This window comes from Paenibacillus sp. 2TAB19 (genome assembly GCF_052115185.1).
GTDB lineage: Bacteria > Bacillota > Bacilli > Paenibacillales > Paenibacillaceae > Pristimantibacillus.
Window position 1 is genome coordinate 1 of sequence record NZ_JBFRGE010000059.1, and the last position, 43,147, is coordinate 43,147.

Here is a 43,147-nt window from a genome sequence, read left to right on the forward strand (position 1 = left end):
CGTCCTGCTTCATACTCCTTCAGAATGGCTAATTTCTCTTCCCCGCAGTACTCATTTATTTGAGACATGAAAAAACTCCCCTTGATAAACAGGTTTTTATTATTTCACCTGTCTACCTAAAGGGGAGCATATCAACAGCCTGCAGGCTGTTGGGGTGGCCTATTTTGTCAGAAAAACAACAAAGCCGCAGACTGTTGTCGCGAGTGGACGAACAGAGTGCGGCTTTGTTGTAAAGGGTGAAACTATTTTGCGTCGGCGTAAGTGGTAAATGCTTCCTCGCTAAGAATGCGACGTGCTGTCACATAACGAGGTTTGTAGTAAGAGGAATCGAGCTTGTCGACTACAACGCCGCGGCTAACCGAAGCGTGTACAATCTTGCCGTCCCCTATGTAGATGCCGACGTGGGAAATTGCGCCGTTGTTGCCGCCGCTTGTGTCGAAGAACACAAGATCCCCGGCAATCAGGTCATCTTTAGCGACCTTCGTGCCAACTGTTGCTTGATCGGAGGAAACGCGAGGAAGATCGATGCCCATCTTAGCGAACACATAGCTCGTGAAGCCGGAGCAATCGAAGCCTTTCGCGGTAGTTCCACCGCTTTTGTACGGAGTACCAATGACGTCATTGATAAATCCGTTCATTTTGGAGTCTGCGAAAACGCTTCCCGCTTGAACAGCGAGCAAGAGCGCAAGCCCCAAAAGCATTACGGTAACCTTTTTCAATTGTGAAACTCCTTCCGGTGCCGACGAGGTTAGCTGTGGGGTTCGGTTGAAGGTTCCCTATGATTCCTCAGGCGCTACGAACAAGTCGATGATATCCTCTTCTACAGAGGCGGTATGACTTATAGCCGTGGCGTCGGAATCAATTCACCCAGAGTGGTTCCCCCGTTTTCCGCTAGGAAATTAGGCAGTTTTGTTTTGCTCTTGACAATTATTCGATTTTTTTCATTCATCTCCTGCCTTTCTAACAAAATTCTAATAATTCTCATGTAATCTTTTGACAAACTGCTTCGTATAATCATTTTTCATGTAATAATAAAGCCTCAACTAGGACCGAGGGACTAAATAATCGATACTCGATTTCATTTATTATGTGGATATTCTGTAAAGTATGACCCCAAGGTACTAATGGTGAGAGGATTCTCATCTTTCTAGCAAAAAAGGCTGTCGCCGTCATTAGTAGGATGATAACGTAAAAACCCCCGAATTCGCCATAATAGGACAGGCGTAGATTCGGGGGTATTTGAGCTAAAGCGGGCTAAGATAATGAAGCTACTTGGATTGCAGGCATTCGTATTGAGCGGCAATGGTCCATACTCGGACGAGCGTTCGCACCAAGTTGTAGCCTTGATGAAGGATGAGTGCGAATAGTCCGGCCCATAGCAGCGATACACCGGTGATGAGAAGTCCTAATCCGGCTCCGATGGCCCACATAACCAGCGAGATGGCAGCGAAGGAGACGATATGCCTCAGCGCGCGCCCGAGCGAGTGGAGGATGCCTTCTTTTGAGGCGGCACCAAGCTGCATGGCCAGGAAGAGCAGATGCAGCAGCACGCCCCAGAACAGCCATAGTCCAGCGCCGGGAAGGACGGATTGCAGCAGGTCGACGTTCGATCCGCCTTGCAGGTATGCGTCGAGCGCATGAGGCAGCACCCAGAATCCGGGAGCAAGTGCTAGCGCGGCCTCCGCCCAGTGGAGCAGCATGACCGGTTTCCAAGCTTTGCGAATGCCTTCTACAAATTTAGTGCCGCCGCCGGCCGCGCCTTCGCCTCGCGTACTAGAATGGTGCAGCGAATAGAACAGTCCGGCATTGAACAGGGGAGTCAGCAACATGCGGATGGCGAACAAGCCGCCTAGCATCCATACATAAGGCGTAAGGATGTCGGTCTTCAGCAGTTGGAACTGCGCCTCGGTCAGGAAGAGGTGAACGGCTGTATCAGACGGGTATGCAGCTGGAAACCGGCGCAGCAAGGGCGAGACGACCGAATCGATAAATCGATAGAGGAAGAAGCCCCATAGCAACTGATACAGAAATAACAGAATGATGAGGTGGAAGTGCTTGACCGCAAGCTGCCAACCTTGCTTCATATACATTTTCATATTCGATCGCTCCTTGCGCGCTTATACTTACCAGCTCAGCGTACCTAACAATCCCTCGATCAGCTTCGATACGCTGATGCCCCACCGGATGCGCGTCTTGTCCGGCAGATCGGCTTGCATATAGTTGTTGATGAGCTTGTTGTCGAGTACGTTCGAATGCTCGGAATCGATCATCGCCCATTGCAGAGGAGCCGTATGCACTTGCGTAATCTGGACGTGGGAGTCGTCGGCATCCCATAGCTTTGTCACCGTCGCGCCGTCCGTGAACTGCAGCGTAATCGGGATTTGACCGCTTACACCGCCGTTCCGCTTGACGAGCACGGTCGATTCATAGAGCTTCTGGCCGTCCTGCTCAGTCGGTTTCACTTGAATCGATTCGACCGAGTAGTCGGACATTTGGTTCGCGTACACGTATCCGCTGAAGTAGTCATGCCACTTCGTCTTCGTTACCTGTTCGACAACACGCTGGAAATCGGCAGTCGAAGGATGCTTGAATTTGTATTTTTGAAAATAGGTCCGCATAATCTTCGCCATTGTCTTGTCGCCAACCTGATGCTGGATGCCGACAAGGACAAGCTTCGCCCGCAGATAGACGTTCTCCGCATATTGATTATGGCTGCTATAAGCCCACRACGGCTGCTTAAGCGGCGCAGGGTCCGTCATATAGCTCGCTTCAATTCTGAGGTTCGGCTCAAGTCCGTAGGCGGACTCCATGACCATATCCTCGGCATAGGAGGTGAAGCCTTCGTCCAGCCAAGCTTCCTCGAATTCATTGGAGGCGACCATGCCGTACCAATATTGGTGGCCGATCTCATGAACGACGGTACGCTCGAGGTCGTAGCCGGGATTCGCCTTCTCGGCGGCGAACGCGGTGACGAGCGTCGGGTATTCCATGCCGCCTGCGCCATTGCCGCCCTTCGGCGGGACAACGATCGACAGCGTGCTGTAAGGATATTCGCCGTACCACTGCGCGTACTTGGAGAGCGCGGACTTGGCCGCATGCATGTAACGCTCCTGGAGGTCGGCATGCAGCGGGTCGAGGTACAGCTTAATACGAACGCCCGGCACGCCTTTATCCGAGAAAGCTTCCTCCGCGAAGACGAAGTCGGGCGATGCCGACCATGCGAAGTCGTGAACGTCTTCCGCGTAGAATTGATACGACTTTCTTCCGTTGCTGCCTTCAGCCGTCTTCGTTTGGAAGCCTGTAGCTGCAACGGTATAAGACTCAGGTACGTTGATCTTCACGCTGTAAATGCCGAAGTCGCTATAGAACTCGGAATTGCCGTGGTATTGATGAACGTTCCAGCCTTCGGCGGTACGTCCTCGCGTTCCCGCCGTTTCGTAGACTGCTACCTTCGGGAACCATTGGCCCGCCATGACGAAGTTGCCGGAGTAGCCCATACGGGCGAACACTTCGGGCAGCTTCACCTCGAAGCCCATGCGCAGCGTCACGGTCTTGCCTGGCGCAACGGGCTCCAGCAGGCGGAGCTTGACCAGCGTAAGATCGTTGACGTTGCCGTCATCGGGCTGAACGTAATGGAGGCGAGGCAGCAGGTTCTCCCCCTCAAGCGTCTGAAGCGACAGCAGGTTCATGAAGCCGAGGCTGTCCGCCGTAGCCTTGTCCTCGCGCAGCTTGCCGCCTGACTCGCTCATGAACGTTGTTTTCTTGGACAGGAAAGCGTTCGGGTACAGATTGAAGTAGAGCTCGGACACCGCTTTTTTGCCGGGATTGGTCCAGGTTACGATCTGATCGCCGTCCAAATGCCGAGCGTCCTCGCGCAAGCTGACGTTAATGTGGTACTCAACTATACGCTTGCTGAGCGATTGCGGCTTAGGCGCTGCGCCCGTGTCGGGCTGCTGCTGGGCGGGCGGCTTGGCCGTTTTTTGGGCAGAAGCGGGCGGTGGCTGCTTGGCATTCGCCGCGGGAGCTAATGCATAGGTATACTGCGATTGCCAAGCATTCCCGAAGCCGTACTGCACAGACACGCCGAGCAGTACAATTCCGAGTATAACTAATAAGATTCGTTTGACGTTGCGTGGAGTCATTGAACGTTTCCCTCCCGTTGACAAGCATCTACAGCATGTATATGTTTGCTTTTAGAGGATTATTAGCTAAAATGTAATTATTGTACGGGGAAGGTGTGAATGCAGGGATGGATGATCAGAATCAGCAAGACCAGCCAGAGAAGAAAGAGAAGAAACAACTGTCGCTCAACGTTGTGAGCAACAAAAAACATAAAGGTTTCGGAGCCGGATCCATCGATCTGAGCCAAGTATCCTGCATCATTATCGATAACGGAGAGGCTTATATCGATGTAGGCGCGATGCATGCGAAGAGCAAGATCGAGCGCGGCATTAAGTTTACGCCAAACCGGGAAGATACGCCGAACGGCCGCCAATGCTGGATCGTATGGGTAGCGGTTGATCGCAATGAAGAGGGCGCTTATTATGCAGGCGCTACGGCTTGCGAGATGTGGATCGATACGGAAGCGCGCCGCGGGTGGAAGATTCTCGCCGATCACGTCAACAAGCTGGATTATTCATTGAAGCGCCGTATCGTTCTTGGCGAGCTTGGCGATGTGGAGAAAGCCGCGTTGCGCAAGCTGCTCGTGGAGCACAACGCCGAGTGGTGGAATCGTTCGACGGATGAGCTCAAGCAAGCGCTCGAGGCATAAGGGATAGCGTAAGAGGGCGATAGCCCATTGAAGGGGAGAACCTCACCGTTCGCAGCGATTATAATCCTGCGAATGGTGAGGTTTTCCGCGTTGAGGGTCAGCCTTACAGCATGAGGTTGGGAGTGCGACTATGTCCGTAAGTGCATATATGCTCTTACAGGGCGAATATACGGCGAGAGGTTATCTTCGCTTAGGCGCGAAAAAACTTTTTTCAAAAAAGTGCAGGGTACAAGGCAGTCTCTGTCGTCTATTGTATGGGGAAGGAGGAGAGCGACATTCAGGATACGGATTGGATCAAGGCGGTACAGAGCGGCGGGCCCGAGCATTATCGACCGTTCGTACAAGCTTATGGTCCGTATATATACAAAACCGTCTATGCCGTGCTGCATTCGCCGCATGATGCGGAGGATGTGACACAGGAAGTGCTCCTTCAAATCTATCGCTCCCTCCCGGAATGCCGATTAGACGGATTGAAGACATGGATTACACGAATAGCAGTTAATCGTGCGATTGATTACAAGCGCAGCCGAGCAAGGAAACCCGAGGAGCTGTTCGAGAGCGAGGCGAACCTGCGGACCGAGGAGCAGCTGCATGATGACAGCAATGTTCCCGCCGCGGAATCGATCGCGCTGGAACAAGAACATTTACGGCATATTCGTGAGCGGGTGGACGAGCTGCCGGGAAATTATCGCGAGGTTGTCACCGCTTATTATATGGAAGACAAATCGTATGAACAGATTGCGGTCGAAACCGGATTGGAGCGCAAGAGCGTCGAATCCAGGCTGTACCGAGCGCGAAGCTGGATGAAGAAGCATTGGCGAAGGGAGGATTTTGAATGAACAAGCATATAGCAAGCAGAGAAGGTGCAGATGGGACKGACGATCATGTAGCCGAACCTACGATGAGAAGTTATGTGGAGCATCGTCTATCGGAGCAGGAACGCGAGCTCGTTGATGGGCATTTGGCTGAGTGCGAACATTGCTTGCAGCGCTTTATGGATGCGGCCCAGGCCACGCATGCAGAGAGTGAGCTGTTGCTGCCGGATATGGACATATTGGAGCAGCGGGTCATTGCACAGCTCCATGCAGAGAGTGAAGCTGCAGCTGCTGTCAAGGCTGTTCAGTCATCACCCCGCCATGCTCGCCGCCGTTCTTGGCTGCAGCATCCGGTCGCTCAATATATGATAGCAGCATCCATTACACTGCTGCTTCTAGGTACAGGCACATTTGCCGGGCTGTCCGACAAGCTGTCCAGGCTTGATCAGGAGGCCGTAATTCAACCTCCTCAGGCGACAGAGCACTTGCCGTCGCTTCCTTCCGAATCATGGTCGGATCGTATGGTTGATCGAACTGGCTCTTGGTTGGATGGCATTCGAGAGAGCAGGTACAGGTAAGCAAGAGCGTATGTACGGTTTCGCTCGATGAAGATAGATGCACGGGAGTACGATGAACAGAGAGGTAGGAATTTAGAATGAATAAAAGCCCGTTAGCTGCTTTTTTACTATCATTTTTACCGGGAGTAGGTCATGGTTACTTAGGCCGTCCCGTCCGGTTCGTATTATATGGAGGATCGTTTTTCGGAACTATGTTCTTCATGTTCCTTTTTGGCATATCGAACAATTTGGATGAGGGCTTCGCTTTCTTTGGATTCTTTGTTATGGCGGTCAGCTGGTCTATCAATATGCTCGATATGCTTATAACGCTGTTCTCAGGCCGAGTGAATGCCGGATCTCCGGCGGTGCCTCCGATGCTTGGCTCGTACCCGAGTCAAGCAGGGGCGGAATCAAGCTTCAATCCGTATGATCAGGCTCAGGCATATCATATGCAGCATCAGCAGCAGCAAGAGAAGACGAGGACGATTCTGCTTTCCTTCCTGCCTGGTCTTGGTCATATGAGTCTCGGTCTGATGCAGCGCGGCATTACGTTTCTCATATCGTTTATCGGGTTGTTCGTTATTATCGTGTTTCTGAGTGTGGTGACCAGTAAGGCAGCGCTACTTATTTTCCTGCTGGGCCTTCCGATTATTTGGATTTATAGCTTATTCGATGCGATTCAGCAAATGCATGCGAAGCAGCGCGGAGAGCGTATGGAGGATCGCGCGGTGTTCGAGGAGCTTGAGGCGCATATCGCCTCGGGACGCAAAAGCAAGGTGCTGGCGATTGCGCTATCGATTTTCCCTGGTGCAGGCCATCTGTATCTGGGTCTTCAAAAGCGCGGCCTGCAATTGATGGGGGGCTTCCTGCTCACCGTCTACATTATGGACAATCTCAGATTGTCATTGTTCTTCTTCTTATTGCCATTGTTCTGGTGCTTCGCATTCTTCGATGCGCTGCAGCAGACGTCACGCTACGAGCGTCAGACGCTTAGCGACGAGCCTGTATTGACGCAGCTTGTACCGTACCAACGCTGGTTCGGCTTCGCATTGCTTGGTTTTGGCGCGTATTACTTGCTCGACCGTGTAGCTGCGGAAGTGGCATCGAGATATTCCAACGAAATTTACACCCAATACTTGCAACTGAAATATATGATTCCGACGGCGGTCGTCGCTTTCGTTATGATTATCGTCGGCATGCGGCTTGTGTTTGGCGGTAAAACCTATTCCGAGGGGCGGCATGATACGATGGCACCGCCACCGCCGCCGCCGACTTTATCCAAGCAAGAGGAGGATATGCAATGAATGCGTTAGATACGTTGAACCGTCCCCTTCCCGATGGAGGGATTCGCACTTGGCGAGTAGGCTCCCTATCGATGGGTGTTACGCTAATGCTGATTGGTGCGGCGCTTGCCGCATCGCTTTGGCAGAACATTCAAGCCTATGAAATGCTGTTATGGGTTGCGCCGATCGTGTTCATCTTGCTTGGCTTGGAGCTGCTATTATATTTGAAGTTCTCCGGAAGCGATCGGGCCATCGTCAGATATGATTGGGTTAGCGTGTTCTTTGTAGGCCTTATTGGCACCGCAAGCCTCGGGCTTGCGCTGCTGATGTCTACCGGCCTATTCGATGAGCTGCAACGCGGCCTGCAAACGACGCAGCGATCGGTCTTCGTGGAGCCGCATTCGCTGCAAGTGCCGGATAACGTGAGTAAAGTCATCGTGCAATCGATTGGCGGGGTTGTGCTTGGAGAGTCGGATACGCGCGAGGCAAAGCTATTCGGACAGATTCGCTATTGGTCGGCTGAACCGATTAGCGAACCGGACAAAGAGCTGATGCAGACGACGGTTGTCGGCAATACGCTCTATATTATGGTCGGCACGCTTGATCGCAGAGACGGCGGTCTCGTTACCGATACATACGACTCGCAGCTCACGCTCGTCTTGCCGAAGGGACTAGAGGTTGAGCATCGGGGTTACTAGTTGGTAGAGAGGCTTGGTTCATAGCCGCATTCGATTTAAACCATTTATTCCCTTTCGGACGGCATGCAGCGCCGCTACAATGGAGGCAAGGGAAGCGTGCCGAACAGCATTCCGGGCTGTCCCGGCAAGGCTCCGCATCTGTCTGCAAAGGGGTAATAGGCAATGGCCAAAACAAAAAGAGGCAAGGCGCTCTGGAATGATCCTACGCGTGGACGCGGTACATGTCCGGCATGCAGCAGCACGAGAATCAAGCTGCTTTATTCGAGAACGACATCCGGCAATAAAGCGGTTAAAGTGTGCAAGAAATGCGCGAATGCACCGCAAGTGAAGATCGATGCCATTACGGTATAGCTTCGAATGAACTCGCATTCTCCCCAAGGAGTGCGAGTATTTTTTTTCCGAAGGTACGAAATATGGAATATTTACGATTCTTTTATCCTAAACTCATAATAGATTCATAGTGAAGCGTTATCATTTAGACATTGAGCTGATGGAGGGATGGATATGAATGCTTCTTACGTCAACGAATGGCTGGACGAATACAACGATTATATGCGTCTTTATGGAATGTTCGGCGACCAAGCGTATAGGGATAGAGCCAAAGCGGCGCTTGATCATCTCCAAATGAGAGTGAATCGGGAAAAGCAGCTTCAACGCTTCATGTATAAAATGATGAACAGCAAGACGCTCGCCAATTGATTGTGCTGAATGGAAAATAAGGGCTGCCGTGCACATAGGCAGCCCTTATTCGATTGTTCGTTAGGCCATATGAAAGAGATGCTTTTTGACCTTCTCCGCTTCTTCCGGCGTGCGATGGATATGGACAACCTCGTTGACATCGAATTTGTTGCCGTCCGGATCGTAGAACACGAAGTTAATGCCGCAGCTGCCCCGATCCTCTAGCTCCTCCGTACGTACGCCGTTTTTCTGCAGACGGTCGTACAGCTGCTCGATTTGTCTGACCTCGAACGTAAGTCTGAACATTTCATAACCTTTCTTATTAGGGAATTGGTTATCAATGACTCCATCGGTTTCCACCAAGTGAAGCCACTGCCCATCGGAAAGCTTAAGAATGACTTGGAATTCGGCCGGATTGTAAGGCACGGCATACGCCAGGCCGAAATTTCGTTGCCACCATTCGGCGGAGCGCAACGGGTCCTTGACCGGTACATAATTCGAGCATACACATTTTAATACATTAAGAGGTTGCTGATTCGACGCTTCAGACATCTCGATCATCCCTTCTATGGTCACTGTCTTGTCATTTAATAAACGAAACCTGGAATGAAATCCAAACAGCAGTTGTAAAAAAAGAGAAGAGGCTGCACATAAGTTCGCTTATGTGCAGCCTCTTTAATTGTGTCTATGCGCTGCTCTTAATGAGCAACCGTATTGTAAGTCATAATCCAGATCGAACCTGCGACGATCGTAAGCAGGATGACTAGGCCGAAGATGAGCGCCATCAGATTGAAGCGCGGCTTCTCTTCATCGCGGATATGCATGAAGAAGAAGAGCTGAACGGCGAATTGGAGCACCGCCATGATAAGGATAAGCAACGTTGTACCGGACTTGCTCAGCAAGTCGTTCATGACGACGACAAGCGGGATGATCGTAAGCACGATCGAGAGCAAGAAGCCGATGACGTAGGACTTCATCGTGCCGCCATGCTCATGCGAGCCGTGCTCGCCGTTGCCATGCTGCACATCGTGCGCGTTATGATTCGCCATCCTACATCACCCCCATCAAGTAAACGATTGTGAATACGAAGATCCATACGACGTCAAGGAAATGCCAGTACAAGCTGATAATGCCGACCTTGCGCTTCGTAACCGGCGTAATGCCGCGGCGTGACAGCTGCAGCATGAGCGCAACCATCCAGACGAGACCGACAGAAACGTGGAGTCCGTGCGTGCCGACAAGCGTGAAGAATGCCGACCAGTATGCGCTAGTTCCGATATTCGCTCCCTCATGAACGAGGTGAATGAACTCGGTAACCTCCAAGGCGATGAACGATGCGCCTAGAAGCGCTGTTATAGCGAGCCATAGAATAAGCCCGCGCTTGTTGCCCCGGTTCATCTCCAGCACGGCGATACCGCTCGTGAAGCTGCTCGTAAGCAGGATGAACGTCGAGATAATGATGCCGTTCAGCTCGATCAGCTCGCCCGGCGTAGGTCCTGCTGCCGTGTTGAAGCGCAGCACGACGAACGTCGCGAACAGAGTGCCGAACAAGATAACGTCTGTAATAAGAAACAGCCAGAAGCCGAACATTTTCATCGATTCTTGATCGTGATGGTCATGGCCGTGGTGCTCGTCATGGTGACCGCCGCCGCCATGGGCTCCCGCTGTTTTTGAAATCGCGTGTGCCATTATTTTGCCCCCCTTAGAGCAGCTTCCGTGCGCTCGATTTCATCGACAGGAATGTAATAGTCGGTGTCGTAGGTGAACGAACGGGCCAGCAAGCAGGCTACGATGCCGATGAAGCCCGGTATCGCCATCCAGAGCCAATCCCAGACAAGGCCGAAGCCCAATACGAACCAGCAGACGGACATAATGAACGGAATGCCCGTGTTTTTCGGCATATGAATCGGTTCAAGCGGTGCTAGCGCCGGTTCAGGCTCGCCAGCAGCGCGGCGCTGCTTCGTTTCCCACCAGTCATCCTGGCTTTGTACTTGCGGTATTCTTGCAAAGTTATAGAGCGGCGCAGGCGATGGAATCGACCATTCGAGCGTTCTGCCGTCCCAGTTGTCGCCATTGTCGACTTTCTTAAAGAATTTAATGCTGTGCGCGATTTGCCATACTTGGAACAGGAACGCGATACCCATTAAGAAACCGCCGACAGTAGAGATGACGTTAAGCGGCTGCCAGCCCATGTCGAAGTCGTACGTGTTGACGCGGCGCGTCATGCCCATGAGGCCAAGCGCGTATTGCGGCATGAAGCAGACATAGAAGCCGATGTTCCAGAACCAGAATGCCCATTTGCCGAGTCCCTCGTGAAGCTTGAACCCGAACATTTTCGGCCACCAATAGTATAGCCCCGCGAAGTAACCGAATACGACGCCGCCGATTAATACTTGGTGGAAGTGGGCGATCAGGAAGTAACTGTTGTGGAACTGGAAATCCGCTGGTGCTACGGACAGCAGAACCCCGGTCATGCCCCCGATAACGAAGCACGGAATGAATGCGACCGACCACATCATCGGCGTCGGGAAACTTAGCTTGCCTCGGTACATCGTGAACAGCCAGTTGAACACTTTGACCCCTGTCGGGATCGCGATCAGCATCGTCGTAACGGCGAAGAACGCATTGACGTTCGCGCCGGAGCCCATCGTGAAGAAGTGATGCGCCCATGTGAAGAACGAGAAGAAGCTGATCGACATAAGAGCGAATACCATCGACTTGTAGCCGAATAGCTTTTTCTTCGAGAACGCCGATACAACCTCGGAGAAAATACCGAATGCCGGCAAAATAACGATATATACTTCGGGATGTCCCCACATCCAGATGAGGTTGATGTACATCATCGGGTTGCCGCCGCCGTCGAGCGTGAAGAAATGCGCGCCGAGGTAACGGTCAATGAAGAGCAGGAACAGCGTAACGGTCAGAATCGGGAAAGCGAAAATAATCGTAATACACGAAGACAGGACGGACCAGACGAACATTGGCATTTTCATCAATGTCATGCCAGGCGCGCGCATCTTCAGAATCGTAACGATAAAGTTAATGCCTGTTGCCAGCGAGCCGATACCGGAGATTTGAATACCCCAGATATAGAAGTCTTGGCCGAGGCCGGGACTGCCTGACAGCTCGGATAGCGGCGGATAAGCGAGCCAGCCCGCATCCGGCGAACCGCCGATGATGAATGATACGTTGAATAGCATCGCCCCGAAGAAGAACATCCAGAAGCTTAGGGAGTTCAGGAACGGGAATGCGACGTCGCGCGCGCCGATCAAGAGCGGAACGACGATATTGAATAAGCCGAACATAAGCGGCATGGCCATGAACAAGATCATAATTACGCCATGCGTCGTGAAAATTTGGTTATAGTGCTCGGCCTCTAGAAATTCGAGCTGCGGCGCAGCGAGCTGAAGCCGCATGAGCAGCGCATCGACGCCGCCGCGGAACAGCATAAGGATGGAGGCAATGATATACATGATGCCGATTTTCTTATGATCGACGCTCGTTAGCCATTCGGTCCAGAGCCAGCGCCATTTTTTGAAAAAGGTGAGTACAAATACGATCGCCACGACCGACAGTCCTATCGATACTTGCGCCCCTAGAATAAGCGGGTCGCCCGTAACGAAAAACTCGGATGCGAACTCTTTTATTTTGTCCAACATGAGGGGACCTCCTACATTAATGTAATTGTGCTTAGGGGTTAATGCCCCTCATGGTTCATATGTTCATGATCCATATTTGTGCTGTCAGCTTCATCGTTCGCATCTTTTGCATCTTTTGCATCTTTTGCAGATGCGGTATCCGTCTCGCTGTCTTGTGCAGCAGCACCGTGATGATGACCGCCCGCGCTGCCTTCCTCTACGTACTGCGTAACAATCTTGTCGAACAAGCCTTCAGGGAAGCTGGAAAACAGCTGTGTCTCGGACGTGCTCGGCTCGGTCAGCTTCTCGAAGCCTTCCATTGTAAGCGCCGGAGCAGTGTTCTTCACTTCTTGCACCCAAGCGTTGTAATCCTCTTCGGTCGTCGCATCGACTTGGAAAGTCATTTGCGCAAAGTCTTTACCCGTAAAGTTGGCGCCGGTGCCGAAGTAGCTGCCTTGCTCGTCAGCTTGCAGGAACAAAGTCATTGCCATGCCTGACATGGAGTAGATTTGTCCGCCTAGCTGCGGAACCCAGAATGAGTTCATCGCCGTATCGGATGTAAGCTGGAAGCGTACCGGTACATCCTCAGGGATTTTCACGTAATTAATCGTTGCAATGTTCTCGTCCGGATATTTGAATAACCATTTCCAGTCGAGCGAAGTTACTTGAATCGTAATCGCTTCTTTCTCGGAAGCGATCGGCTTGGAAGGCTCCAGATCATGCGTATATTTCACGGTTACAGCGGCTAGCGCAATAATAATGACGATCGGAATGCTCCACCAGATGACCTCGAGCTTCGTGCTGTGCTCCCAATTCGGTCTATATTTAGCGGTACTGCCTTTCTTATCGCGATATCGCCATACAATAATCGCCGTTAAGATCAGCACGGGTACGATAATGACCGCACATAGTATGGTGGATAAATAGATGAGATCCTTCTGGGATTCCCCAATCGGTCCCTTCGGATCGAGTACAATGAACTGCTCGCCGCAGCCGGAGAGCGTGACGGCCATCAGCAACAAGAGTACAGGTGTCAGCATGCGAATAAACGGTCTCATAACGGTTCAACTCCTCAAAATGACTGCTTACGCTTAAGATAGCAGATATGAAGAACAAATACTCCATGGTTAACAATTACGTCAACAATTCGTCTTTTTTCCGTAATAGAAAGTTCACCTGTTAGACACCAGTTACTTTTAACCAGTATATTTGCGCTTTCAATTGGTTTTATAACGCAAAAGAGCCACTTCTTCGCAAGGAAGAAAGTGGCTCTCTGGCAAGCTCAACATAGGAAAGGGAGTTTCTCGCTCCGGTATTCTGGTTGTTAAGCTTCTAATTGTCGTTACTTATGGAGCTCAAACCTGAGGATCATGATGATCCTTCGTCGTCTGATCTTGATTGAGACGCGCATGAACGAGTCCGATTGCCGTACCGATGACATAAATATGAACGCTGCCGATTAGAAATCCGATGCCGACCATAAGTCCGACATTTTGATCGCTGAAGTGGCTAAGATTAACGAGGCAGAGCAGAAAGCCGATACCGAGAATACCCCAGGCAATGGCAGTCATTGCTTTGACAAGACGTTTGACATCTGATTTAGTCGGCTGCGCGTGGCTGATTGATGCAGTTTTCGTCGTCATATTCAACACTCCCGAGTCATTGTAAGTGCTTACTTGCTTTTACTATACCACAATATGTCTGCGTTGTTCAAAGAAATTTCACTTTTTCATCATATTTCCGTCAAAAATAAACGAAGATCAGGGGTTAGCGGACTTGTAATCGTCAAAATGAACATCTGCGCCTATCGAATAAACGCAAAATATGGCGGTTTTATGACTTTGCCGTCTATATGTTGTAGGAGCGGGAGTATCCTAATTAGTTTATGCCGATAGCGCATCGCGTATGCCGGCCCTGCATGAAAAAACCCCTGATCGTATTTCGATCAGGGGTTGGGCTAACTGTACTGCCCGCTGCAAGCTTGTTTAGCTTAATCTGTCCACCAACGTTTAAGGTCTTGCCACCACGAGTGGCGTTTCGCCGCTCCAGCGCCGTCGTCCTTGCCTGTGCCGCCTTCTTGTCCAGCGGATGCAGGAGCTCCGCACACTTCCGTCGGCTCCGTGCCGCTAATGAACGTCTCCAGTCTGCGTGTTGGACAAGTGTCGAGCGCCAGCTTGCCGCTCTCCGGTTCGATATAGACGTTCACGACGCCCGCCGGGATCGGGAAGATCTTCGGCGGTACAGTCGCTAGCGACTGCTCCGTGAACCGCGCAAAGATCGGCGCGGCTAGATGCGCCTCAGCTACCGACAAGGTGCGATCCTTGTCATAGCCGACCCATACCGCGGTCGCAAGCTCCGGCGTGTAGCCGACCAGCCATGCGTCGGCAGCCGTTGTTCCCGTCTTGCCGGCGACGGGACGCTTTATTATAGAAGAAACGCGGTAGCCGGTGCCGCCCTCGTCGAAAACACTCTCCATGAGGCTGGTCATTACGTAAGCCTCGGCAGGCGATATGGCTTGCTGGCTCTGTTGCTTCGCTTCATATATAAGGTTGCCCTTGCGATCTTCAATTTTGATGATCGCGACCGGCTCGGTATGGACGCCCGCATTCGCGAACGTACCGTAAGCGGAAGCCATCTCGAACGGACTGACGGGGAACGTTCCGAGCGCAAGGGAAGGCACGGGCTGCATGTTGCTCTTAATGCCAAGCTTCCTTACCGTATCGATAACCTTGTCGGCTCCGACGGTCATGATGGTGTTAACAGCGTAGATATTATCTGATCCTGCGAGTGCCCGCCGCATGTCGATGAACTCGTTCGCGTATTTGTCGTTATAGTTATGCGGCTTATACGTTTTGCGCCCTTCATCGAATGTGAAGATGGTCGGTTCGCTTTTGAAACGGGTCACCGGCGTCATATAACCGCTTTGCAACGCGGTCAAGTACAGGAACGGCTTGAACGATGAGCCGGGCTGACGGGTCTGCGCGAATACACGGTTGAACTGGTTCGTCTTATAATCACGTCCTCCGACCATCGCCTTAATATAGCCGTTGCGCGGATCGATAGCGATGAGCGCCGCTTGCTGCTCGGATTTGGATGGCATCGTCTTCTTGATCGCATCCTCGGCTGCTGCTTGCGCTTCTGGATCGAGCGTCGTATAGATCGTAATGCCGCCTTCGTTCAGCAGATGCTCGTCGATGCCAAGCTTATCGACCGCGACCGAACGGATATAGTCACGGAAGTACGGGGCGAATCCTTCGCTCTGCCCGGCTTCAAGCGACTGGAAGTTCAGTACTTCAGCATAGGCGCTGTCGGCCTGCTCCTTCGTAATCGCTCCGCCCTCCATCATCGCATGGAGAATGGCGTGCTGCCGATCCTTCGCGTTCTTCATATCGAGAAAAGGCGAATAGTATTTAGGTCCCTTCGGAATGCCGGCGAGCATGGCGCTTTCAGCTAGCGACAGCTCCGACGCATGCTTATCGAAATACATTTTGGAAGCTGCCTCAATGCCGTAGGAGCCGTGTCCGTAATAAATTTGGTTCAAGTACATGCCAAGAATCTCGTCCTTGGAATAGTTCATTTCGAGCTGCACCGTATACATGGCTTCCTTCATCTTGCGCTGCCACGTACGCTCATGCGTCAGATACAAGTTGCGCGCGAGCTGCTGCGTCAGCGTGCTGGCGCCTTGTCGTGCGGACATGCTCTGCACGTTGACCATGACGGCTCGCGCCATGCCCTTCACGTCGAAGCCGCTATGGTCATAGAAACGCCGGTCCTCAATGGCGAGCGTTGCTTCGATTACGTAATGCGAAATATCCTCGAGCTTAACGGAGCGTCGATTCTCTCCCGCGTGGAACGTATCGATCACGTTGCCGTTCAGATCGAGCATCTGCGACGTCTGACTGATGCTCGCAGCTGGCAGCGACTGCGTTCGCAAGAATATAAGAAGTCCGCCGGCGAGCGCGGCAAAGATGGCGAACAGGACGGCGGAACGCTTCAGCCATTTTTTCATATGGAGTATTTGAGGGAGAAATCTCTCGGCCAGTATCGGCATGGATGGCAAGCGGCGCGGCTTGACCGGTCGTTTGGAAGTCTTAGTCACGTAAGCGTACTCCCTTCAGCGAAAAGCTTCACTTTTCCTTAGTATGGAAAAACGAAGAGGTCGCTATTCATTAGGGGAACGTGGAAGGGGAATTAATTTGCGTGCATTATGGCAACGATAAGAAAAAATTCTATTGAAGTCAGTCATTTCGAAGATGAGCGACCGCGCCTCTATTGAAGTCACTCGAAGGTACGGGGATTTCGCGAAATGTTAAGCTGGCCGCATCACCCATAGAAATACTTGTAGCAAAGGGCAGTTTTTACTATAATACAGTGTGAACTATTGAAGGAAAGAAGGGATTCATCACGATGGAGTTGTGGTATACGGAAAAACAAACCGAAAGCTTCGGCATTACTGCTAAGATTACAAAAACGTACGTAACCGAACAAACGGACTTTCAACAGCTTGATATGATCGAAACCGAAGAGTTCGGCACGATGCTCGTACTTGACGGCATGGTCATGACGACGGTGAAGGACGAGTTCGTATATCACGAAATGGTCGCCCATCCTATCCTCTACACGCATCCGAATCCGGAGTATGTTCTTGTAGTTGGCGGCGGTGACGGCGGCGTTATCCGTGAGGTGATGAAGCACCCGCAAGTGAAAAAGGCCGTTCTCGTTGACATTGACGGCAAAGTTATCGAATACTCCAAAAAGTATTTGCCGACGATCGCAGGCGAGCTCGACAACCCGCGTGTCGAAGTGCTTGTGAACGACGGCTTCATGCATATTCACGATCACAAAAACACGTACGACGTTATTATGGTCGATTCCACTGAGCCTGTCGGCCCTGCTGCGAACTTGTTCACACGCGGCTTCTACCAAGGCATTTACGACGCGCTTAAGGAAGACGGTATTTTCGTTGCACAGACAGACAATCCTTGGTTCAAGGCAGACCTGATTCAAAGCGTGAACAAGGACGTGAAGGAAGTATTCCCGATCGTACGCGTATACGGCGCTAACATTCCGACTTACCCGAGCGGTCTGTGGACATTCACGATGGGCAGCAAGAAATATGATCCGCTTCAAGTGGATGAGGCGTCGATTCCAGAGATCGATACGAAATATTACACACCGCGCTTGCACAAAGCGGCATTCGTATTGCCGAAGTTTGTGGAAGACCTTATTAAGTAAGCGAACGGCTGTACGACTGCAGCTTAGAAAGGATTACACTCATGAAATTAGATCAAAAATATTCCGGCAACGTATTCATCTTGAGCTCGGAGGATTATGAAGCCTCCAAGGCGGTCATCTACGGCATGCCGATGGATTTCACGGTCAGCTTCCGTCCTGGCTCGCGCTTCGGTCCTCCGCGCATCCGCGAGGTGTCGATCGGCCTTGAGGAATATAGCCCGTATCTCGACCGCAGCTTGGAAGATATAACGTATTTCGATGCAGGCGACTTGCTGCTGCCATTCGGCAACGCGGCGCGCAGCCTTGAAGTGATCGGGGAATTCGTAAGCGGCGTGCTAGCTGACGATAAAATGCCGGTAGGACTTGGCGGCGAGCATCTTGTATCGTGGCCGATATTCCAAGAGGTATACAAGAAATATCCGGATCTGGCGATCATCCACTTCGATGCGCACGCCGATCTTCGCGAGTCGTACGAAGGCGAGCCTTTGTCCCACTCGACGCCGCTTCGCAAAGCGGCAACGCTTATGGGCGGCAATAACATTTATCAATTCGGCATCCGTTCCGGTTCCCGTGAAGAGTGGCAGTATGCTCGAGAGAACATCAACTTCCACCCGTTCGAGGTGCTTGAGCCGCTGAAGAAGGTGCTTCCTGAGCTGGCTGGCCGTCCGGTATACCTGACGATCGACATCGACGTGCTTGATCCGTCTGCTGCTCCTGGTACAGGTACGGCGGAAGCGGGCGGCATTACGTCGAAGGAATTGATCGAGGCGGTTCATGCAATCGCTCGTTCCGGTGTGAACGTCGTTGGTTGTGACCTTGTCGAGGTGGCACCCGCTTACGACCCTACGGAACAGACGCAGATCGTTGCGGCGAAAGTGATCCGCGAAATGCTGCTTGGCTTCATTAAATAACGAATGAATCATATATTTATTAAGAAGCTGCCATGGATTCTCGTATCCGTGAGCAGCTTCTTCTCGTTATTTCTCTTCTTTTGCCAACAGGAGAAGGACCGGTACGCTTCGATTAACGAGGCATGCCGGTCCTTTTTATTGATCATTTTATTAGAATTGGCCTCGATCGAACATGCGGCTGCGCGCATAAATGAAAGCGCCCTTCGCCAGCTTGCGGGCTTGCTCTTCGTCGCCGGCAAGCAACGCGTCGTAAATCGACTTGTTCAACTGATTGGCGGAATAGTGCTTAATATGCGGCGTCAGCTTGAAGTTAATGTAAGAAGCCATCGTAATTTTGTCCACGTACATATCCAGCTGCGACGTCATAGCGGTATTGTTGATGGACGATACGAGCGTCCGCATGAACAGCATAGAGTTGTTGATATAGGTATAATAATCACCCGCTTGCTCCGCCTCGAATTGACGGTTCAAATACTCCTTCAGCAATTCCATCGGAATATGATTTTCCCTTTCGCTTCGAACATCAATGGCATAGACGACGAGCGCCAAGATGGCCTCGTACATATCAAGCAATTCCTTGCCGCTTACTTCCTTCACCAGCACGCCTCGATTTTTAAGAGCGACGACGAACCCTTCCGATTCCAAGTGCGTTATGGCGTTGCGGACCGGTGTCCGGCTCATCTGCAACTCCTCGGCAAGCTCATTCTCTGACAACAGCGTGCCGGGCATGAGGTTGCCGCCGACGATTCTTTCTCTTAATTTCGTATAGGCCGTATTCACAAGCGATTGCGATGCCATGGCGCATATTCCTCTCGAATTCATAGTTCTCTAGAACGGATTAACATCATCTTAACAGTCCATCTTTCGTCTTCGCAACACGATTTCGAAATTAACAAAATCTCAAAATAGCGCAAACATTCCATTGACACTTTTCGAACATTGCATTGACATTCAACTTGTATCCTAGTTGTGTACCACAGTAGAGAAAGCGTGAGAGAAGATGCGAGGAATGCTAAAATAGCGCCCGCGACAAATTAGGAGGATGTACTGTGCTGAAGAAGATGGGATTACCGATTGCTCTAGTAATTACTGCGTTAATGGTGGTGCTTGCTGGGTGCGGACAGAACGCTAACAACAACTCTGCTGAAGTAAACGGCGGCAATGGTGGAAATGGCAGCAATAGTAGCAACAGCGAAGCGGAGACAGCGGTTGAAAGTGAATGGCCGGACGTGCTGCGAATCGGCAGTCTTCCAATGGAAGACGGTGAAGCTTCCCGTAACGCAGATCAATTCGCGAAGGATCTTGGCGAATATTTGAATATTAAAGTAGAAACGTTCGAGGGCGAAGATTACAACATGATGATCGAAGCGATGCGTTCCAAAAAAATCGACATCACGACGTACGGCCCTTTCGGATATATTATCGCGACTGAGAGAAGCGGAGCAAAGCTTCTCGCGGAAATGAGCAACGGACCAGGAACGGAAGGAACGAGCGTTATTATCGTGCCGAAAGACTCCCCCGCTCAATCGATCGCCGATTTGAAAGGCAAGAGCTTCTTGTTCGCCGACCCGGCGTCCACGACGGGCCATCTGTATCCGCGAGCTACGATTATGAAGGAATTGGGCATTACGAACGAAGAGGTCGACACGTTCTTTAGCAACGTATCGTTCTCCGGCGGCCATGATAAGTCGTTGCTTGCGATCGCTAATGGCGATGCCGACGGCGCTGCAACATGCAGCCAGTGCATCAAGATGATTGCTGACGCCGGATTAATTAAGGCAGAGGACGTGCGAGTTATTGGCGAATCCGAGCCAATTAAGGGCGGCGGCGCACTTTCATACCGCGGCGATCTCCCAACGGATCTTGTCGAAAAAATCCGTGAATTCGCACTCGGCTATGCCGAGAAAAATCCGGAGTACTTCAAAGCGCTGGGTGTAGCTGGCTTCTTCCCGGGTGAGGAATCGGATTTCGACGGCGTTCGCGAAGTAGCGAAGCTGCTGAATATGTCGCCGGAAGAGATGTTGAAGTAAGTAGAACGTAATAGCGCTAACAACAAGCGCGCGAATATAAATGAGTGATGAAGCGGAGGACAATGGAAATGACATTGCTGCAGGTTGAGAACTTGAAGAAGGTATATGCAGATGGAACGGCAGCGCTGAACGGTATTGACTTATCGGTGGAGGCAGGTGAATTCATCGTCGTCATCGGACCGAGCGGAGCGGGCAAGAGCACGCTGCTTCGCTGTTTGAACCAAATGGTCCAGCCGACGTCGGGCAAGGTGCTGTTCCAAGGAACGAACACGACCGGCGTAAGCGGAAGAAAGCTGCGCGAAATTCGTCGAAGCATGGGGATGATCTTCCAAGGCTTCAATCTTGTCGAGCGATTGTCTGTGCTCACCAACGTTCTTCACGGCAGACTCGGTTATATGAGCGCGTGGCGCGGTGCGTTTGGTCTGTTCACGAAGCCGGACGTAGCGGAAGCGACCCGTCTGCTACAGCGCATCGGGCTCGGCGAGCAGATCCATAAGCGCGCCGATGAGCTTAGCGGCGGACAGCAGCAGCGGGTAGGCATTGCCAGGGCGCTGGCGCAGAAGCCGCAGCTTATATTGGCAGATGAGCCTATAGCGAGTCTAGACCCGGCTTCATCGGAAATCGTAATGAACAGTCTTTATACGTTCTGCAAGGAGGACGGCATTGCTTGCTTGTGCAATCTGCATCAAGTCGATGTCGCCAAAAAGTATGCGACGCGCATTATCGGCATCTATAAAGGTACGAAGGTGTTCGACGGTACGCCTGAACAACTAACGGATGAGATGATCGACTTTATCTATAATCAGCATAACGATAAAGCAAGCGATATATCGGAAGCCGATGCTAGACTGGCTCGCGCCCTCAAGAAGGAGACGGCGTAATGATGAAGGCTGAACAGCTGCAGAGAGTACGCCGCGGCAAGCGGAATCAGCTTATTCTATTCCTTGCCTTTCTTGCGGCATTAACGGTATGGTCGGCAATCGGGACGAACTTTACGCCTAATGCGCTATGGAGCGGAATCGGCGACGGGGCGAGATTCCTGTTCGTCGATCTTATGCCGCCGAAGACGGCGGAGCTGCCGAGTCTGATCGGCCCGGCTCTGGACACGATATATATGAGTTTCGTCGCTATGGTTATTGGCGCGCTTATCGCCAGCGTGCTGTCTATTTTTGCCGCAGCTACGACATCGCCACATCCGGTGCTGCAAGTGGGCATGCGGGCAGCATCCGCAATGCTTCGCAACGTGCCGGTTATTATATGGACGATCCTGCTCGTTGCTTCCTTCGGGCTGGGCAAGCTAGTCGGAACGATGTCGCTTATTATCGTTTCTATCGGCATGCTTGTCCGCTGCTTCGCGGAATCGCTCGAGGAGATCGATATGGGTCAAGTGGAGGCTCTCCGCTCGACGGGAGCAAGCTACACGCAAGTCATTACGCAAGCGGTGCTGCCGCAATTTCTGCCAAGCCTTATTGGATGGTCGTTATTCAATCTGGAGATTAATGTTCGCGCATCGACTATTGTCGGCATGGTAGGCGGAGGCGGCCTTGGTTTCACGATACAGTCGGGACTAAAGCTATTCCAGTACAAGGAGGTCAGCATGGCGGTGCTGCTCGTGCTGGCGATTGTACTGGCAACTGAGTTTTTGACAAATCGGATTAGGGAGCGGATCATCTAATGGCTACAGCGGCACACACAGGGCAAGCGCCTAAGAACGGGACGCTGCGCGCAAACGGCGAGCGGCGTAGACGGAGCAATCCGCTCCGATGGTATGGATGGTTCGGTGCGGCGTTTTTCGTGTTCAGCCTTATCCAATTACAACTTGATTACAGCCGCATTCTGCCGGGTATTGCGAAGTTTACGAAGACGGCCGGGCTTATGTTCCCGCCGGATGCCTCTCAATGGAAGCATGTGTTGCTGGCGGCAGTGGAATCGATTCAAGTAGCCATTCTGGGAACGGTAATCGGCATCATCGTCGCGTTTTTCCTGGCATTTCTTGCAGCCGACAATATTGCTCCTAACCGTGCCCTCAGCTGGTTTATCCGCAGCTTTGCTTCGCTCCTTCGAGCGATTCCGACATTGATTTGGGCGCTTATCTTTATCGTCGCGGTCGGCATGGGTCCCTTGCCAGGCGTGCTTGCGATCATGGTGCATGCGATCGGCGGACTCATTAAAGTGTTCTCCCAATCGCTCGAGGAGGTCGATGAAGGCGTTATTGAAGCAATGCGCTCAACGGGCGCAAGCTGGCTGCAGATCGTGCTGCAAGGTGTTTTGCCATGCGCGTTGTCCGCGCTACTGGCGTGGTGCGTCATGCGCTTCGAGGGTGATCTTGCCGAATCTACAATATTAGGAGCCGTTGGCGCAGGCGGGATCGGCTTTGAGCTGACGCATGCGATGCGCAGCTACCATTTTGACGAAGCATTGTTCGTTGGATTAGTTATTTTCATGATGGTGTTCAGCGTTGAGCTGGTGTCCAACCGATTGAAGCTGAGGATGCGCAAGCGGGCTTAATGGGGCGATATTTTGTCGATTCCTAAGAGTTGGTAAATGAGAGTGACAATTCAGAATTTTTAAATTATTATATTGTTCGAAGAGATTATAGATTGTCCATCATGAGCTGCAGCATGGCTTTTGTATATAAAGAAGCTTCAAGGCTTGCGCCCGTCGCAGGCCTTTAGCGAATTATTGGACAAGGAGTGAAGGGAATGCAATTGTATCAATCGAAGTGGAAGCGAACGCTGTTCGCCGTCATTTCCTTCAGCCTGGTGTCGCTTCCTTATTCGGTAGCGGCCGAGGCGGATGGAGAAACGACGGTTCAACTGCGGATCATGGAGACGTCGGACATTCATGTCAATGTCATGAATTACGACTACTTCTCCGACAAGTCAACGGATGAGTACGGGCTTGCGAAGACGGCCACGCTCATCAAGCAGACTCGCCAAGAGTCGCCGAACAGCCTGCTGTTCGACAATGGCGACCTGATTCAAGGCAATCCGCTCGGCGATTACATCGCCACCATCGACCCTCTCCAGCAAGGAGAGACGCATCCCGTATACAAAGCGATGAATTTGCTTGATTACGATGCGGGCAATCTTGGCAACCACGAATTCAACTACGGCCTCGAATACTTGAACACTGCGCTTGCAGGCGCAGACTTCCCTTACGTGAACTCCAACATCTATGTCTACGACGGGGACGCCGACGAGACGAACGACAAGAACCTATTCACCCCTTATTTGCTGCTAGACAAAGAAGTGAAGGACAGCACTGGAGCGGCGCATACGCTTAAGGTTGGCGTCATCGGCTTCGTGCCGCCTCAAATTACGCAATGGGACAAAGCCCATCTCGAAGGCAAAGTGGTAGTGAAAGATATCGTAGCCACTGCGAACAAATATGTGCCGGAGATGAAGGCCAAGGGCGCGGATATCGTTATCGCCATTCCGCATTCGGGCTTTGAGGATATTCCGCAAACGCCGCTCATGGAAAACTCCGTTCTCTATTTGAGCAAGGTTAGCGGTATCGATGCCATTCTGTTCGGCCATGCGCACAAAGTATTTCCTGACAAGTCGTTCGAAGGGAAAACAGGCGTGGATCTAACGAAAGGCACGATTAACGGGGTAGCCGCCGTTGAGCCTGGCTTCTGGGGCAACAACCTTGGTATTATCGACCTGACGCTTCAGCAGAAGGATGGCAAGTGGGTCGTTGCCGATTCCAAGTCTTCCGTGAAGCCGATCTTCGATACGGTTAACAAAACGCCGCTTGTCGATGCCGATCCTGCGATCGTAGAAGCCGTGAAGGACGATCATCAGCATACGCTTGATTATATTCGCGGTCCGGTCGGTCAGACGACGGCTCCGATCAATAGCTGGTTCGCCCTCGTACAGGACGATCCATCGATTCAGATCGTAACGAACGCGCAGAAGTGGTACGTCGAGAAGCAGCTTCAAGGAACAGAATATGAAAATATCCCGGTACTGTCGGCAGGTGCGCCATTCAAGGCCGGAGGCCGCCAAGGACCTAACTATTACACGAACATCGACAAGGGCGATATCGCGATTAAGAACGTAGCGGACTTGTATCTGTACTCCAATACCGTTAATGCGGTACTCGTAATAGGTGCAGAAATCAAGGAATGGCTGGAATGGTCGGCTGGGCAATTCAATCAGATCGATCCGGCTAGCACGGCGAAGCAGGACTTGGTTAATTACGACTTCCCGACCTACAACTTCGATGTTATCGACGGCATTACTTATCAGATCGACGTAACGAAGCCCGCGAAATACGAGGCGAATGGCACGCTTAAAAATGAAGGGTCAAGCCGTATTGTCGGATTGCAATTCGAGGGCAAGCCGATCAAGGCGGATCAGAAGTTCGTCGTGGCATCGAACAACTACCGCGCTTCGTCGAGCAAGTTCGCTAATCCGGATGGCAAAAGGATCATTCTCGCTTCCCCGGACGAGAACCGCCAAGTCGTAATCGACTACATTCGCTCGAACAAAACGATCAACCCGTCCGCAGACGGCAACTGGTCGCTTGCACCGATTAATGACAAGGTCAACGTGACGTACAAGACTTCTCCGGATGCGAAGTCGATGGACGAAGCGCTCAAATGGCTCACGTACACGGCTACGACGGAAGACGGCTATGCCGAGTTCAAGCTCGACTTGAAAGCTGCGACAACATCTACGAAACCGGAACAACCTAAGCCAGAGCAGCCGAAGCCAGAACAACCGAAACCGGAGCAACCAAAGCCGGAAGCGCCTAAGCCTGCCCCGGACGTCACTTACATCGTGAAGAGCGGCGATACGCTTTACTGGATTGCGATCAAACACGGCACAACGTGGCAGAAGCTGGCGAGCTATAATAAACTGGCAAACCCGAATCTCATCTACCCAGGTCAGAAGATCAAGATTCCTGCCAAGTAACATTTAACGGTTGAATAGGACGTTTTCCGCTAATGATAGAGCGGGAAACGTCTTTTCTTATAACTGTCCATTTGACTGCGTAAAAGAGGCTGTCGATTAACTGTGACTAACCAATTGTTGTACGATATATCGTATAAAACAACCTTACGGATAGACCAAATGAAGGTTTTTGATCGAAAAATCGTACAAAATCATCGGCTGTGTAGATGGATTAACCACTTTTATATGATAAATCGTATAAGTTTGATAATTTACATCTTGTATAACTGCTCTTGTGTGAAAAATCATATAAATTGAGATCTTATCTAATTGGTTAACAATTAATCGACAGCCTCCAAAATCCACTCCACGTTCCAATTCAGCCGAAATCAACTTACCCACAGTTTCCCACATGTTGTGCACCGATTGTTGATAACTTTGTGGATAACTAAACCATTTACGGCTAGCTGGAGCTGCTTAACTATGGTACGTTTTATAAACTAGGTTAGAGAAGGATGGCGATGTAACGATGCGCATACATTCATTTCCCCCAGTCATCGACGGGCGCGCCCGCGTCCTCATCGCGGGTACAGCTCCGAGCGTGAAGTCGCTGGAGCATGGGCAATTTTATGGTCATCCGCAAAATTACTTTTGGCGGATTATATACGGTCTATTCGATGCGGGCGCTCCCGATTCGATCTATGAGAACMGGCTTCATTTTCTGCAGGAGCATAAGCTTGCCGTATGGGATGTGATCGAATCTTGCGTGCGGGAGGGCAGTCTCGATGTGAATATCAAGGAAGAAGTTCCTAACCGTTTCCCCGACCTGATCGCCGATTATCCTGAGCTTCGCTGTATTGGCTTCAACGGTACGAAGGCTTACGACACGTTTCGCAAATACTACGGAGGCCATGAGAGCTTCCGCGACGTGGCGCTCATTAAGCTGCATTCTTCCAGCCCTATACCAACGAAGCATATGCGAACACTCGAGGATCGGATTGAGGCATGGAGAGTAATTATGCCTTTTATAGCGGAATAAGATGGCCTCGGCGTTGAAATAAATAGTCTTCCTGTATATAGTAGTTACATACGATTAGACTGATATTAGGAGCAAGCACGGAAATGGGAGACAGCAGGAAAGTACGGATTACGCTGACGAGCACGCAGGACGGGAGCTCATTTAACCATAGCTATACCGGGGAATGGTTCCGCAAGGAGCGGTCGATCTACATCCGATATGCGGAAGCGGCAGATAACGACAATCCGGGTGCAGGCGAAGTGCGGACGCTTATTCGTTATCGTCCGGAGGAGCTGTCGATCGTGCGCCGCGGCGTTGTTGAATCCGAGCAGCTGTTCACGGCCGGACAACGGCGCACAGGCCGCTACCGCTCGGCTGCTATTACCTTCGAGCTGGAGACGGATACGTCGAAGCTGGGTCTTACAGGCGCCGGCGGGGCAGCGAATGTGGACGAGCACGGTTTGCCGACCGGGCTGCCATTCACGCTGGAGTGGGCATATGAGATGCGTGTAAATGAACAATCATCGGGTCGATTCGACATTCGACTCTATATACAGGAGGATACTTATTAATGAAAGCTAATGCGCTTGATCAAATGTATGAAAAGGTAAAAATCGCGATTGCCGATGCGGCGGTAGCGGCCGGCTTGGCAGCCAGAGAGGAAATGCCCGTATTCGTGCTTGAGGTGCCGAAGGACAAGTCCCACGGCGATCTGGCAACGAACGCGGCGATGCAGCTGACGAAGCTGGCGAAGAAGAATCCGCGCCAAATCGCTGAGGCGATTATCGCGCATCTCGATACGGAGAAGGCGTCGATTCAATCGGCGGAGATTGCGGGTCCCGGCTTTATTAACTTCCGTATAGAGAAAAGTTATTTATATTCGGTTATTAGCGAAGTGCTGGAAGCGGGAGATAACTACGGTCGCACATCAGATGGCGGAGGTCAGCGCGTACAGGTCGAATTCGTGAGCGCGAATCCGACAGGCAGCTTGCATCTCGGCCATGCCCGCGGAGCGGCGGTAGGCGATGCGCTCTGCAACGTGCTCGACTTTGCCGGTTATGAAGTGACGCGCGAGTACTACATTAACGATGCGGGCAAGCAAGTTGAGAACCTTGCCGTGTCGATTGAAGCGCGCTACCGTCAAGCGCTGGGCCAATCGGCGGAAATGCCGGAGGACGGCTATTACGGCGAAGATATTATCGGCTTCGCGAAGCTGCTGGCCCGGCAAGAGGGAGACCGTCTGCTATCGCTTCCGGACGAGGGACGATTCACGTTCTTCCGCAGCTTCGGGCTAGAGCGTGAGCTGGATAAGATTAAGCGCGACCTCGGACGCTTCCGCGTCGGCTTCGACGTCTGGTATAGCGAGACGTCGCTCTATGAGAGCGGGCAAGTAGAGCAGGGCCTAGCAGCTCTGAAGGCTTCCGGTCATGTCTATGAAGAGGAAGGCGCAACGTGGTTGTCCACGATGCCTTTCGGCGACGACAAAAACCGCGTTCTCGTCAAAAATGACGGTTCTTACACGTATTTGACGCCGGATATCGCTTACCACCGCAACAAGTATAGCCGCGGCTTCGATCGGATGATCAACATTTGGGGTGCCGATCACCATGGCTATATCCCGCGCGTGAAGGCAGCTATGGCTGCGCTCGGCAACGACCCGGCGAAGCTGACGGTATTGATTGCGCAGATGGTCAGCCTGTTCCAGAACGGCGAGAAGATGAAGATGTCGAAGCGTACCGGCAAAGCGGTAACGATGGAGGATTTGATGGACGAGGTTGGCGTCGATGCGATCCGTTACTTCTTCACGATGCGCAGCATGGACTCGCATCTTGATTTCGATATGGACCTGGCGATCTCGACTTCGAACGAGAATCCGGTGTTCTATGTGCAATATGCGCATGCCCGTATCTGCAGCATCTTCCGCCAAGCGGAGGAGCAAGGCGTTGCAAGCGGCGCTGTTGACACGAGCAAGCTGAACTTCGCGAAGCTGAGCGCCGAGTCGGAGTTCGATCTGCTGCGCAAGCTCGGCGAGCTGCCGCAAGAGATTACGGAAGCGGCTGCTCAGCATGCGCCGCACCGGTTGATTCGTTATGTGTACGAGCTGGCCTCGCAATTCCACAGCTATTACAAAGCGGAGCGGGTCATTACGGATGACGCGGAGCAGTCAGTTGCCCGTCTAGCGCTGCTTGGAGCCGTACGCACGGCTATTGCGAACGTGCTGCGCCTCGTCGGCGTATCCGCTCCAGAGCGGATGTAGTACCTCTTCTAACGTGAAAACAAGCCGCAGAGGCTAGGTCTTCTCTACGGCTTGCAATATACGCATCACATCGAGCTCGCCGATTGTTCGGCGGGCTTTGCTGCCTCTTAGGGGCTGTACGGAACGTTTGATAATTGCTTTGATATCGGTTGGCGAGAGGCCGGGCTTCAGCGCAAGCAGTAAAGCTATAGCTCCGCTGACATGCGAGGTAGCCATCGAGGTGCCGCTCATTTCGTTGTATTTGCCCTTCAGCCAGGTGGATACGATCTTTTCGCCGGGCGCATAAACGTCGATGTAGGCACCGCGGTTACTGAAGGGAGCGATGCGGCGCATCTTGTTCGTGGCGCCGACCGCAATGGTCTGGGGATAGCGGGCGGGGTAATCGACCGAACGCCGCTTGCCGTCGTTGCCGGATGAGGCAACGATAATGACGCCCGCGTTGTGCGCGTTTATTACCGCGTTAAGCAATGCCTTGCTTCTTGTTTTCATACCGAAGCTCATATTGATAACATCCATGCGGTTTCGGACGCACCAATCGATGCCGAGTATAATATCTGATACGAATGCGCTCCCATTGTGATCGAATGCTTTGACGGGAGAGATAAGGGCGCGCGGCGCAACGCCAATCATGCCTTGAAGCTGGTTGGCTGCGGCAATCGTGCCAGCGATATGTGTCCCATGTCCGTTGTCGTCATGAGGCAGCAAGCTGCGGTTCAGCAGATTAATGCCGCGAGACAACGATTGCCTCAGGTCGGGATGGTTGAAGTCGATGCCAGTATCGATGACGCCGACCTTTACCTTATGGCCTGTCGTTGCTCCCCATGCTTGCGGAGCTTTTATTTGTTGAACACCCCAGGGTATTCCTTTCTCAATGGAAATCGACTTTTGAGCTGGAGCGGCGTGAACGCTTATTTTGCAGTCTTTCTCAATCCAGACCCGCCCTGAGAATTGCTCGAGCGTCTCCCCGGCTGGCAGCATGCAGGAGAGGCTGCGTATAATAGACATTTGTTTTACCTGCTTTAGCGGCGATTCCGCTGGAACATCGGATAACTGCTGCAGGAAGCGTCGGTAGTCGCTCACATGGTGGAAGCGAACAATGCGCTTCGTTGCGGTGGGATCTGCGCAAGCCATCGTGTCTTGCAACGAGCGGATAAATGCGGCGGTGTCCAAATTTGGCTTCCCTCCCGACGGACGATGCTGAGGTATTGTATGAGCAATCGCACCCGTCGGCGTGAGCAACTTGCCCTTTTTATCATAAATAGGCGAGAAACCGTGTCAAATTCCGTCGCTGGACATAGTATGAACTAGGAGTTCTCAGGGGCTCTTACGTCACCGTTATGCATCAGGCATTTGGTGTCGGACGGATACAGTCAGAGCGGAGGGAGTAATCCCTTCGCTTTTTGCATGAACGTCCAAGCTGTGAGTTGTCTTACGCCCATGTGGAGGTCCCGCCGGATGGTGTCAGGAGCCGCTTCGCTATGCCGCTTGCTTTTTTGGACGAAATAGGTTTTACTATACTGTGATAAGCGAGCAATGAATGTGTACATAAATAGATTGGCAAGAAAGGATGTGTCCATATGAGCAGCAGCAATTTTACGTTAAAGCTGGATCCTGAACGTATGAAGGAAATGCCTATGGTCGATTTGGCGTTCGAAGTTCTGAAAGCAGCGAATACGCCTTACTATTACCGTGATCTCATGATGGAGATCGCTAAAATACGCGGTCTTTCCGCGGAAGGTATTAACCAATTCATCGCCCAAGTGTACACGGAGATCAATATTGACGGCCGTTTCGCTTGCGTAGGCAGCAATATGTGGGGACTGAAGCGCTGGTATCCGGTTGAGCGTTCCGAGGATCCGGTAGGCAATGCGAAGCGTACGCGTATTATTAATGACGACGACGATGATGATGACGATCTGTTCGCTGACGAGGAAGAAGATACTTACGCAGCGGAAGAAGAAGATTACGATGTATACGACGAGGACCGCGAAGACTTCGAAGAGGCGGAAGCCGAAGAGGAAGTTGACGAGGAAGTCGTTATCGATGACGAAGAGATTGACGAGGAAGAAGTCGAAGGAGAGCTGGAAGCAGACTCCGAAGACGACGCCGAAGAGRAAGACGAAGAATTTGAAGACGAGGACGACAAGTAAACTGGTCTTAGAATTCCATGCGAAACGTCAGATGTTGCCGCTTATGGCCAGCAACATCTGTTTACGCTTGACAGCGCCTATAACGGCGGAGTAAACTATTGCATGGGCTTAAGATTCGGTTAACAAATAACGCATATTTATATGCCAATTGGAAAAAGTGCCCCGTGGCTACGGGTGTCACTTTTTTTGTTTGTGAGGGATGCGTCGGCAGGATATATTCCCACAAACTGGATGGACAAGCGGAAGGTATCCGCATCCATGTTTATCGAGTAAATGGGCAAACCTAAACATTAACCATAGGAGCTTGGAGGGTAACATCACAGTGACCAAATATATATTTGTAACCGGCGGCGTAGTATCGTCCCTGGGCAAAGGCATTACCGCAGCGTCGCTCGGTCGTTTGCTGAAGAACAGGGGTCTGAAAGTAACGATTCAAAAGTTCGACCCGTACATTAACGTAGACCCGGGAACGATGAGTCCCTATCAGCATGGCGAAGTGTTCGTCACCGACGACGGCGCAGAAACGGACCTCGACCTTGGGCATTATGAGCGCTTTATAGACATCAACCTGTCGAAGAACAACAACGTAACGACAGGAAAAATTTATTCCAACGTAATTACCAAAGAGCGTCGCGGCGACTACCTCGGCGGCACGGTTCAAGTTATTCCGCATATTACGAACGAAATTAAGGACCGCGTATTCCGCGCAGGCAAAGAAGCGGGTTCGGACGTCGTAATTACAGAAATCGGCGGTACGGTCGGCGATATCGAGAGCTTGCCTTTCCTTGAAGCGATTCGTCAGATTAAGAGCGACATCGGCCGCGACAACGTGATGTATATCCACGTTACGCTTATTCCATATATTAAAGCTGCAGGCGAAGTGAAAACGAAGCCGACCCAGCATAGCGTGAAAGAGCTGCGCAGCATCGGCATTCAGCCGAATGTCATCGTATGCCGTACGGAATATCCGCTTGCTGAGGACTTGAAACGCAAGATCGGTTTGTTCTGCGACATCGATGCGAATGCAGTCGTAGAATGTCTCGATGCATCTACACTATATGAAGTTCCATTAATGCTTCGTGAGCAAGGTCTTGACGATATCGTCGTCAACCACCTGAAGCTGACAACGAACCAACCGGACATGACGGAATGGGAAAGCCTTGTTAAGCGCGTGAAATCGCTTGAGAAGACGACTGAAATCGCCATTGTCGGTAAATACGTTGCACTTCATGACGCTTACCTCAGTATCGTGGAATCGCTTGGCCACGCAGGTATTGATGCGAACTCCGAAATCAAGCTTCGTTGGGTCAATGCGGAAGAGCTTACGGATCAGAGCGTAGCGGACAAGCTGCAAGGCGTTCACGGCATTCTTGTGCCTGGCGGCTTCGGCGATCGCGGCATCGAGGGCAAAATTTCGGCTATCCGCTATGCCCGTGAGAACAACGTTCCGTTCTTCGGTATTTGCCTTGGCATGCAGGTTGCTGTTATCGAATACGCGCGAAATGTCGTTGGACTTGCTAGCGCGAACAGCTCTGAGATTAATCCATCGACACCGTATCCGGTTATCGATCTGCTTCCGGATCAGAAGGATATTGAAGATATGGGCGGCACGATGCGCCTTGGTCTGTACCCTTGCAAAATCGTACCAGGCTCGCTTGCAGAAGAAGCTTACAACGATGAGCTGGTATACGAGCGTCACCGTCACCGGTATGAATTCAACAATGAATACCGCGAGCGTATTGAGTCGGCAGGATTGCGCATTTCCGGCACTTCGCCAGACGGCCGTCTCGTTGAGATGGTAGAGATGCCTGATCACCCTTGGTTCTTGGCTGTTCAGTTCCACCCGGAATTCACGTCCAGACCGAACCGTCCGCAACCGCTGTTCCGTGGATTCGTACACGCAGCGCTTAAATATTCCGAGCAATAAAGTTGCTTCGACCTTGCCGTACCTATGACGGCAAGGTCGATTTTTCGTTTATTATTGGGTTTATGTAATCGTTGCCTACCCAATGCTGCATCATTTACCACCATCCTACAAGTTTTTCAGTGTAAGAGAAGGATTATTTACCCACCTCAGCGAATATATTAGCGATTATGGAAGAGTTGGCCAATTATTGGGCTGAGCTCAGTTGCGGGGGGAATTAGCGTTGGAGAAGAAGAAGGTATTGATCGTCGATGATCAGAACGGCATCCGAATATTGCTGATGGAAGTATTCAGCAGCGAAGGCTACGATACGTTTCAGGCGTCTAACGGCAAGCTGGCTTTAGAAATCGTCAAGCGAGATGCTCCCGACCTCGTATTGCTGGACATGAAGATCCCTGGCATGGATGGACTGGAAATTTTGAAGCATGTGAAGACGATTAATCGCGATATTAAAGTTATTATGATGACGGCCTACGGCGAGCTCGACATGATTAAGGAAGCGACCGATCTCGGTGCCTTAATGCATTTTACGAAGCCGTTCGACATCGACGAGATGCGGATTGCGGTTAATGCAGAGCTGCAAGGCGGCAGCTCTTCGAGTCGATTCGCTATCGGGTCATAAATCGTTTTTACGAACGGCATCGTCGCTTGTTAGCGGCGATGCCGTTTTTTTAAGATTTCTAATCATGTGTAGGATTCTGCCGTTCTGATTGGGATGTAGCCTCTACTAATACGCTTGCGCGCTTCCTTCACCCTCACCGGAAGGAGTTTTATTCACTATTCCGAAACGCATTATGGTATAATGGCTCAGAATGACGTTTGGCAGCGCGTATAGAGAGTTTGCTTACCGCGCGAATGGTCGCTGGAATATCATATCCAAGCTGTTAAGACGACAGCCAAGCGTAAAATTAGGAGCATAGGACAACATTCCGCCTTATTGAGTTCGGCGGTTTTCCTTTGTTCTCTTCCAATCCACGGGAGGATTAATATATTGATGGAGAAATTGATGATACGCGGTGGACAGCCGCTGCGGGGCACCGTACAGATTAGCGGGGCGAAGAACAGCGCCGTTGCGCTGGTGCCGGCATCTATACTAGCAGAGTCTGAAGTTGTACTTGATAATTTGCCGCTTATTAGCGACGTTGCTGTATACAGTGAAATATTGCAAGAGCTTGGAGCAGTCGTATCGCGGGATAATGATATGATGCGGATTGACCCTACCCATCTGAAGGCCAAGCCGATGCCCAATGGCAAGGTGAAGCTGCTTCGTGCTTCCTACTATTTGATGGGCGCAATGCTTGGCCGTTTCGGCGAAGCGACGATCGGTTTGCCGGGAGGCTGCAACTTCGAGCCAAGGCCAATCGATCAGCATATTAAAGGCTTCGAGGCGCTTGGCGCCACGGTTACGAACGAACAAGGGTCTATCCACATTTCGGCCAAGGAGCTGCGCGGCGCGAAGATTTATTTGGACGTTGCAAGCGTTGGCGCGACGATTAACATTATGCTGGCGGCCTCACGGGCCAAAGGATTAACCGTCATCGAGAATGCAGCCAAAGAGCCTGAGATTATTGACGTAGCTACTCTCCTGAGCGCTATGGGTGCGAAGATCAAGGGTGCAGGAACAGAAACGATTCGGATTGAAGGGGTCGAGAGCCTGCACGGCTGCCGTCATTCCATCATTCCCGATCGAATCCAAGCCGGTACGTATATGATTGCCGCTGCTGCAACGCGCGGCGATGTCTTGATTGACAACGTCATTCCTAAGCATCTCGAAGCGATGACTGCAAAGCTTGAAGAGATGGGTGTCGAGGTGCATGAGATGGATGAATCGATCCGCATTGTTGGATCGCATGAGTACTCACCCATTGATGTAAAGGCGCTTGTCTACCCGGGCTTTCCTACCGATTTGCAATCGCCGATGACGACGCTGCTAACGCAAGCCAAAGGGGTTAGCATTCTTACGGATACCGTATATGGCACACGCTTTAAGCATGTTCCTGAGCTCTCTCGTATGGGCGCGAATATACGGGTCGAAGGACGATCGGCCGTTATAGAAGGCGGCAGATTGAATGCTGCGAAAGTGAAGGCTGCCGATTTGCGTGCAGGAGCTGCGCTTGTTGTAGCGGCATTGACAGTCGAGGATGGTATTACGGAAATCTCCGGAGTGGAGTACATTGATCGAGGTTATGACAATCTAGTCGAAAATCTAAGACGTTTAGGCGCAGATGTATGGCGTGAGCAAGATACTTCAGTAGAAGACTAACTAGCAGAAGCAGGGGCGCTGTGGAATAGACGGCGTCCGATTCGGCAATGATGGATAATCAAGCAATTATAATGAAAACTGAATAGAGTGGTGAGAACATGACGGACCTTCAGATCGCGGATCTGGAAGAGATGAAGCTGACCGAATTGTACAAACTAGCGAAGCAATATCAGATCGCTTATTATGGTCAGTTGAAGAAGAAAGAACTAATTTTTGCAATATTGCGAGCGCAAGCGGAAAAAAGCGGACTTATGTTTATGGAAGGCGTATTAGACGTTTTATCGGAGGGTTTTGGATTCCTGCGTCCTATTAATTACTTGCCGAGTAAAGAGGATATTTATATTTCTGCTTCCCAAATTCGTAGATTCGACCTTCGTAACGGCGATCTCGTATCCGGCAAATGCCGTCCTCCTAAAGAAAACGAACGTTACTTCGGTCTGCTGCAGGTAAATGCCGTTAACGGTGAGAACCCTGAAACTGCAGCCGAACGCCTGCATTTCCCTGCCCTTACTCCTCTCTATCCCGATAAGAAGCTTGTGCTAGAGACAGCGCAATCCAAGCTGTCTACGAGAATGATGGATTTGCTTGCACCGGTTGGACTTGGTCAGCGCGGACTTATCGTAGCGCCGCCGAAGACAGGTAAGACACTGTTATTGAAGGAAATTGCGCATAGCATTACGGAGAATCGTCCCGATATCGAGCTGTTCGTACTCTTGATTGACGAACGCCCGGAAGAAGTAACGGATATGCAGCGTTCTGTGAAGGGCGAGGTTGTTGCGTCGACTTTCGACGAGCTGCCTGAGAATCATATCAAAGTGGCGGAGCTTGTGCTTGAGCGCGCACTGCGACTTGTCGAGCACAAGAAGGACGTCGTTATTTTGATGGATAGTATTACACGTCTGGCTAGAGCTTACAACCTTGTTATTCCTCCATCGGGCCGCACGCTGAGTGGCGGTATCGATCCTGCTGCATTCCATCGTCCAAAACGTTTCTTCGGATCTGCGCGCAATATCGAAGAGGGCGGAAGCCTTACCATATTGGCTACTGCGTTGATTGAGACGGGTTCGCGTATGGATGATATCATTTATGAAGAATTTAAAGGTACGGGCAATATGGAGCTTCATCTCGACCGTAAGCTGTCGGAACGCCGTATTTTCCCTGCTCTCGATATTCGCAGATCGGGCACGCGCCGCGAGGAAATGCTGCTCACGAAGGAAGAGCTTGAGAAAGTATGGTCGATTCGCCGCAATATGAACGATTCGCTTGAATTTGTGGACAACTTCTTGAAGAAGCTGGCCGATAGCAAGAACAATGAGCAGTTCCTCATGTCGCTGGATACATCCGCGGATGCGAAACCGGAACGCCCAAGCATAAAAAGCGGCAGTACGTCGACTACCGGCCGGCGCCCAGCGCCAAGAACCACGACGCACGGATCGTAAGGCCGCAGGAAGGAGAACATCATGAATCTCGTATATGCGGATGAACATGGAAATGTATTCGACCATCCCGATTATATCGGGCTTGGCCGCAGCGGCGATATGATCGTCGAAATTATGGAAGAAGAGCTCATTCCGCTCCCTAATGGAGCGACGCTTGTAAGTCTTCCTTTCACGAAGCCGATCGGACTGAACCCAAGCAATGGCCAGATGCAGGTACTGCCTGACGGTGCGCAAGCAGTTGGCGCCTTGCTGCCGCAAGGTTTCACAAGACTTTGCTTGCCCGGCTACGTGAAGGCCGACAAGAATGAGAAGCTGCCGTTATTCGGCTATACCGCAGTCGTGTGGAAGGACGATCAGTTCTACGTAACGGCTGAACAATGCGACGATCCGGAGAGATGGGATCCGCTTAATTGCGATCGCGATGAGCTCGGTATTCAAGTCGATCGAATTTTGACCAAATATCCGGAAAATCGGTTGTATAAGCATCTGTCTAATTGCGCTCTCGGTTACGAATGCCTGACGTCCTCCAACACGTTCCTCGGACGCTGGGAAGGCGCTGTTCCAGTATCGTATTCCTGCAACGCCGGATGCTTTGGCTGTATATCCGAGCAACCGGACGACAGCGGCTTCGTTGCTCCTCAGACGCGGATGAACTTCAAGCCGACCGTCGACGAAGTAGTTGAGGTTATGCTGGAGCATCTGCGTACACCGGACGCGATCATTAGCTTCGGTCAGGGCTGCGAGGGCGAGCCGTCCACGCAAGCACGCATCATTGTTGAAGCGATGAACCGTGTGCGCAGCCAGACGTCGAATGGTTATATCAACATTAATACGAATGCCGGGTTAACCGACTTCATGCGCGCAATAGTTGATGCAGGCCTTGATCTGATGCGGGTCAGCACGATCAGCGCGCTGGACGAGCATTACAATGCTTATTACAAGCCGCGCGGCTACACGCTTCAGAACGTGGAGAAGTCGCTTAAGTACGCGACTGACAAAGGGGTATATACTTCCATTAACTACTTGATCTTCCCTGGCGTAACGGATCGCGAGGAAGAGATCGAAGCGATGATCGGTTTCGCGAAGCGCACAGGCCTTAAGCTTATTCAAATGCGCAATCTGAATATCGACCCTGAGAGCTATCTGTCGATTATTCCGAAGGCGCAGGGCGAGATTTATGGCATGAAGCAAATGTTGGAAATCTTCCGCGAGGAACTGCCGGATGTCGTCATCGGATCGTATACGCACATACCGCCAACGGCACTTCGTCGTTAACATTAAGGGATAGCCTTCCGTCTCGGGACGGAATTGACTTCCAAATCTCGCAATATCAACCGATTGCGCTTATTGCAACTGAAAATTGGTTCGTGCTATAATCCTAGTTGTGTGATTATACTCTGGGCTCGCATGTAGCTCAGGGCGGAAAGAGGTGAACGAGATGAAACCAGCTATTCATCCGACATACCACGTCGTTACAGCAACTTGCGCTTGCGGCAACACTTTCGAGACAGGATCGATCAAATCGACCCTTCGCGTTGAGGTTTGCTCCGCATGCCACCCGTTCTTCACGGGTAAGCAGAAGTTCCTGGATGCCGGCGGTCGCGTCGACCGTTTCAAGAAGAAATACGGCATTTAATTGTCCGAATCATTCGGCCAATATTTGGCAGAATACAAGAGCCTCCCTCAGCCATCCTATGGTTAAAGGGAGGTTTTTTGATTGCAAAATAATAACGGGGCTCTTCATAACCGGATACGCACAGCCTTAGTAACAACAGGAGTTATTGCCGTAATGGCTTTGAGCGCAACGGGCTGCGGCAACCAAACCTCCGACCATATGAAGACGTACGGCCATGATGGATATATGGGCTACTCTAACAGTAACCCGAACATGCCGAATCGATTCGGCACGCTGAATTACAATGTAGACGGCAACTTGATCAAGCAAGTGCTGAAACCGATAGACGGCATTGAGCAGACGCAAATTATTTTCAACGGCACCACGGTGCATGTGAATCTGCACGTTAATGATAAGCTGTCGGACGCAGACGTAGCTAAGGTCCGTGAGAAGGCGCAGTCAGTCGTCCAATACAATATGCCTAGATATAACGTGCATGTCGAGGCGAAGCGGTAGTCGATTGCCAGTTCCTGCAGAGGTTGTCCATAAATTAACGGACAACGTCGGTTGCGCTTTAGTACGGAATCGGCTATACTTATTTTTGCCGTGCTAGACGGGGAGGTAGCGGTGCCCTGTAACTCGCAATCCGCTGTAGCGAGGTTGAATTCCTGCTCGAGGTTATGTCGATATGGGGTTTGGCACTTGCGAGCAGTGTTGACAGTCGGGTCCTCCGCAATGAACGCTTATGAACCCGGTCAGGTCCGGAAGGAAGCAGCCGTAAGTAAGTTAGTTCATGTGCCGGGGGAGTGCCTGACTCGAGCTGTAGTGCAAGGATGCCGCCTGGGTCGCATCTATCGAAGGCAGGTGCACGGTACAACGAACTATCATGCATGCAATAGCCAACTTTACAAATAACATCTTCGATCGAAGCCCGATCTCAAGTCGGCGCACGCGGCCGCAGATGTTTTTTTGGTTATCGGGTTATCGCTATTATTCTAGTAGATTGATAAAGCACTACAGCTTCTGCTTCTTGGTCTAGAGATAGCCCTTTGCTGTGCGTTCATGTATAATAGAGGCATTGGGATTAGAGCTAAGATAAACCATTTATATGCAATCCGAAAGGAAAGGTCTGTGTGTCACATATCGCATTATATCGTGCCTGGCGTCCGCAGACGTTTCAGGACATGGTCGGACAACGGCATATTATTCAGACACTACAGAATGCGATCAAGGAGCAGCGCGTATCGCACGCTTATTTGTTCAACGGCCCGCGGGGGACAGGAAAGACGACTGCCGCGAAGGTGTTGGCGAAAGCGGTTAACTGCGAGCGAGGTCCTGCCATTGAGCCCTGCAACGAGTGCGATGCTTGCCTTGGAATAACAGCTGGACATATTATGGATGTCGTCGAGATTGACGCAGCATCCAACCGAGGAATCGATGAGATTAGGGATATACGCGACAAGGTGCGATATGCGCCATCGGATGTCCGTTACAAAGTTTATATTATAGATGAAGTACACATGCTTACTACGGAAGCGTTCAATGCGCTGCTTAAGACGCTGGAGGAACCTCCGGGCCATGTGATTTTTATATTGGCGACGACTGAGCCCCATAAGCTGCCGGCAACGATTATATCGCGATGCCAACGATTCGATTTCCGGCAAGTATCGCTTGAAGAACAGACGGAACGATTGCTGCAAATTTGCCGTGAAGAAGGCATACAGGCGGAAGACGACGCCATTTCGTATATCGCTCGCTTATCGGAGGGCGGTATGCGTGACGCGATCAGCTTGCTGGAACAGGTATCGGCGTTTGGCGATTCCCATATTACGCTGTCTGCAGCTGTTGATGTGACAGGCGGTATGGCAGCAGATCAATTCTACGAGCTGGCCGATGCCGTCAAAGATCGGAACGTAGCGAGAATCATGCCGCTTGTAGAAAGTCTGATGCAAGCAGGCAAGAGTGCGGATAAGTGCTTAGAGAACTTGATTTACTATTTCCGCGATTTGCTCGTCCTTAAGCTCGCGCCGCAGGGCGGAGCTGTAACGGAGAGAGTGGTCGATACAGAAAGATTCCGATTGATGGCCGATGCTTATACCTCTCAGAGGCTGTTCGCCATGATTGATACGCTTAACAAATATCAGGTCGAGCTTAAGCATGCATCACAGCCTCAGACATTATTTGAGGTTGCGCTCATGAAGCTATGTACGCTTGATGAGGGATTGGGAGCTGGCGGTGAAGGACAGTCGCAGCAAGGTGCTGCTTCTGGCTCCGCTGCGCCATCTGCGGAAGTGAATCGATTGCGTCAGCAGGTTGAGGCGCTGGAGCGCAAGCTGGAGCAAGCGCTTCAGAACGGCATCGCTGCATCTGGAGCTGGCGGAGACGCTGGAGGACGACAAGCAGCGCCGGCAGCCCGAAGCGGTGGGGGCGGCTCGCGAGGCGGAGGCTTTGGCGGTAGCTCGGGCGGTATTGTCCGTTCAGCCGTTAAGCTGGATCGTTACTTGGCGGCTGCGGGCAACGATGACTTTAATCAAGTTCGCATGAAATGGAGCGCCGTGCTCCAGCGTGTGAAGGAGACTAAGATCACGGTGCATGCTTGGTTGACCGATGGCGAACCAGTTGCCGTCGCGGATGACACGCTCCTTATTGCATTCAAGAATACGATGCATAGGGAGACAACCGAGAAGCAAGCGCACCGGGATATCATCGAGCAAATACTGCGTGAATTAATGGGCAAGCCGCTTCAATTCGTTACGTGTATGATGAAGGAGTGGCAAGCAGCCGCTGCTGATGGGGGAGCCTCGAAGCAGGGCGAGACGCTTCAGCTCGAACCCGAGCAAGGCGATGGTCCTGCTGCAGGAGCGCAACGCCCGGAGTGGGTTGAAGAAGCAGTAAGGTTGTTTGGCGAGGATTTGGTCGTTGTGAAAGAGAATACTTAATTAAACTTAATTCTAATGATGAGGTGATTTGGAATGAACAATATGAACCAAATGATGAAGCAAGTAAAGAAAATGCAAGATCAAATGATGAAGGCGCAAGAAGAACTGGAAACAAAGACGCTTGAGGGAACTGCTGGCGGCGGCGTTGTAACGGTTGTTGCAAATGGCCACAAGAAAATTTTGAGCATTACGATCAAGCCTGAAGCCGTAGATCCGGAAGATGTAGAAATGCTGCAAGATCTTGTATTGACGGCAGTTAACGATGTACTAAGTAAAGTCGACGAGCTTGCGAACAAAGATATGGGCAAATTTACTGGCGGTATGAAAATCCCAGGTTTGTTCTAGGAGTTCTAGGAAGCGGGTAGTCGCACCTAGCTTTTGACGCTTGAAAGGAGCTGTAGCATCTTTGTTTTACCCTGAACCGATAGCGAAATTAATTGATGCTTTTACCCGTTTGCCGGGAATYGGTCCTAAGACAGCCGCCCGTCTTGCGTTTCATGTGCTCCGAATGAAGGAAGACGATGTCATTGATTTTGCGAAGGCGCTTGTGAGTGTGAAGCGTAATTTGTTCTACTGCTCGGTCTGCTGCAACATTACAGATACCGATCCGTGCAAAATATGCCAAGACAAGTCTCGCGATCAATCCGTCATATGTGTTGTCCAGGATTCCAAAGATCTTGTTGCAATCGAGAGAATGAAGGATTACCAAGGGCAATATCATGTGCTGCAAGGTGCGATATCGCCAATGGAGGGTATCGGTCCTGAAGAGATCAAGATTGCCGAGCTTCTCAGAAGACTGAGCGATGAACAGGTGCAAGAGCTGATTTTGGCCACGAACCCGAATATTGAGGGCGAAGCGACAGCGATGTATTTATCGCGGCTCGTTAAGCCGTTCGGCATCAAAGTTACACGTATTGCTCACGGTTTGCCGGTCGGCGGGGATCTTGAGTATGCAGATGAAGTAACATTATCCAAAGCCATTGAGGGTCGGCGAGAGCTAAGCTAGATGGCTGCAATAGAGACTGCTTCGAGGAATGATTTCCTTGAGGCAGTCTTTTTTTGTTCTAATTCGGCATACAAGCCTAATACAAATAGGGAGAGCGTAGATGATGCGATAGGACAAGCGGGAGGGGATCGTGATGGCAGCAGAACGACCGGTGACAATTGTAAGCGACTTGGAATGGATAGAAAAGCTGCGTAAGGAAATAGCAGAAGCGCATCGAGATTGGGAAAATGCGAATCGCTTCTTCGAGTATGCTTCAGGCGAGGATCAGGTGGATTATGCGATCTATGCGATCATTTCAGCTGAGAAGAGATACGAAATGCTTCTTCGACTTGCAAAAAGGACATGTAAACATTGGCCGCAATGGGGAGGATTGATGAAATGAAAACAATTTGGTTAGCCATGTTCGTTGTATCATCGTTATTGCTTATCATGGTATTGCTGCGCAATCGACTGTCATGGGGGTGGTTGCGAGGCTTTGGCCTGCACCTGGTACTTGCGGCAGCATTGCTATACGTGCTTAATGCAACTGAGGTTATACCGGGGCTGCACGTTCCGCTTAATCCGATAACGATTGGGACGGTCGTCGCGCTGGGCGTGCCCGGAGTAGCTTTAATCGTTGGGTTGCAATGGGTGGTCGTATAAGCTCTGCATAAAGTTTAGGCAAAAGGTTGACGCCGTCTGTCGATCTATGCTACATTATATCTCGCGCCTAGAACAGTAGTAATGAAGGCCAAGAAAACTTTTTAAAAAAAGTGCTTGCATTAAACTGGGCGAATGTGATATATTATAAAAGTCGCCGCTGAGACAAAGCGCCGACACGAAAGAAAAGATTGTTCTTTGAAAACTGAACAACGAGCGAAACTGCCAGTTAAGAAGCTTCGGCTTCTGACTAAAGCAATAAAAAAGTTTTTGAGCAAGTCAAACACCTTTATGGAGAGTTTGATCCTGGCTCAGGACGAACGCTGGCGGCGTGCCTAATACATGCAAGTCGAGCGGAGTTATTCCTTCGGGGATRACTT

The 43,147-nt window shown here is 51.3% G+C and carries 42 protein-coding genes, 1 rRNA gene, 1 other RNA gene and 1 riboswitch; of the genes, 32 read left to right on the forward strand and 12 right to left on the reverse strand.

Annotated features, from left to right (window positions below; all coding sequences use genetic code 11):
• Positions 1 to 242 precede the first annotated feature (242 nt).
• The 3 genes from AB4Z33_RS22290 to AB4Z33_RS22300 all read right to left on the reverse strand — a co-directional run bounded on the left by AB4Z33_RS22290 (position 243) and on the right by AB4Z33_RS22300 (position 4,142).
• Positions 243 to 719 (reverse strand): C40 family peptidase, encoded by a 477-nt coding sequence (locus tag AB4Z33_RS22290; RefSeq protein ID WP_442051996.1) that lies wholly within the window; start codon positions 717 to 719, stop codon positions 243 to 245.
• A gap of 3 nt (positions 720 to 722) precedes the next feature.
• Positions 723 to 916, reverse strand: a riboswitch (cyclic di-AMP (ydaO/yuaA leader).
• A gap of 352 nt (positions 917 to 1,268) precedes the next feature.
• Positions 1,269 to 2,096 (reverse strand): hypothetical protein, encoded by an 828-nt coding sequence (locus AB4Z33_RS22295; RefSeq protein WP_442051997.1) that lies wholly within the window; start codon positions 2,094 to 2,096, stop codon positions 1,269 to 1,271.
• Between the two features lie 27 nt (positions 2,097 to 2,123).
• The gene (locus tag AB4Z33_RS22300) at positions 2,124 to 4,142 is read right to left on the reverse strand and encodes a M1 family metallopeptidase (RefSeq protein WP_442051998.1); all 2,019 of its coding nucleotides are present in this window, start codon (positions 4,140 to 4,142) and stop codon (positions 2,124 to 2,126) included.
• 107 nt (positions 4,143 to 4,249) lie between these two features.
• Between AB4Z33_RS22300 and AB4Z33_RS22305 the strand changes: the two genes are divergently transcribed.
• The 7 genes from AB4Z33_RS22305 to AB4Z33_RS22335 all read left to right on the forward strand — a co-directional run bounded on the left by AB4Z33_RS22305 (position 4,250) and on the right by AB4Z33_RS22335 (position 8,823).
• Positions 4,250 to 4,771 carry a YwhD family protein gene (locus tag AB4Z33_RS22305; RefSeq protein WP_442051999.1) on the forward strand — a complete coding sequence of 174 codons (522 nt, stop codon included), beginning with the start codon at positions 4,250 to 4,252 and terminating at the stop codon, positions 4,769 to 4,771.
• A gap of 254 nt (positions 4,772 to 5,025) precedes the next feature.
• Positions 5,026 to 5,610 carry an RNA polymerase sigma factor gene (locus tag AB4Z33_RS22310; RefSeq protein WP_442052000.1) on the forward strand — a complete coding sequence of 195 codons (585 nt, stop codon included), beginning with the start codon at positions 5,026 to 5,028 and terminating at the stop codon, positions 5,608 to 5,610.
• The gene (locus AB4Z33_RS22315; protein ID WP_442052001.1) at positions 5,607 to 6,164 is read left to right on the forward strand and encodes a zf-HC2 domain-containing protein; all 558 of its coding nucleotides are present in this window, start codon (positions 5,607 to 5,609) and stop codon (positions 6,162 to 6,164) included. Before AB4Z33_RS22310 ends, AB4Z33_RS22315 begins: the two co-directional genes overlap by 4 nt.
• Positions 6,165 to 6,427: 263 nt before the next feature.
• Positions 6,428 to 7,447 (forward strand): hypothetical protein, encoded by a 1,020-nt coding sequence (locus AB4Z33_RS22320; protein ID WP_442052002.1) that lies wholly within the window; start codon positions 6,428 to 6,430, stop codon positions 7,445 to 7,447.
• Positions 7,444 to 8,124 (forward strand): hypothetical protein, encoded by a 681-nt coding sequence (locus AB4Z33_RS22325; protein ID WP_442052003.1) that lies wholly within the window; start codon positions 7,444 to 7,446, stop codon positions 8,122 to 8,124. The genes AB4Z33_RS22320 and AB4Z33_RS22325 overlap by 4 nt, the downstream gene beginning before the upstream one ends.
• Before the next feature lie 162 nt (positions 8,125 to 8,286).
• Positions 8,287 to 8,475: a hypothetical protein gene (locus tag AB4Z33_RS22330; RefSeq protein WP_337102274.1), complete on the forward strand. Its 189-nt coding sequence runs from the start codon at positions 8,287 to 8,289 to the stop codon at positions 8,473 to 8,475.
• A 153-nt stretch (positions 8,476 to 8,628) separates the two neighbouring features.
• Positions 8,629 to 8,823, forward strand: a complete 195-nt coding sequence (locus tag AB4Z33_RS22335; RefSeq protein ID WP_442052004.1) for a hypothetical protein — start codon at positions 8,629 to 8,631, stop codon at positions 8,821 to 8,823.
• A gap of 60 nt (positions 8,824 to 8,883) precedes the next feature.
• Here the strand turns inward: AB4Z33_RS22335 and AB4Z33_RS22340 are convergent, their stop codons facing one another.
• The 7 genes from AB4Z33_RS22340 to AB4Z33_RS22370 all read right to left on the reverse strand — a co-directional run bounded on the left by AB4Z33_RS22340 (position 8,884) and on the right by AB4Z33_RS22370 (position 16,449).
• Positions 8,884 to 9,378: a VOC family protein gene (locus AB4Z33_RS22340; protein WP_442052005.1), complete on the reverse strand. Its 495-nt coding sequence runs from the start codon at positions 9,376 to 9,378 to the stop codon at positions 8,884 to 8,886.
• A gap of 122 nt (positions 9,379 to 9,500) precedes the next feature.
• On the reverse strand, positions 9,501 to 9,851 hold the full coding sequence (gene cyoD, locus AB4Z33_RS22345; protein ID WP_442052006.1) for a cytochrome o ubiquinol oxidase subunit IV: 351 nt from the start codon (positions 9,849 to 9,851) through the stop codon (positions 9,501 to 9,503).
• Between the two features lies 1 nt (position 9,852).
• Positions 9,853 to 10,491 carry a cytochrome o ubiquinol oxidase subunit III gene (gene cyoC / locus AB4Z33_RS22350; RefSeq protein ID WP_442052007.1) on the reverse strand — a complete coding sequence of 213 codons (639 nt, stop codon included), beginning with the start codon at positions 10,489 to 10,491 and terminating at the stop codon, positions 9,853 to 9,855.
• The gene (locus tag AB4Z33_RS22355; protein WP_442052008.1) at positions 10,491 to 12,461 is read right to left on the reverse strand and encodes a cbb3-type cytochrome c oxidase subunit I; all 1,971 of its coding nucleotides are present in this window, start codon (positions 12,459 to 12,461) and stop codon (positions 10,491 to 10,493) included. Before AB4Z33_RS22355 ends, cyoC begins: the two co-directional genes overlap by 1 nt.
• Positions 12,462 to 12,499: 38 nt before the next feature.
• Positions 12,500 to 13,498 (reverse strand): ubiquinol oxidase subunit II, encoded by a 999-nt coding sequence (gene cyoA / locus AB4Z33_RS22360; protein ID WP_442052009.1) that lies wholly within the window; start codon positions 13,496 to 13,498, stop codon positions 12,500 to 12,502.
• Between the two features lie 297 nt (positions 13,499 to 13,795).
• Positions 13,796 to 14,083, reverse strand: coding sequence for a hypothetical protein (locus tag AB4Z33_RS22365; RefSeq protein ID WP_337102267.1), 288 nt, complete (start codon positions 14,081 to 14,083; stop codon positions 13,796 to 13,798).
• Positions 14,084 to 14,430: 347 nt separating this feature from the next.
• On the reverse strand, positions 14,431 to 16,449 hold the full coding sequence (locus tag AB4Z33_RS22370) for a transglycosylase domain-containing protein (protein WP_442052031.1): 2,019 nt from the start codon (positions 16,447 to 16,449) through the stop codon (positions 14,431 to 14,433).
• A 398-nt stretch (positions 16,450 to 16,847) separates the two neighbouring features.
• On the opposite strand from AB4Z33_RS22370, the gene speE reads away from it, so the two are divergent.
• Both speE and speB read left to right on the forward strand, forming a co-directional pair.
• Positions 16,848 to 17,675: a polyamine aminopropyltransferase gene (speE, locus tag AB4Z33_RS22375; RefSeq protein ID WP_337102260.1), complete on the forward strand. Its 828-nt coding sequence runs from the start codon at positions 16,848 to 16,850 to the stop codon at positions 17,673 to 17,675.
• Between the two features lie 41 nt (positions 17,676 to 17,716).
• Complete coding sequence (gene speB / locus AB4Z33_RS22380) at positions 17,717 to 18,586, forward strand: agmatinase (RefSeq protein WP_442052010.1); 870 nt, start codon at positions 17,717 to 17,719, stop codon at positions 18,584 to 18,586.
• Between the two features lie 150 nt (positions 18,587 to 18,736).
• Here speB and AB4Z33_RS22385 read toward each other — a convergent pair whose 3' ends face one another.
• Positions 18,737 to 19,384 carry a GntR family transcriptional regulator gene (locus AB4Z33_RS22385; RefSeq protein ID WP_442052011.1) on the reverse strand — a complete coding sequence of 216 codons (648 nt, stop codon included), beginning with the start codon at positions 19,382 to 19,384 and terminating at the stop codon, positions 18,737 to 18,739.
• A 251-nt stretch (positions 19,385 to 19,635) separates the two neighbouring features.
• Here AB4Z33_RS22385 and phnD point away from each other — a divergent pair, with 251 nt between their 5' ends.
• From phnD to argS, 8 genes are all read left to right on the forward strand, one after another.
• Complete coding sequence (gene phnD, locus AB4Z33_RS22390) at positions 19,636 to 20,616, forward strand: phosphate/phosphite/phosphonate ABC transporter substrate-binding protein (protein WP_442052012.1); 981 nt, start codon at positions 19,636 to 19,638, stop codon at positions 20,614 to 20,616.
• 68 nt (positions 20,617 to 20,684) lie between these two features.
• Complete coding sequence (gene phnC / locus AB4Z33_RS22395; RefSeq protein WP_442052013.1) at positions 20,685 to 21,497, forward strand: phosphonate ABC transporter ATP-binding protein; 813 nt, start codon at positions 20,685 to 20,687, stop codon at positions 21,495 to 21,497.
• The gene (gene phnE, locus AB4Z33_RS22400) at positions 21,497 to 22,291 is read left to right on the forward strand and encodes a phosphonate ABC transporter, permease protein PhnE (RefSeq protein ID WP_442052014.1); all 795 of its coding nucleotides are present in this window, start codon (positions 21,497 to 21,499) and stop codon (positions 22,289 to 22,291) included. Before phnC ends, phnE (AB4Z33_RS22400) begins: the two co-directional genes overlap by 1 nt.
• Complete coding sequence (gene phnE / locus AB4Z33_RS22405; RefSeq protein ID WP_442052015.1) at positions 22,291 to 23,124, forward strand: phosphonate ABC transporter, permease protein PhnE; 834 nt, start codon at positions 22,291 to 22,293, stop codon at positions 23,122 to 23,124. The genes phnE (AB4Z33_RS22400) and phnE (AB4Z33_RS22405) overlap by 1 nt, the downstream gene beginning before the upstream one ends.
• Before the next feature lie 194 nt (positions 23,125 to 23,318).
• Positions 23,319 to 25,538: a bifunctional 2',3'-cyclic-nucleotide 2'-phosphodiesterase/3'-nucleotidase gene (locus tag AB4Z33_RS22410; protein WP_442052016.1), complete on the forward strand. Its 2,220-nt coding sequence runs from the start codon at positions 23,319 to 23,321 to the stop codon at positions 25,536 to 25,538.
• A 508-nt stretch (positions 25,539 to 26,046) separates the two neighbouring features.
• The gene (locus tag AB4Z33_RS22415; RefSeq protein WP_442052017.1) at positions 26,047 to 26,556 is read left to right on the forward strand and encodes a DNA-deoxyinosine glycosylase; all 510 of its coding nucleotides are present in this window, start codon (positions 26,047 to 26,049) and stop codon (positions 26,554 to 26,556) included.
• Between the two features lie 83 nt (positions 26,557 to 26,639).
• Entirely contained in the window at positions 26,640 to 27,107 is a 468-nt protein-coding gene (locus AB4Z33_RS22420; RefSeq protein ID WP_442052018.1) for a DUF1934 domain-containing protein, read from the forward strand.
• Complete coding sequence (argS, locus tag AB4Z33_RS22425; RefSeq protein WP_442052019.1) at positions 27,107 to 28,792, forward strand: arginine--tRNA ligase; 1,686 nt, start codon at positions 27,107 to 27,109, stop codon at positions 28,790 to 28,792. The genes AB4Z33_RS22420 and argS overlap by 1 nt, the downstream gene beginning before the upstream one ends.
• A 33-nt stretch (positions 28,793 to 28,825) precedes the next feature.
• On the opposite strand, the gene AB4Z33_RS22430 is transcribed toward argS, so the two are convergent.
• Positions 28,826 to 29,962 (reverse strand): S8 family peptidase, encoded by a 1,137-nt coding sequence (locus AB4Z33_RS22430; RefSeq protein ID WP_442052020.1) that lies wholly within the window; start codon positions 29,960 to 29,962, stop codon positions 28,826 to 28,828.
• Positions 29,963 to 30,369: 407 nt separating this feature from the next.
• Between AB4Z33_RS22430 and rpoE the strand changes: the two genes are divergently transcribed.
• From rpoE to AB4Z33_RS22505, 15 genes are all read left to right on the forward strand, one after another.
• Entirely contained in the window at positions 30,370 to 30,942 is a 573-nt protein-coding gene (rpoE, locus tag AB4Z33_RS22435; protein ID WP_442052021.1) for a DNA-directed RNA polymerase subunit delta, read from the forward strand.
• 322 nt (positions 30,943 to 31,264) lie between these two features.
• Complete coding sequence (locus AB4Z33_RS22440) at positions 31,265 to 32,869, forward strand: CTP synthase (RefSeq protein WP_442052022.1); 1,605 nt, start codon at positions 31,265 to 31,267, stop codon at positions 32,867 to 32,869.
• A gap of 220 nt (positions 32,870 to 33,089) precedes the next feature.
• On the forward strand, positions 33,090 to 33,488 hold the full coding sequence (locus AB4Z33_RS22445) for a response regulator (protein WP_337102246.1): 399 nt from the start codon (positions 33,090 to 33,092) through the stop codon (positions 33,486 to 33,488).
• 372 nt (positions 33,489 to 33,860) lie between these two features.
• The gene (locus AB4Z33_RS22450; RefSeq protein ID WP_442052023.1) at positions 33,861 to 35,129 is read left to right on the forward strand and encodes a UDP-N-acetylglucosamine 1-carboxyvinyltransferase; all 1,269 of its coding nucleotides are present in this window, start codon (positions 33,861 to 33,863) and stop codon (positions 35,127 to 35,129) included.
• A 98-nt stretch (positions 35,130 to 35,227) separates the two neighbouring features.
• Positions 35,228 to 36,568 (forward strand): transcription termination factor Rho, encoded by a 1,341-nt coding sequence (rho, locus tag AB4Z33_RS22455; RefSeq protein ID WP_442052024.1) that lies wholly within the window; start codon positions 35,228 to 35,230, stop codon positions 36,566 to 36,568.
• 21 nt (positions 36,569 to 36,589) lie between these two features.
• Positions 36,590 to 37,843 carry a radical SAM protein gene (locus AB4Z33_RS22460; RefSeq protein WP_442052025.1) on the forward strand — a complete coding sequence of 418 codons (1,254 nt, stop codon included), beginning with the start codon at positions 36,590 to 36,592 and terminating at the stop codon, positions 37,841 to 37,843.
• A gap of 163 nt (positions 37,844 to 38,006) precedes the next feature.
• On the forward strand, positions 38,007 to 38,204 hold the full coding sequence (rpmE, locus tag AB4Z33_RS22465) for a 50S ribosomal protein L31 (protein ID WP_307208422.1): 198 nt from the start codon (positions 38,007 to 38,009) through the stop codon (positions 38,202 to 38,204).
• A 153-nt stretch (positions 38,205 to 38,357) separates the two neighbouring features.
• The gene (locus tag AB4Z33_RS22470; protein ID WP_442052026.1) at positions 38,358 to 38,699 is read left to right on the forward strand and encodes a hypothetical protein; all 342 of its coding nucleotides are present in this window, start codon (positions 38,358 to 38,360) and stop codon (positions 38,697 to 38,699) included.
• 88 nt (positions 38,700 to 38,787) lie between these two features.
• Positions 38,788 to 39,055, forward strand: an RNA gene (gene ffs, locus AB4Z33_RS22475) — signal recognition particle sRNA large type.
• A 261-nt stretch (positions 39,056 to 39,316) separates the two neighbouring features.
• Positions 39,317 to 41,122 carry a DNA polymerase III subunit gamma/tau gene (gene dnaX, locus AB4Z33_RS22480; protein ID WP_442052027.1) on the forward strand — a complete coding sequence of 602 codons (1,806 nt, stop codon included), beginning with the start codon at positions 39,317 to 39,319 and terminating at the stop codon, positions 41,120 to 41,122.
• Between the two features lie 33 nt (positions 41,123 to 41,155).
• Entirely contained in the window at positions 41,156 to 41,467 is a 312-nt protein-coding gene (locus tag AB4Z33_RS22485) for a YbaB/EbfC family nucleoid-associated protein (RefSeq protein ID WP_442052028.1), read from the forward strand.
• A 61-nt stretch (positions 41,468 to 41,528) separates the two neighbouring features.
• On the forward strand, positions 41,529 to 42,128 hold the full coding sequence (gene recR / locus AB4Z33_RS22490; protein ID WP_307208436.1) for a recombination mediator RecR: 600 nt from the start codon (positions 41,529 to 41,531) through the stop codon (positions 42,126 to 42,128).
• A 133-nt stretch (positions 42,129 to 42,261) separates the two neighbouring features.
• Positions 42,262 to 42,510, forward strand: a complete 249-nt coding sequence (locus AB4Z33_RS22495; protein ID WP_442052029.1) for a DUF2508 family protein — start codon at positions 42,262 to 42,264, stop codon at positions 42,508 to 42,510.
• Complete coding sequence (locus AB4Z33_RS22500) at positions 42,507 to 42,770, forward strand: pro-sigmaK processing inhibitor BofA family protein (protein ID WP_442052030.1); 264 nt, start codon at positions 42,507 to 42,509, stop codon at positions 42,768 to 42,770. Before AB4Z33_RS22495 ends, AB4Z33_RS22500 begins: the two co-directional genes overlap by 4 nt.
• A 285-nt stretch (positions 42,771 to 43,055) precedes the next feature.
• A 16S ribosomal RNA gene (locus AB4Z33_RS22505) occupies positions 43,056 to 43,147 on the forward strand; the annotation flags it as partial.

Bases quoted from the DNA above. Each gene is read 5' to 3' on its own strand.
- AB4Z33_RS22295 (WP_442051997.1), bottom strand. From the start codon at position 2,096: ATGAAAATGTATATGAAGCAAGGTTGGCAGCTTGCGGTCAAGCACTTC.
- AB4Z33_RS22305 (WP_442051999.1), top strand. From the start codon at position 4,250: ATGGATGATCAGAATCAGCAAGACCAGCCAGAGAAGAAAGAGAAGAAA.
- AB4Z33_RS22310 (WP_442052000.1), top strand. From the start codon at position 5,026: ATGGGGAAGGAGGAGAGCGACATTCAGGATACGGATTGGATCAAGGCG.
- AB4Z33_RS22320 (WP_442052002.1), top strand. From the start codon at position 6,428: ATGGCGGTCAGCTGGTCTATCAATATGCTCGATATGCTTATAACGCTG.
- AB4Z33_RS22325 (WP_442052003.1), top strand. From the start codon at position 7,444: ATGAATGCGTTAGATACGTTGAACCGTCCCCTTCCCGATGGAGGGATT.
- AB4Z33_RS22330 (WP_337102274.1), top strand. From the start codon at position 8,287: ATGGCCAAAACAAAAAGAGGCAAGGCGCTCTGGAATGATCCTACGCGT.
- AB4Z33_RS22335 (WP_442052004.1), top strand. From the start codon at position 8,629: ATGAATGCTTCTTACGTCAACGAATGGCTGGACGAATACAACGATTAT.
- cyoD (WP_442052006.1), bottom strand. From the start codon at position 9,851: ATGGCGAATCATAACGCGCACGATGTGCAGCATGGCAACGGCGAGCAC.
- cyoC (WP_442052007.1), bottom strand. From the start codon at position 10,491: ATGGCACACGCGATTTCAAAAACAGCGGGAGCCCATGGCGGCGGCGGT.
- AB4Z33_RS22355 (WP_442052008.1), bottom strand. From the start codon at position 12,461: ATGTTGGACAAAATAAAAGAGTTCGCATCCGAGTTTTTCGTTACGGGC.
- cyoA (WP_442052009.1), bottom strand. From the start codon at position 13,498: ATGAGACCGTTTATTCGCATGCTGACACCTGTACTCTTGTTGCTGATG.
- AB4Z33_RS22365 (WP_337102267.1), bottom strand. From the start codon at position 14,083: ATGACGACGAAAACTGCATCAATCAGCCACGCGCAGCCGACTAAATCA.
- AB4Z33_RS22370 (WP_442052031.1), bottom strand. From the start codon at position 16,449: ATGAAAAAATGGCTGAAGCGTTCCGCCGTCCTGTTCGCCATCTTTGCC.
- speE (WP_337102260.1), top strand. From the start codon at position 16,848: ATGGAGTTGTGGTATACGGAAAAACAAACCGAAAGCTTCGGCATTACT.
- speB (WP_442052010.1), top strand. From the start codon at position 17,717: ATGAAATTAGATCAAAAATATTCCGGCAACGTATTCATCTTGAGCTCG.
- AB4Z33_RS22385 (WP_442052011.1), bottom strand. From the start codon at position 19,384: ATGGCATCGCAATCGCTTGTGAATACGGCCTATACGAAATTAAGAGAA.
- phnC (WP_442052013.1), top strand. From the start codon at position 20,685: ATGACATTGCTGCAGGTTGAGAACTTGAAGAAGGTATATGCAGATGGA.
- phnE (WP_442052014.1), top strand. From the start codon at position 21,497: ATGATGAAGGCTGAACAGCTGCAGAGAGTACGCCGCGGCAAGCGGAAT.
- phnE (WP_442052015.1), top strand. From the start codon at position 22,291: ATGGCTACAGCGGCACACACAGGGCAAGCGCCTAAGAACGGGACGCTG.
- AB4Z33_RS22410 (WP_442052016.1), top strand. From the start codon at position 23,319: ATGCAATTGTATCAATCGAAGTGGAAGCGAACGCTGTTCGCCGTCATT.
- AB4Z33_RS22420 (WP_442052018.1), top strand. From the start codon at position 26,640: ATGGGAGACAGCAGGAAAGTACGGATTACGCTGACGAGCACGCAGGAC.
- argS (WP_442052019.1), top strand. From the start codon at position 27,107: ATGAAAGCTAATGCGCTTGATCAAATGTATGAAAAGGTAAAAATCGCG.
- AB4Z33_RS22450 (WP_442052023.1), top strand. From the start codon at position 33,861: ATGGAGAAATTGATGATACGCGGTGGACAGCCGCTGCGGGGCACCGTA.
- rho (WP_442052024.1), top strand. From the start codon at position 35,228: ATGACGGACCTTCAGATCGCGGATCTGGAAGAGATGAAGCTGACCGAA.
- AB4Z33_RS22460 (WP_442052025.1), top strand. From the start codon at position 36,590: ATGAATCTCGTATATGCGGATGAACATGGAAATGTATTCGACCATCCC.
- rpmE (WP_307208422.1), top strand. From the start codon at position 38,007: ATGAAACCAGCTATTCATCCGACATACCACGTCGTTACAGCAACTTGC.
- AB4Z33_RS22470 (WP_442052026.1), top strand. From the start codon at position 38,358: ATGGCTTTGAGCGCAACGGGCTGCGGCAACCAAACCTCCGACCATATG.
- AB4Z33_RS22485 (WP_442052028.1), top strand. From the start codon at position 41,156: ATGAACAATATGAACCAAATGATGAAGCAAGTAAAGAAAATGCAAGAT.
- AB4Z33_RS22495 (WP_442052029.1), top strand. From the start codon at position 42,262: ATGGCAGCAGAACGACCGGTGACAATTGTAAGCGACTTGGAATGGATA.
- AB4Z33_RS22500 (WP_442052030.1), top strand. From the start codon at position 42,507: ATGAAAACAATTTGGTTAGCCATGTTCGTTGTATCATCGTTATTGCTT.